The sequence below is a fragment of the Agromyces humatus genome (genome assembly GCF_021228295.1).
In the GTDB taxonomy this organism is placed as follows: Bacteria; Actinomycetota; Actinomycetes; order Actinomycetales; family Microbacteriaceae; genus Agromyces; species Agromyces humatus.
The window spans coordinates 55,712-112,159 of sequence record NZ_JAJQPD010000002.1 but is presented as its reverse complement, the minus strand read 5'-3'; the positions used below and the strand labels follow the sequence as shown (position 1 = coordinate 112,159).

Genomic DNA, 56,448 nt, shown 5'->3' with positions numbered 1-56,448 from the left:
AGGCGGTCTGCTTTCTGTGGCACTGTCTCGCGGGTTGCCCCGGGTGGGCGTTACCCACCGTCCTGCCCTGCGGAGCCCGGACGTTCCTCGGCGCGCGACCGAAACCGCGCGACGCGACCGTCTTGCCGACCCGCTCGCGATTCCAGCCTACCGTCGGCACCGGTGCGTCACGGCAACGTGCGATCGGATGCCCCACGCCGCGCCCTGCGCGAGGTCAGAGACCCGACTCATCGGTTCGCACCAGGATGCGGTCGCATTCGGGGCACTGCACGACATCGTCGGGCGCTGATCGGCGCACGGTCTCGAGGTCGGACCCGGTGAGCGTGATCGTGCAGCCGCCGCAGGTGCGCTGGCGCAGCAGCGCCGCGCCGACGCCGCCGCCGCGGGCGCGGCGCTGCTCGTAGAACGCGAGCAGGTCTGCCGGGACGCCGCCGGCGACGACCGCGCGGTCGCGCTCGGTCTGGTCGCGCTCCACGGTGAGACCGCCGGCGGCCTCGTCGCGCTCGGCTTCGAGCGTTGCGACTTCGGCGACGATCGCCGCGCGCTGGAGGTCGATGCTGTCGACGGTGACCTCGGCCTCCTCGACCTTCTCCATCACCACGAGCTCCTGATCTTCGAGGTCGTTGCGGCGCTTCGCGAGCGAGGTGAGCTCGGATTCGAGCGCGGCCACGTCCTTCACCGACGAGGTGTGCTGCAGGCGGTCGGTGTCGCGCGCGATACGCGCTTCGACGACGGCGACATCGGATTCGAGCCGAGCGAGCTCGGCCCTGGCATCTTCAAGTCGCCCCACTGCCTCGGCACGAGTGCCCCGGACAGCCGTGTCCCTGGCGCCGAGGTCGGCGAGCGGGGCAGCCTGCGGCAGCGAGCCGAGCCGGTGATCGAGCTGCTGCATCCTGGTGTCGAGCGACTGGAGTCGCAGCAGTTGCTCTTGATCGGCTGGGCTGGCCTTCACGTGGTGCTCCTCGCGGGGATCGGGTGTTGACTCGACATCATTGCACGACCTGGAAGTCCCACGGGTCGGTGCGCACGTCGCTCACCTCGATCTCGAGCCCGGGGTGGGCGATGCGCAGTTCTTCGGCGCCGGTGGCGAGCCAGAGCCATTCACTGGCCCAGTGCGAGACGTCGATGAGGGCCGGGCCGGCTCCGAGCATCGCCTGCTCGCGCGCTTCTGAAGCCGGGTGGTGGCGCAGGTCGGCCGTGATGTAGACGTCGGCGCTCCGCACGGCGGGATGGGTGAGCAGTGAGTCGCCCGCTCCGCCGCACACGGCGATGGCCTCGACGGGGTCGTCGTATGCGCCCGACACCCGCACGCCGGTTGCGGTCGGCGGGAGGATCTCTGCGAGGCGTCGCGCCAGGCGGCCGAGCGTGGTCGGCTCAGCGAGGCGCCCGACGCGCCCGAGCCCGAGGTCGGGGTTCGCGGCCGGGACGATCGGGGCGATGCCCTCGAGGTCGAGAGCCCTGGCGAGGACGGCGGACGTTCCGTGCTCGACGACGTCGGCGTTCGTGTGGGCGCTGATGAGGGCGCAGTCGGCGCGGATCAGCCGGGCGAGCAGGGCACCCTTGTACCGATCCTCGGCGATGCTCGTCACACCGCGAAGCAGCAATGGATGATGGGTCACGAGCAGGTCGGCGCCGGCCTCGACGGCCTCATCGACCGTTGCCGCGACCGCGTCGACGGCGAAACGCACGCGTCGCACGGGGGCCGCCGGATCGCCGCTGACCAGCCCCGAGGCGTCCCAGGACTCCGCGCCCTCGAACGGCCACAGCCGATCGATCGTCGTCAGGATCTCTGCGAGGGTGGCCGGCACCCGACCAGCCTAGCGTCGGGAAGCGCGCACGGAACGGCCGCACGCAGCGGTGTGGCGGTCGCCGCCCGGTCGCACTGCCACCGATACGATCGCCCAACCGTCGAGGATGAGCGGATCGTCACACGCCCGCCGGGGAAGGAACAGTGCGCCGTGGTGGGCCCTGCCGGGCTCGAACCGACGACATCCACGGTGTAAACGTGGCGCTCTACCAACTGAGCTAAAGGCCCGCGATGCATGCGGTGCACGCCAATGCTATCCGAGCGCGGGCGGTGGCGCCGGGCGCCGAACCGATCTCAGAGCATCGCGAGCGCGTCGCGGTACAGCGCGAGGGGCCGAGCCTCGCCTCGCGGTGTCGAGAAGCTCGACACGATGACACCGTCGGCACCGATCACGAAGGTGGCGCGGTGCGCAGTGCCCGCGAGATCGTCGAACGCGCCGTACGCGGCCGCGACCTCGCCGTGCGGCCAGAAGTCGGCGAGGAGCTGGAACCAATACGACTCCGCCTCAGCCCACGCGCGCAAGGTGTGCTTGGAGTCGACCGAGATGCCGAGGAGTTCGACGGTCGAATCGGCGAACATCGCGAAATTGTCGCGAAGCTCGCAGAGCTCGCCCTGGCAGACGCGCGAGAAGGCGAGCGGAACGAACACGAGGGCAACGGGCCTGTCACCGCGGAAATCGGCGAGTCGCACTGGTTGCCCGAACTGGTTGACGAGGTCGAACTCGGGCGCGACGACGCCGGGCTCGAGGATCATGAATGGGCTCCCTTCCGTGATGGCGACCCTCACCCTAGCCGACGGGACCGAATCAGACTCACTAGGATGTCGAGAGGTGCCATGCGGCTGCGAAGCCGGTCCGCGTCGGTACGCGCACGCCCACACGACGCAGGCACGACCTGCAGAACAGAGAGGTCGAGTGTGACTGTCAACGACCAGGATCCGTACTCGGTCGAGGCGCTGGACGCTGATCCCGAAGAGACTTCGGAGTGGTCCGAGTCGCTTGATGCGCTCGTCGCCGAGAAGGGGCACCAGCGCGCCCGCGAGATCATGTTGAGCCTGCTCAAGCGATCGAAGGAACTGCACCTCGGGGTGCCGATGGTTCCGACGACCGACTACCTCAACACCATCGCCCCCGAGAACGAGCCCGAGTTCCCCGGCGACGAAGAGATCGAGCGCCGGTACCGTGCGTGGATCCGATGGAACGCCGCGGTGCTCGTGCACCGGGCGCAGCGCCCCGGCATCGCGGTCGGCGGCCACATCTCGACGTACGCGTCATCCGCCGCGCTCTACGAGGTCGGGTTCAACCACTTCTTCCGCGGCCAGGACCACCCGGGTGGCGGCGACCAGATCTTCATCCAGGGTCACGCCTCACCAGGCACCTACGCCCGTGCGTTCCTCGAGGGCCGGCTCTCGACCGATCAGCTCGACGGGTTCCGGCAAGAGAAGTCGCACGCGCCCGACGGCCTGTCGTCGTACCCGCACCCGCGACTCATGCCCGAGTTCTGGCAGTTCCCGACCGTGTCGATGGGCCTCGGCCCCATCAATGCGATCTACCAGGCGCAGGCCAACAAGTACCTCACCAACCGCGGCATCAAGGATGCCGGCGACCAACAGGTGTGGGCGTTCCTCGGCGACGGCGAGATGGACGAGGTCGAGAGCCGTGGCCAGCTTCAGGTGGCGGCAAACGAGGGCCTCGACAACCTCACGTTCGTCATCAACTGCAACCTGCAACGACTCGACGGACCGGTGCGCGGCAACGGCAAGATCATCCAGGAGCTCGAAAGCTTCTTCCGCGGCGCCGGCTGGAATGTCATCAAAGTGGTCTGGGGGCGCGAGTGGGACGACCTGCTCGCCCGTGACCACGAGGGCGCGCTGCGCAACCTCATGAACGTCACGCCCGACGGCGACTACCAGACCTACAAGGCCGAGTCGGGCGCATACGTGCGCGAGAACTTCTTCGGGCGCGACCCGCGCGCGCTCGAGCTCGTTAAGGACCTCTCCGACGACGAGGTCTGGGGCCTGAAGCGCGGGGGCCACGACTACCGCAAGGTGTACGCGGCGTTCAAGGCCGCCACCGAGCACAAGGGCCAGCCGACCGTCATCCTCGCGAAGACGATCAAGGGCTACGGCCTCGGTCCCGCCTTCGAGGGTCGCAACGCGACCCATCAGATGAAGAAGATGACCCTCGACAACCTCAAGACGTTCCGCGACACGATGCGCATCCCCATCACCGACGCGCAGCTCGAGGAGAACCCCTACCTGCCGCCCTACTACCACCCGGGCGACCAGGACGAGGCGATCCGGTACCTCCACGAGCGCCGCCGCGAACTGGGCGGATACCTGCCCGAGCGCCGGTCGGCGCACACGGCGCTGTCGCTGCCCGACGATTCGGCCTACGCGATCGCGAAGAAGGGTTCGGGCACGCAGGAGATCGCCACGACGATGGCGTTCGTGCGGCTGTTGAAAGACCTCATCCGCTCGAAGGAGTTCGGCCACCGCATCGTGCCGATCATTCCCGACGAGGCGCGCACGTTCGGCATCGACGCGTTCTTCCCCACCGCGAAGATCTACAACCCGAACGGCCAGCACTACACGTCGGTCGACCGCGAGCTGCTGCTCGCCTACAAGGAGAGCCCGCAGGGGCAGATCCTGCACGTGGGCATCAACGAGGCCGGCGCGATGGCCGCGTTCACCAATGTCGGCACGTCGTACTCGACGCAGGGCGAGCCGCTCATTCCCGTATACGTCTTCTACTCGATGTTCGGGTTCCAGCGCACGGGCGACGCGATGTGGGCGGCGGGCGACCAGATGGCGCGCGGATTCATCATCGGCGCGACCGCAGGACGCACCACGCTCACGGGCGAAGGCCTGCAGCACGCCGACGGGCACTCGCAACTGCTCGCGTCGACCAACCCCGCCGTCGTGTCGTACGACCCCGCCTACGGGTACGAGATCGGGCACATCATGCGATCGGGCCTCGAGCGCATGTACGGCGGCAACCACCCCGACCCGAACGTCATGTACTACCTCACGGTCTACAACGAGCCGATCATCCACCCGGCTGAGCCCGAGGGGGTCGACGTCGACGGCATCGTGCGGGGTCTGCACCGCCTCAGCGAGTCGACGCAGGGCGGGCCGAAGGCCCAACTGCTCGCGTCGGGCGTCGCGGTGCCGTGGATCATCGAGGCGCAGCAGCTGCTTGCGAACGACTGGGGCGTCTCGGCCGATGTCTGGAGCGTCACCAGCTGGTCCGAGCTGCGCCGCGACGGCCTCGCCGCCGACGAGCACAACTTCCTGCACCCCGACGCCGACCGGCAGGTTCCCTACCTCACGCAGAAGCTCGCGGGCGCTCGCGGACCGTTCGTCGCCGTGTCCGATTTCATGCACGCGGTGCCCGACCAGGTCCGCGCCTACGTGCCCGGGCCGTTCGCGACCCTCGGCGCCGACGACTTCGGGTTCTCCGACACGCGTCCTGCGGCACGTCGATACTTCAAGATCGACGGACCATCGGTCGTGGTCCGCACGCTCGAGATGCTCGCCGAGCGCGGTGAGATCGACCGGTCGCTGCCTGCGCAGGCGATCGAGAAGTACCGCCTTCACGACGTGAATGCGGGAACCACCGGATCGGCCGGCGGCGAGAGCTAGCAGGCGTCGAGGTGGCGACGAAGCCCAGAACGAAGGCGCAGACGCTCGCATGGTTGCGCACCATCGCGGGTGAACTGTCGACGGCGACGCTCAAGCGACTCGAAGACACGCTGCCGTGGTACGGCGACATGCCGCCCAGCCGTCGGTCGGCGGTCGGCCTCGTCGCCCAGGCCGGCATCTCGTCGTTCATCGCGTGGTTCGACGACCCTCGATCGACACCGTGGATCGCGGCCGATGTGTTCGGCGCTGCGCCGCGCGAGCTCCTGCGCTCGGTGAGCCTGCAGCAGACGCTGCAGCTCATTCGGGTCACGGTCGAGGTCGTCGAGGATCGCATCAAAGACGGCGGCGAGCCGCTCCGCGAGGCCATCCTGCTGTATTCGCGCGAGATCGCGTTCGCGGCTGCCGACGTCTACGCCCGCGCCGCTGAGGCGCGCGGACTCTGGGACGCGCGCCTCGAGGCGCTCGTCGTCGACTCGATCCTCTCGGGCGAGGCCGACGACGAGCTGCCGAGTCGCATCGCGGCCCTCGGCTGGCATGGCCACGGCGAGGTCGCCGTGCTCGTGGGCACGACCCCGAAGCAGCTCGATGTCGATCACCTGCGGCGCGCCGCCCGGCACATGCACGCCGACGTGCTCATCGGCGTGCAGGGCAGCCGGCTCGTGCTCGTCATCGGTCGCGCCGACGCCGACGAGCGCGAGGGCGAAGAGGCCATCGGCACGGCGCCGGCGCTCACCTTTCTCGAGATCGCCTCGCAGCTCGAACCTCATTTCGGGTCGGGCCATCTCGTGCTCGGCCACGCCGTGCCGAACCTCGTCGACGCGTCGAAGAGCGCGAAGGCGGCGCTCGCGGGATTCGCGGTGGCCCGATCGTGGCGGAACGCGCCGCGTCCGGTGCATGCCGACGACCTGCTCCCCGAGCGTGCGCTCGCCGGCGACCCGCTCGCACGCGCCACGCTCGTGCACCGCATCTACCGGCCGTTGCAGGCGCACTCGACCGAACTGCTCACGACCCTGTGGAGCTACCTCGACAACGGGCGCTCGCTCGAAGCGACCGCCCGCGAGTTGTTCGTCCACCCGAACACGGTTCGCTACCGCCTGAAGCGGGTCTCCGATGTCATCGGCTGGGACGCCACGGGCGCGCGCGAGGCGCTCATCCTGCAGTCCGCGCTCATCATCGGTTCGATGAGCGACCATGAGCACGCCCCGCGACGTTCGGGCAGCTGACGCCTGTACCGTCGAGACAAGGCTTCCGCGAAGAGCTTGTAGCGTGTGCACACCCGACATGCCGTCGTGATTGGCAGACTGGGGTGGTGATTGTCGTCGTCGCCCCAGGACAGGGCTCGCAAACCCCCGGTTTCCTCGCTCCCTGGCTCACCGAACCCGCATTCGCCGACCACCTCGCCGCGTTGTCCGAGGCGGCCGGTCTCGACCTCGTCCGCCACGGCACCGAGAGCGACGCCGACACGATTCGAGACACCGCTGTCGCGCAGCCCCTCATCGTCGCGGCTGGCCTGCTCACGTTGAACGCGCTGCTCGACGGCGACCGCGCGACGAAGCTCGGCGGCATCGCCGGGCACTCGGTCGGCGAGATCACCGCCGCGTCGGGCGCCGGCGTGCTCGCCGAGGCCCATGCGATGCGCTTCGTCTCCGAGCGCGGCCGAGCGATGGCGGATGCCGCGTCGCTCGTGGCGACCGGAATGAGCGCCGTACTCGGCGGTGATGAGGAACAGTTGCTCGCCCGGCTCGCCGAGCTGGACCTCGAGCCCGCGAATTTCAACGGCGGCGGCCAGGTCGTCGTCGCGGGTGCCCTCGATGCCCTCGAGCAGCTGAAGGCCGAACCCCCCGCCGGCTCCCGAGTCATCCCGCTGCAGGTCGCCGGCGCGTTCCACACCCGCTACATGCGACCCGCCGTCGAACGCCTGGCAGCCGTCGCCGCGAGCCTCGCCCCGGCCGACCCGAAGCTGCCCCTCTGGACCAACCGCGACGGCAGCACCGTCGCATCCGGCAGCGCCTTCCTCGAACTGCTCGTCGGGCAGGTGTCGTCCCCCGTGCGGTGGGATCTCTGCATGGCGTCGTTCCACGATGCCGGGGTCACCGGCATCATCGAACTCGCCCCGGCAGGAGCACTCGTCGGTCTCGCCAAACGGGGGCTGAAGGGCGTGCCCACGGTCGCCGTGAAGACTCCCGACGACCTCCCCGCCGCCATCGAGCTCATCGAGCAGAGCGCCTGAGCGACCGCGCTCATCACACGAGAAAGCCGAGTATGACGACACCCACTCTCAAGCAGTCGCACGGCCCCGCGTTCACCCGCATCTACTCGCTGGGCGCGGCACGTGGCGAGAATGCCGTCCCGAACAGCGAACTCATCGGGCCCATCGATTCCTCGGACGAATGGATCCAGCAGCGCACCGGCATCATCACCCGTGCACGCGCCGGGGCCGACGTGCCGGCGGTCGACCTCGCGACCGATGCGGCGCGCGAGGCGATCGAACGCTCCGGGGTCGCCCCCGACGCGATCGATCTCGTCATCATCGCCACGATCTCGAACGTGCGGCAGACCCCGTCGATGGCCGCGGTCGTGGCCGACCGCGTCGGTGCGAATCCGGCCGCCGCCTATGACACCAACGCGGCGTGCGCCGGCTACGCCTACGCCGTTGCACAGGCCGATGCCCTCATCCGCGCGGGTGCCGCGACCTACGCGCTCGTCATCGGCGCCGAGAAGCTCTCGGACGTCGTCGACCCGACCGACCGCAGCATCTCGTTCCTGCTGGGCGACGGCGCCGGCGCCGTCGTGATCGGTCCGAGCGAAACGCCCGGCATCGCGCCGACCGTGTGGGGGTCCGACGGCTCCAAGGCCGACGCCGTGAGCATGAACGCCACGCTGACCGAGTTCCGCGACGGCACCGCCGAGTGGCCGACACTGCGTCAGGAGGGCCAGACGGTCTTCCGGTGGGCGGTCTGGGACATGGCGAAGGTCGCGAAGCAGGCGCTCGAGGTCGCCGGCGTGACGAGCGACGATCTCGCCGCCTTCATCCCCCATCAGGCGAACATGCGCATCATCGACGAGTTCGCCAAGCAGCTCAAGCTTCCCGAGTCGGTCGTGATCGCGCGCGATATCGCCACGACCGGGAACACCTCGGCCGCGTCGATCCCCCTCGCGACCCACCGCCTGCTCGAGGAGCATCCCGAACTCTCTGGGGGCCTCGCCCTGCAGATCGGCTTCGGCGCCGGACTCGTGTTCGGTGCCCAAGTGGTGGTTCTGCCCTGAACCGCCTGTCCACCTACATCTAGACTGTCTCTCGGTCAAACGAGACACCCCTCAAGGAGAAGAACCATGGCATTGTCCACCGAAGAAGTGCTTGCCGGCCTGGCCGAGCTCATCAACGACGAGACCGGCATTGCGACCGACACGGTTGAGCTGGACAAGTCGTTCACCGACGACCTCGACATCGACTCGATCTCGATGATGACGATCGTCGTCAACGCCGAAGAGAAGTTCGACGTGAAGATCCCCGACGAAGAGGTCAAGAACCTGAAGACCGTCGGCAACGCCGTCGACTTCATCGTCAAGGCCCAGGCCTAGCCGCTGCGTGGAGCGGGCCTCGGCGTCAAGCCGGGGTCCGCTCGATTCAGTTTCGACTGTTCTCCCAACGGAGTGAATCTCGTATGACCAAGAAGATCGTCATCACCGGTATCGGTGCGACCTCACCGCTCGGCGGCACCGCGCGCGACAGCTGGAACGCGCTGCTCGCCGGCGAGTCGGGCGCGCGCGCTCTCGAGCAGGAGTGGGTCGAAGAACTCGCGCTCCCGGTCACCTTCGCCGCGTCGGCGAAGGTCGCCACGGCCGACGTGCTCGAGCGCCACGAGGTGAAGCGACTCGACCCGTCGAGTCAGTTCGCCCTCATCGCCGGCCGCGAGGCCTGGGCCGACGCCGGTGCTCCCGAGGTCGCGCCCGAGCGGCTCGCCGTCGACTGGTCGACCGGCATCGGCGGCGTGTGGACCCTGCTCGACGCGTGGGACACCCTGCGCGAGCGCGGCCCCCGCCGAGTGCTGCCGATGACCGTGCCCATGCTCATGCCCAATGGTCCGGGCGCCGCCATCGGCATGGACCTGCACGCCCGCGCCGGCATCCGCACCGTCGTGTCGGCGTGCGCGTCGAGCACCGAGGCGCTCGTCAACGCCTACGACCACCTGCAGCAGGGCCTCGCCGACGTCGTCATCGCGGGCGGTTCCGAAGCCGCCATCCACCCGCTGCCGATCGCCGCATTCGCGTCGATGCAGGCCCTCTCACGCCGCAACGACGACCCCGCGGTCGCCTCGCGACCGTACGACATCTCCCGTGACGGCTTCGTGCTCGGTGAGGGCGCTGCGGCGCTCGTCGTCGAGACCGAAGAGCACGCCAAGGCGCGTGGTGCCCGCATCTACGCCGAGCTGCTCGGCGGCGCGGTGACGAGCGATGCCTACCACATCACGGCGCCCGACCCCGAGGGCTCGGCCGCCGCACGCGCCATGACGGCGGCCGTCGAGGGCGCGGGTGCGAGCCTCTCCGACGTACACCACATCAATGCGCACGCGACCAGCACGCCGGTCGGCGACATCGCCGAGTACAACGCGCTCCGGCGCGTCTTCGGCGACGGGCTCGAGGGTATCGCCGTGTCGGCGACGAAGGCCTCGACCGGTCACCTGCTCGGCGGCGCCGGCGCCATCGAGGCGCTGTTCACCGTGCTCGCCCTCCATGAGCGCACGCTGCCCCCCACGATCAACCTGGGCGAGCAGGATCCCGAGATCCCGCTCGACGTGGTCACGTCACCGCGCGCGTTCGACGGCGAGGGCATCGCCATCAGCAACTCGTTCGGCTTCGGCGGCCACAACGCCGTCGCGGCGTTCCGCACGGCGTAGTCGCGCACCGCGTCACCGACGCGAACACATCCCAACGAGAAGACCCCGGTCGCGTACGCGCCGGGGTCTTCTCGTCACGTCTCGCGAGCTTCGCTCGTGCGTCGCCGGGATGCTTCGACCGACGATCGCGTCACGCCGCTGCGCGAGCCGTGCCTCGCTCACCCCACCTGGTGCAACCAGACGACGGGGGCGAAATCACTGGCGTGACGGAACGGCTCGAGTTCGTCGTCCCAGGCCTGCCCGAGCGCGAGCCGCAGCTCACGATGGAGTTCGCGCGCGTCGTGGCCGCCGATCTCCATCGCATAGCGGATGCGGTCCTCGGGGATGACCGTGTTGCCGGCGGCGTCGGTCTGCGCGAAGAACACACCGAGGTCGGGAGTGTGCATCCAGCGGGCACCATCGGCCCCGGGCGAGGGATCTTCACTCACCTCGAATCGCAGCTGCTCCCAGCCGCGCAGGGCGGACGCAAGCTTCGCCCCGCTGCCCGGATCGCCCTGCCAGGTGAATTCGGCACGCATGCTGCCGCGCAGCACGGGCTGCTCCTGCCAATCGAAGTTCACCGCGGTGCCGAGCGCCGTGCCGGCCGCCCACTCGACATGCGGACAGAGCGCCCGCGGCGAGGAGTGCACGAAAAGCACACCTTGCGCGGCGCGTGCAGGCCGCACGACCGTCTCTGCCATCTCGATCTCCGTTCTGTGAGGTGCGTCTTCCCCTACGACCTCTGAACGTTCGGATGACCGGTGTTCGATTGTCGACGGACCGAGCCGTCATCGCCGATTATGCCCCGGATCAGGCGGGCTGACAAGCAATCCGCCCGCCGGGCGCGCCGCAGCTCTCGGGATTCATTCGAACTGTATGCTCAGTGAATCATTCCCCCGATCGAATGGAGCACCGAATGGCCGTGCGGGATGCACTGCTCGCCCTGCTCACCACCGGCCCCGCATACGGCTTCCAGCTGCATGGTGCACTCGAGACACGCACGGGTGGTCGCCGCCGCGTGAATGTCGGTCAGACCTACGCCACGATCGAACGCGCGACGAAGGGCGGTCTGATCGAGTCGGCCGGCACCACCGCCGACGGCCTGCCCCTGCACCAGCTGACGAAGGCCGGCCGCGAGGCCGTCGAGGCCTGGCTCGGCGGCGCGGATGCCCCGGGCGCCGACCCGTGGGACGAGACGATCGATCGCGTGCTCGTCGTCGCCTCCCTGCCCGGGCTCGACCCGTCGGCCGTGCTCGCCGCCGAGCGCCACCGCTGGGATGCACGACGGCTCGCGGCGGAGTCGACGGCGGCCGAGCTCTCGAGCGAGACTGCGTCGGGCGGTGCGGCGGCCGAGCTGCTGCGTCTCGCGATCGCCGCGGACGCCGCTCGGGCAGTGGCGGCCATCGACTGGCTCGATGTCGTGACGCGAGCCGTGACATCCGGACCACCGCTCTCGTTCGCACCGAACGAGCAACGACCGCGCCGCGGGCGCCGCCCCGGCAGTGCAGCGGTCGCGGCTCAGGAGTCGGCCATCGCATAGCTGTCGACGATCGCCAGCTCGAGCGGGAAGTCGACCGGGAAGTCGCCGAACAGCATACGTGCGGCCGCCGCGGCGGTCTCGCGGACCGCGACGGCGACCTCGTCGGCATGCTCACGAGGCGTGTGCACGATGATCTCGTCGTGGAGGAAGTAGACGAGATGCGGCATCCGCGCGAAGACGGGACCCGAGCGTTCTGCGGGCGCGGCGACCGGCGCGAACTGCGCCAGGCGCGGGCGTAGGGCCGCCATCCAGCAGATCGCCCACTCGGCGGCGCTGCCCTGCACCACGAAGTTGCGCGTGAAGCGCCCCCAGTCGCGGGCCACCGAGCGTGCGCGCCGTTCGTCGGCGGGCGTCGCCTCGGGCTGGCTCGCCCGGGCTTGCACCGCCCGCCAGCCGTCACCCGGCGGCGGCGAGGATCGCCCCAGGTTCGTGGTCACCACTCCCCCGCGTTCGCCGGTCGCCGCAGCCCGGTCGACGAGGGCCATCGCGCGCGGATACGCCCTCGCCAACCGCGGCACGAGGCGCCCGCTGTCGCCCGTGGTCGCTCCGTACATGGCGCCGAGGATCGCGACCTTCGCCTGCTCGCGGCTCTCGACGACGCCCGACTCGACGATGCCGCGGTAGATGTCGCGGCCGCGGCCAGCGGCGGCCATGGCCTCATCGCGAGCCATCGCGGCGAGCACCCGCGGTTCGAGCTGGGCGGCGTCGGCGACCACGAGCGTCCAGCCGGGGTCGGCCGCCACCGCGCTGCGCACGAGTTTCGGGAGCTGGAGCGCGCCCCCGCCCGAGGTCGCCCAGCGCCCCGTCGCGGTGCCGCCGGGAACGTAGTCGGGTCGGAACCGACCGTCGTGCACCCACTCGTCGAGCCAGGCCCAGCCGTTGGCGCTCAGTAGTCGCATGAGCTTCTTATAGGCGATGAGCGGCTCGATGGCGGGGTGGTCGTGCTCGCCGAGCTCCCACCGCGACGTCGAGTCGACCTGGATTCCGGCACGACGCAGGGCACGCAGCAGATCGACCTGGGAATCGAGATTGACGGATGGCCCGTCGAGCGCCGCGCGTACCTCGGCCCCGAGTCGCTCGACGCGTGCGGGCTTGAACCCCGGCTTGGGCTTGGCGCCGAGCTCGGCTTCGAGCACTCGCTCGTGCACGGTGCGATCCCACGGAAGTCCGGCGGCATGCATCTCGGCGCCGATGAGCGCGCCGGCCGATTCCGCGGCGAGCAACAGGCGCAGCGCACGGGGGTCGGCACTTTCGACGACCATCGTCTGCTGGCGCTCGAGTTCTCGTGTCAGGGATTCGTTCGTCTCGTCGGCCCCGTCGGCTCCCTCGGGTGCGGATTCACCCGTCGCGCCGTCTTCGCCGGCTGCGGTCACCGGGCCGAGGCCTCCGAACGCATCGAGATCGAACAGGGTGTCGCGCGAACGGATCGCGGCCACGGCCGGCGCCGGGGCCGTCGTGCCGGGCCCGGCCGGGCCGGGCGCCAACCACGTCGGGTGTGGATGTCGCCCGGATGACCTGAGCTTCTCGGTCAGCGTGGAGCGATCGAGGATGGCCGCACACAGTCGCAGGTCGTGACACCGCTCGATGCGGACTCCGGCCTCGAGCAATGCGGGATAGATGCGCTGCGTCTCAGCCCACACCCACCGCGGATGCGACGCTGCCTCGAGGTCGCGCACGGCGGCCGGGAGTTCGTCGATCGTGATGACCGCGACTGGTTCTGCGCTGCGCACGGGATCGACGATCGCGAACCGACCCCGGTCGGATCTCGCGATGATCAGCTGCACCACCCCATTCTGGCGGTCACCTGCGACAGTGCCGCCGGTCGCGGGAGCCGGCGCCGCCACGATGTCGGTGGCTGCAGCGACGATGAGGTCATGGAGTCTTCAGGAGGTCGGCGTTGGTCGCAGTGAGCTTCGGGTGCGGCCACGGTGGCGACCGCGGGGCGCCAGGTACGGTGACGCTCGGGCGCGTGTGCCCCCTGTGCATGCTGATCCATGAGACTCACCGCTCGCGAAGCGAGCTCCTGCGCAAAGTGGCACCACCACACCGCGCCGCGCTCGCACGTGAGACGCGCATCGGCGCCGAGTACGAGTGGCGCTGCCCGCGCGGCCACGATCGCTACCGTGCCACCGTACGAGAGGTGCTCACCGGCACCGCGTGCGCGAAGTGCCGCGCGAACGCCGCCGGGCCTGCGGCCGCCGGTGAAGCGGGCGTGCCGTTCATGAATCCCGCCCTGCGCACGCGCACGTCGCAGACCGAGCAGCGGCTCAAGGCACTGCTCGGCGAGCGCATCCGCCTGAACCACCGGGTCAATTCCATCCACATCGCACGCACGTTCTACGGGCGGCAGGAGGTTTGGCCCGATGTCATCGTGCCGCAGCTGCGCATTGCGGTCGAGTACGACGATCCCGGCCGGTCTCGGCGCGCTCACCTCGGGCTCAAGGAGGCATCCGACCTCGACAAAGACGAGGCGCTCCGCGAAGTCGGCTGGCAGGTCATCCGCATCCGCGCCGCAGGGCTCGAGCCGATCGGGCCGCACAGCATCGTCTGCAGGCAGCTCACACCGGTCGTGATCGACGAGGTCGTCGCCCTCATGCGGCGAATCAGGGGCGATGCCGCCGTCGACGCGATCTCGTTGGCTCGGCCGGCGCAACGAGCGTGACTGCGCCGAGTCACCTCACTACGTAGCCCGAACGGCAGTAGCGCGATGGTCTCACCCTGCGAGGGAGCGCCCCGGTGCGTCGGCAGATGACCCTGATCGCAGGTGCGTCGCGTTCGGGCTTGCGATCGCCTCGGTGCGCTCGAGGGCGATTCGGCCACCGAGGTGCTCGAAGCGCGATCCTCGCTCCATCAGCCCCGCGCTCGCATGGCGCACCGCGGTCTGCCTACGGCAGCATCGTCATCCAGGTCACGATCAGCAGGAGCACGCCCATCCCGAAGTCGAGGATGGCGCAGAACTCGGCGAACGCACGCGTGACGACCTTGTCGCGGCGGTGGTGCACCACGTCCCACACCCCGTGGCCGATGACGGCCGCCGCACCGACATACGCCGCGACCGCGGGGCCGAGGTTCAGGGCGACGATGCTGACGACCGTGAACCCGGCGAATCCAACGGCCTGAATGGCGAGTTCCCGCAGACCGCCCCGTTCCAGCGTGATCACCCCATACGTGACGAGCAGCGCGGCGATGGCCACCAGCGGAATGGTGAGGTCGAGCCGGGTGAAGACGCCGACCGGCACGAACACCGCCGCGACGACGAAGGCGACCCAGGCCGCACGGCGGCGCGAGGTCGCGGCCGCGGTGAGGTAGGCGAGGGCCGCGAGCATCGTCACCAGGGCGACCACGTACACGTCGGCCCCGCGGAAGGATGTCGCGGCGATCATCACCAGCCCGAGGGCGCTCGGCCAGCGCGACCGCAGGAGCGCACCCATCGTCGGTCGGTGCTCCTCCGTCGTAGCGGACTCCGGCGCGAAGTCGTTGCCTGGCATTTCTGCGGCTCTCCCCTACGTGCGGTCGTGCACGGATGGACCGGCGCCCGAGTTCCTCGGGCCCGGGGTGATGATCAGGACGACGAGTGCGGCGGCGATGGCGACGGTCGCTCCGGTGATGAAGCCGCGATCGAAGCCGGCCGTGCTCGCACCACCGTCGGCGCCGGCTCCGGTTCCGGCGACGGCGATGCTCGAGGCCGCCGTGCTCGAGATGACGGCCGCGCCGATCGACGCTCCGAACTCGTGGAACGTGCTGACGATGCCCGATGCGAGACCGGCCTCGTGCGGCTCGATGCGACCCAGCGCGGTTGCCGAGGCGACGACGAAGGCGATGCCGGTTCCCGCGCCGGCGATCGTCACTCCGATCACCATCGCCCCCGTTCCGTCCCAGAGCACCGGCACCGCCATTCCGGCCGCCGCGACGAGGAGCCCGACGACAGCGAGTATCCGGGCGCCGAGGCGACCGATGACGCGGCCGGCGAGATTCGCGCCGGCCATCGTGGCGAGAGCGACGGGCAGGAAGAGCAGGCCGGTGATGAGCGGGTCGTAGCCCTGATAGTGCTGCAGGTAGAACGTGCCGAGGAAGAACACCATGATCATCAGCGCCGTGGCGACCAGGATGAGCACCGTGCCGGCCGCGACCGGCCGACGCGCCAGCAGCCTGAGGTCCATGAGTGGGGTGCGCGCGGTGAGCTGGCGGACGACGAATCCGACGTAGAGGATGACCGAGACGACTGCGAGCCCGACCGTGGTGAACGTGCCCCAACCATGATCGCCGGCCCGGATGAGCGCGAAGATCAGCGTTCCCGTGGCGGCGGTGACCAGCACAGCACCCAGCACGTCGAGCCGACCGCTGGGGGCGGGTCTCCGCTGCGGCGGGAGCTGGGCCCGGATCATGAGCAGCAGGATGATCCCGACCGGGACATTCACGATGAACACCCACGGCCAACCGGGTCCGGCGGTGAGGAGCCCCCCGAGGAGCACACCGAGTGCCGCGCCGCCGCCGCCGAGCGCCGACCAGATTCCGAGCGCCCTGTTGCGCTCATCGCCGTCGAACAAGGTGACGACCAAGGACAACGCCGCCGGCGAGAGGATCGCCGCCGCGATCCCCTGCGCGATCCGCCCGGCCAGCAGCATCGGCCCCGAGGTCGCGAGCCCGGCAACGAGGGACGCGAGCACGAACAGCGCCAGGCCGACGAGCACGAGACGCCGGCTGCCGAACAGATCCGCGGCACGTCCGCCGAGCAGCAGCAGCCCGCCGAACGCGAGCGTGTACCCGCTCATCACCCACGTCAGCGTCTCCCGGCTCAACTCGAGGTCGGCGCCGATCTGCGGTAGCGCAATCGCGACGACGGTGATGTCGAGGATCAGCATCAACTGTGCGACGCCGACCAGCCCAAGGATTCGCCACCGGGCCGAGGGTGGGCCGGCGGGCGCAGCTGCGCAGGTGATCTTGGGTGTGCTGTCGGACACGGTGCGACTCCCAGGAGCTAAGTTGAACAAGCGTGTATCGAATTACAGCGTACAACATAACTCGAACATGTCTATTCGAATTGGGAGAATGGCGTAGTCGGCACGCATCGAAGCCACCCGAGCGGGCGAATGCCGGCGAGAACGTGGAAAGGCTCATCCGGCCCGCGATCGGATGCCTCGGACGGGACCCTGACGCGAGCTTTGGGCAGATGGCGCAGAGGACGCGAGTAGGGCCGGTCAGCGATGAGCGCGATGAATGAGGCGAGCGGACTCGCGACCTCGCCGACGACGAGGTCGGCTTCGGTCGACACCCATGCAGTGGCGCGCCCGGGCTGAAGTGCAGCTCGGTCGGGTCCCATCCCCCGCCCGTGTGCCGTGGGCCGGAACCGTCGCTCATCCAGGCGCTCGAAATAGGCGTCGCTCATTCTTCGATGGCTCCGCCGATGGAGCGGAGGTGTTGGCGGAAGGTCGTGCCGTCTCGGTCACGGGCTGCGAGGAACTCCGTGAACCGGGCCTGTTCGCGGAAGCTGGTGCCGAGGTTCATGCGGGCGGCCTGGTGGCGCTCGGTGTCGCGGATCGTGGTCGCGAGTGCGGCGATCTCGGCGGCGCGGTCGAGGGGCAGGAAGAGCACGCCGTCGTCGTCGCCGAGCACGAAGTCGTCGGCGGTGACGGTGTGTATGCCGAACCTGGCGGCGGTGAGCGCGTCGGGTTCCTGGGCGTCGAGGCGTTGCGGACCGCCGGGCAGCGTGCCCTGGCTGAAGACGGGCAGGCGGATGTCGCGCAGCTCGCGCGAGTCGCGGTGCAGGCCCCAGATCACGATGCCGGCCAGGCCCGCGAGGCGGGCCTCGAGGGTGACGAGGTCGCCCACGCACGCCTCGTCGTCCCTGCCTGCATTGTCGACGACGAGCACGTCGCCCGGCTCGGACTGCTCGAAGGCCTCGAGGAACACGTCGACGCTCCCGACGTGACGTGATGGGCGAGCGCGGCCGACGACATGCGTGTCCTCCCAGATCGGGCGCACGCTCGCCGGTGCCTGGCGGATGGGCATTCCCAGGCGCAAGATCGCGTCGGCGACATGCGGGGTCGTGAGGTCAAGGTAGGTGCGTTGCAGTTCGATCGCGTCCATCAATCGTCCTCCTCTGTGGGCTTGGTGCACGTGAGTTCATTCTCGCGCTCACGGCGGCGCCCTTCGCTTTGCCAGCGCCACGACCCCAGTTCGCCGCCCTCGCCCGCGGCAGGTGCCGCCGGCTTCCGCGGGGTGCCGATGCCGAGCACCTCAAACGAGTGTGAGCTCTACCGCGGCTTCTTCGAGTTCAGTCGTGCATCCGTGCGCGCTCGACGATGCGGTCGACCACGTTGCGCGGGCCGCGCAAGCCGATGCCGACCAGGTCGAGTTCCGCGGACGGAACCCGTGCGACGGCGGGGAATACGATCCGACGAACTGACGTTCAACCTCTTCGACCGTGCAATATATTGCATATCACGGTCAGTTCTCGCTGATCGCCAAGACGCGCCGGACGAACGCCGGCGCGATAACGGAAGGAAGGCTCATGACCAGCACTTCGAAAGAGATCAAGAATGTCGTTCTCGTCCATGGCGCGTTCGCGGATGGTTCGGGATGGCGCGGCGTGTACGACAATCTGACGGCCAAGGGATACAGGGTCACGATCGTGCAGAATCCGCTCACCTCCTTGGAAGACGATGTCGCGGCGACCACGAGGGTGCTCGATCTTCAGGACGGCCCGACGATTCTCGTCGGCCACTCCTGGGGCGGCACTGTCGTCACCGAGGCGGGAGATCACCCTAACGTCGCCGGGCTGGTCTACGTGTCTGCACTGGCGCCTGACGAGGGCGAAACCACCGCACAGCAGTATGAGGGATTCGCCGAGACGCCTGACTTCGTGATCGACATCGTCGACGACGGATACGGCTTCCTGAACCACGACAAGTTCAAGGCCGGATTCGCTGCGGACGCGAGCGAGGCCGACGCCGCGTTCCTCCGCGACACGCAGATTCCCATCAACATGTCGGTCTTCGAGACTCCGGTCAAGAGCGCCGCCTGGCGCGACAAGCCGAGCTGGGCGGTCATCGCGACGGAGGATAGGTCATTCGACCAGGCCATGTTGCAGCACATGGCTACACGCATCGGCGCGGACATCACCAATGTCTCAGCCAGCCACGCCCTGTTCATGACGCAGCCCGGCGTCGTATCCGACGTCATCGTCACCGCGGCACGGAACGCCATCAACACGGCACGCTGAGCGCACCAACCGCTTCACCCAATGGCCGGCTCGCGCGTCGCGCACGAGCCGGCTTCAGGACCTTCGTCACTCGTCGCCGTGTCGCACCGCCGTAGGCTCCCCGATTGAACGAGCAACACCGCTGAGTGCTGGGGAGGTTCATCATGAAGGTACTCGTCGCCTACGCGAGCAAATACGGCGCGACGGAGGGCATCGCGCAGCGCATCGGTGAGCAGCTGCGAAAGCGCGGGCTTGAGACCGATGTCACGCGCTGCGACGACCTGCGCGACGCATCCGGATATGACGCATACATCATCGGCTCGGCAACGTACGCGTTCAACTGGCGGAAGGATGCACGGAAGTTCGTCGAGCGGAACGTCGGCGTGCTCTCGGCTCGCCCTACCTGGCTCTTCAGCAGCGGCCCGTTAGGCACGGAGACGGTCGACAAGGAGGGCAACGACGTCCTGAAAGGGGCGGAGCCAAGACAGTTCGCTGACTACGCCGACCTCGTCAACCCGAGGGGTGCGCAGGTCTTCCGCGGCGCATACGACCACGACAAGATCCGCGGCGGCGATCGGATCATCGCGTGGATGCCCGCGATCCGCGACATCCTGCCGTCCGGCGACTTCCGAGAGTGGGACGCGATCGACGCGTGGGCGGACTCCATTGCCGACGACCTCGGCGCCACGGCGTGACCGTCGACCCATGTGACTTTCGGCCCAACCGCACCGACTTCCCATGCGCACGCTGGTGCCATGTTCACGCGAATCATTGTCGGATGGAACGACACATCTCAGTCGCAGACCGCCGTGACCTGGGCGCTCGAGCGAAACACGAACGAACCGATCACCATCGTCCACGCGATCGGCGGCGCAGCTACCGCGAGCGAGTACCTCCGCGCGGGCGGCGAGCTCTCGGAACAACGCGCAAAGCTCATGGACTTTGCCGACCGAATGCGCGCGGAGCACCGGGGACACGACATCACGACGCGAACCGCGCATGGTTCGCCAGCCGACTTGCTCGGTGAGTATCTCGAGCCCGGGACCCTCGTCGTCGTCGGGGCTCCGAAGCATCGAACGCGTTCGAGGTGGAGCGTGGGAGCCCGCCTGGCCAGCCGTCACAAGGGGGGAACTGTGGCGGTCATCCCGTCGACCTCGGCGGGCGACGGCCGTGCGAGCGTCGTCGCCGGGGTCGACGGTTCCGACGCATCTCTTGGTGCAGTCGACCTCGCCGCCTCGGAGGCGAAGCGCCTCGGCTTGCCGTTCGAGATCATCCACGTCTGGCTGGTGCCGCGGAGTTGGAGCCCGCTGGTAGGCGAGTACGCCAACGACGTCAATGCGTACGAGAAGATGCACCGTGAGGTACTCAACGCCGCGCTCGAGTACGCGCAGAGCATCCAATCCGAACCCCGCGGCCGACTCGAGACCGGTGTTGCTTCCGAGGTGCTCGCCGAAGTCGGCAGAAACGCGGCCGTCCTCGTACTGGCAAGCCACAGCTCAGGTGCCTTCTCGAGGTTCCTCCTGGGTTCGGTGAGCCACGAGGTCATCCTCGATCCGCCGGCACCGGTGCTTGTCGTCACGCCCTATGTGGATCAAGTCGAGGATCTCGTGTTCGACGACGATGACTTCGAGGTCGACCTCGGCGAGGTGCGCCCGGCAGAGTGAGGGCGAGGCCGTCGATCACTGGCCCTGCCACCACCACGGCATCATCGGGCCGAGCTGCTCCGGAATGTACGTGAAGACCCGCGAGATCGCGGTCGTGAGGATCCAGAGTCCGAATCCGGCCGCGGTGATGATCCACGCGATCATCCTGTGCTGCTCGAAGTCGGGAAGCAGGCGCCCCTCTTTGTCGCGCTGCACACCGGCCAGCGTCAGGATCAAGTCGATGGGCCACCAGATCCCGAGGCCCCCGATGGTCAGGAGCTTGAGGATGCCGGTACCGATCTTGCCGAGATAGAAGCGGTCGACTCCGAGAAAGCCCAGCAGCCACGAGAACATCCACGTTGCGATGAACGATCGGTCGGACAGGGCAGTCGGCTGGGCCGGGACAGGCCCTCCGGCACTCGGCGCGGTGGGTGGATACGTGGACATGGTGACCTCCTTTGACCCCTTCACTGTGCAATCGAGCGCGGTGTCACTTCGGGTCGAAGGTCCTGCGGCGCGCACGATCGAGATCGCGTCGGCCGGTGCCTGAGCATCCCGGTGCCGGCGCTCAGACCGGAGGCTCGCGGCGACCAAGTTCGTAGACGGCCGCCTGCGTGCGACGTTCAAGGCCCAACTTGCTGAGCAGCCCGGAGACGTAGTTCTTCACGGTCTTCTCGGCGAGTCCCAGTCGCTCGCCGATCTGCCGGTTCGTCAGCCCTTCGGCGATGAGGCCGAGCACCTGGCGCTCGCGCAGCTGCAGTGAACCGAATCGTGGATCATCGCGGTCGCCGGCCTCAGCCTGCTCGGCAACCCTGCGAGTGGCTGCGGGGTGTAGCAGTGATCGCCCGGCCGCCACTGCGCGGATGTCCTCCACGAGGCGCGTGCCCGACACGCTCTTCAGCACGTAGCCCGACGCTCCAGCGAGCACGGCCGACATGGTGGCCTCGTCGTCATCGTAGGCGGTGAGCATGAGGCAACGAACGTCGGGATGTCGGGAGCGTACCTCCCGGCAGAGCTCGATGCCATCGCCATCAGGAAGCCTGACGTCGAGCACCGCGACGTCAGGCAGCGTCGCGGTGATGCGGGCAAGGGCGTGCATCGCATCACCGGCTTCGCCCACGACCTCGAGGTCGGGTTCGCGGGCGAGCAGTTCCGAGATGCCGCGCCGGACGATCTCGTGATCGTCGACGAGGAAGATACGCGTCATGGCGGTCCTCCGGTCGTGTCGGCATCGGCGTCGTGTTGCGCGCCCGGCGCGGGCACCCTCCACTCGATCTCGGTCGCGCCCGGCTCGGAATCGATGCGCAGGACGCCGCCGCGGCGTTCCGCGCGAGACCGGAGGTTGTCGAGCCCGCTCCGGCGACCCTGCTCGGGAATGCCGACGCCGTCGTCCTCGACGACGACGCGCACCCACGTGGCGTCGACGCTGACCGAGACGCGGATCTGATCCGCACCGGAATGCCGTACGGAATTCGTGAGCAGCTCACGAAGCACCGCGGTGATGTCGGCAGCGATGGGCCCACCGAGCACGAGGTCGACAGGTCCGGCGAAGCTCACGGGAACCGGACGTGCAAGGCCGGAGGAGCTCTCGGCCACCAGATCGAGAATTCGGTGACGGAGCGAGTCCTCGCGCCCGCGCGGCCGCATCGCGAAGATGATCGTGCGGATCTGCGCGATCGCGTCGTCGATCGTCGAGATCGCCCCCTGCAGGCGGGCCGAGGCATCCGTCGACGACTCGCCCGCGAGCGCCTGGAGTTCGAGTCCAACGCCGAACAGCTGCTGGATCACGTGGTCGTGCAGGTCTCGTGCGATGCGCGCACGGTCCTCGCTGAGTTCGGCGCGCTGGCGTTGCTCCCGCGCCTCGGCGAGCTCGATCGCGAGGCCGACCCGACTGGCGAGGTCGTCGGCGATGTCGAGTTCGGCCGGGCCGAACGGTGGTCGGCCCGGCTCGCGCGCGACGACGATCACCGCCCAGACGGTGTTCGCGTGCTTCAACGGCACCGTCATCATCGGACCGGCGTCGCGTCCGACCATGATCGCGAGAGCGTCGGCGGAGGCGGGCTCGCGGGCGCCGGGAATCGCGCGCGACTGGCCCGTCTCCAATGCGAGCGACGCCGACGTGTCCATGGCGGAGACGACGACATCGGCGACCTGGTCCGCAGCGAAGCCGCGCGCTTCTGCGACGCGCATGGTGAGCGGTTCGCTGCCGGGGACGAGAATGCAGATCCGGTCTGCCGGCGACCGTGCGGCGAGTTCGTCGGCGAGGAGCGGGATCGCCGCCGAGCTGGCCGTGTCGAGCAGCGCCGACGCGATCTGGGCCGACGATGCTGTCCACTGCTGGCGCAGCAGTGTCTCGTCGTACAAGCGCGCGTTCGCGATCGCGAAACCCGCCGTCGCGGCGAGCGTCGAGACAAGTTCCTCGTCAGCCGGGGTGAACTCGCCGGCTCGCGGTTCCGTCAGGTACAGGTTGCCGTATACCTCGTCGCGGACGCGCACGGGCACCCCGAGAAACGCGTCCATCGGCGGATGCCCCGCTGGGAAGCCGACCGAGCGAGGGTCATCGGTGATGTGGCGGAGACGAATGGGCCGGGGATCGTCGATCAGCGCACCGAGGACCCCGCGACCCTCGGGTAGGTGTCCAATCGCGGCGACCTGTTCGGGCGGCATTCCGACGTGGATGAAGGCCTCGAGCCCGCCCTGCTCGGCGATGACCCCAAGCGCGCCGTACCGGGCGTCGACCAACTCGACGGCAGCCTGGACGATCCGCTCCAACACCACAGGAAGGTCGAGGGGCTGAACCACGGCCTGCGTGGCGCGCAACAAGGCGCGGAGCCGGTCCTGCGCCTGCAACACGTCGCCGGCGCGATCCATCAGCTCGTGGAGCGCGCGATCCAACTCGGACCCGGGCTTGCTCGGGACGGATCCTGATGACGGCTGACCGGCCACCCTCACCTCCGGAACGGCTCGACCGCAGGCTATCACCCGCCACCCAGTCTGGTGTCGCGGGACCAACGACCCGTCGCTCTCGACCCGAACGCACGAGCATGACCATGACGAGACCTCCGGCCGCGACTCGGCGGGAGGCAGTTGACGACCGAGAGGCGGCCGCGGATGGACACGACGATCCTGGTCGGCATCGACGGCTCGGTGGCGAGCCGCGCGGCGATCGCTTGGGCGATCGCGCGAGCCCGCGGTCTCAGTGCGGAGGTTTCCCTTCTCTGCGTCGTCGACGACGAATGGGGCACGATCAGCGATCGGGATCTGGTGGAGCTGCGGAAGGACGCTGAGCGGTTGACCCTACGGGAACTGTCTTTCGCTCGGCAGACCGACGGTCGCGTGCCGGTGTCCGCGGCGGTGGACGTCGGAGCCCCGATGCTCGAGCTGGCGAGTGCCGCGGCGGCGTACGAGTCCGTCGTCGTCGGTTCGCACAAGAGCGGCACGTTCCACGGGTATGCCCTGGGTGCCCGTGGCCTCCAGCTCGCGGCCACCGCGCCGGTGCCGATCGCGATCATCCCGGCATCGTCGACGAACGTACGCAGCGGCGTCGTCGTCGGAGCAGGCACGGCACCCGGATGGATCGAGGCCGTGCGCTTCGCGATACGCGAGGCCGCCCGGACAGATGAGCCACTGACGGTGATCCGGTCGGATCGGGACGTGCCGTTCGACGATCGGGCGCTTCGAGCGCTCCTCGACGCCGGAGACGCCGACGAGGCATCCGTCGACATCGTGCTACGTCGCTCGACGACCTCCGCCGGAGAGGCGCTCGCGAGCGCCTCCCGGCGGGCCGTATTGACCGTCAGCGGCCGACCGACCGAGCCTGGCGCACGCGGCTACCGACCACTCGGTCGCACCAACAACGATCTGCTCATGAACGCCGGCGGCCCGGTGGTCATCGTGCCGCACCTGACCGCCGGGTGAGGGCGGCCGCGGCGACCCCGTGCGCGGCCTGGATGGCCAGGTGCGAGAGCGGCGAGTGCGGGTGGACGATCGCCGGTCGGCGCGTCGGCCTCATCGCGGTAGTCGGCGTGAGCCGGCGGGACCTTCGTCCCCGATGACCGACGCCGGCATGGCGCACACTGACGGCATGAGCCCTCAACGCGCAATCCGCATCACTCTGCTCACCGTCGAGGGGTTCGTCGCGGTGACGGCGCTCGCCGGGGGTATCGCCCTCATGCTCGGAGCGCTGATCCCCGACCTCTCACTGGTCATCACGCCGCCGACCGAATACCTCGAGGGCTCGTCGTTCTCGTCCTACCTGGTGCCGGGGCTCGTCCTCGCCCTCGTTCTCGGCGGCGTCCACGGGTTGGCCTTCGTGCTCCTCCTCCGGCGGCGCCCGTCGGCATCGTTCGCGGCTGCGGTGGCCGGGTATGCCGCACTGATCTGGATCTTCGTGCAGATGATGGTCATTCCCTTCAGCTTCCTGCAGGCCGTGTACTTCATCGCCGGGACGGTCGAGCTCGGACTCGTGATGCTGCGCCTCGGTCTCCTGCCGATCGCTCACGCACGACAGACGAGGTCCGCACGCACGAGTGCGTCCACCACCTGACCGGATCCGCAATCGAGGCAGGGATCGCTCGTCGACGAGACGAGACGAGACAAGACGAGACGAGACACGATGCGACCCGACACGCATCGACGGACGATCAGACGCGAACCGTTGCGCGGACCGTCGCGCACTGCTCGAGGGTCACAGCGGACGGGGATCCACCGGACGATCCGCGGTCGAGCGAGCACACGCCACTGAGCGAATGGAATGCTGGCCACGAGCACGACCGCCCCGATGATCACGGTTGGGATGACCCACCCGGATGAGAGATCGAGACCGATCGTTCTCGGCAGCATCCCCAACGTCCAGGCGTCCGCCGCGGCGGCGGTGCCCGAGATCCACGCCACCGGCCGCGGCTTGTTCTGCTGCATTCCGACGGTTCAGCTCAGGCTGAGGAAGAGCTTTTCGAGCTCTTCGACCTTGTCCTTCCGCTGCTCGGGGTCAGTGTCGAGCGGACTGAGGCACTCCTGCATGGCTTGGGAGATGATCGCGAAGCCAGCCTTGTCGAGAGCGCTCGAAACAGTTGCCAGTCGGGTGACGACGGTGCGGCAGTCAGCGCCGGACTCTACGGCGGAGATCACGGCGTCGAGTTGGCCGCGGGCCCGCTTGAGGCGGTTGGCGATGCGGCGAGCCGCCTCGGGGTCTTCGACGACGCTCATGCGACCCTGCCTCCGTTCCGGCCTCGGCCGACGCGTCGTTCGCCGGCACGCTGCATCGTGAGCTTATCGCCGCGCCCGATGTCGATGAAGTTCATCGGGATGCTCCGAGCGTGACAGGCAGACCGAGGCGGTACCACTCGGTGATGCCGCCGGCGACATTGACGACGTCGAGGCCGGCTCCTTCGAGGTAATCGGTGGCGCGCGCACTGCGTCCGCCGGCGTGACAGAACACGTAGACGGTCCGGTCGGTGGGGACTTCGGCGACGCGCTCGGCGAGTTCACCGAGCGGGATGAGGCTGGCGCCGTCGATGCGGGCATGTTCGACTTCGGCAGGCTCACGCACGTCCAGCAGGTAGGGGTCGGTCATCGCGTGGATGACGTCCGGGTTCATGGCTCGCATGGTGTGTCCTCTCAGGGGGCTCCGGGTCGGTGGGGTTCAGGCGGCGCGGGCGCCGGGCGGGGCAACGAGTTCGCGAGCACGCATTCCGTCGCGCCACGTGAGGTAGCCGCCGTCGAGGTTCCGAACGTCGTGGCCGAGCTCCGCCAGGAGTCGGGCGGCGGTGTGGGCGCCCTGGCCGACGCGGCAGTGCACGATGAGAGGTCGGCCTTTGAACTGGGAGTGCCGGTCGCGCAGCTCTTCGACGGGAATCCAGGTGGCGCCGGGGATGACGCCCTCGGCGAGCTGCCCCTCCGCGCGCACGTCGAGCAGCACGGCGCCCCCCGCGATCGCGTCGTCGAGTTCGTGCCACTGCACCGTGCGATCGCCGCCGGCCCGGTTGCGCGCGAGGTAGCCGAGCTGGTTGACGGGGTCCTTGGCACTGCCGAACTGCGGCGCGTAGGCGAGTTCGAGGTCGGCCAGCGCCGAGGCGGTGATCCCGGCGCTCATGGCGACGGCGATGACGTCGATGCGTCGGGCCACGCCTTCCGTACCGACGGCCTGCGCCCCAAGGATTCGGTCGTCGCTCGCGGCGACGACGAGCTTCAGCGACATGGGTTGGGCGCCCGGGTAGTAGCCGGCGTGCGAGAGCGGGTGCGTGTGGAAGATGCGAACCTCACGACCGCGGGCGCGGGCGCGGGCGACGGTTTCGCTCCAGCCGACGGACGCGGCCGTAGCGCCGGCGACGTCGATGATCGACGTGCCGAGGGCGGGCTTCGCCGGGGCCTCGGAGACACCGGCGATGACGTCTGCGACGTGGCGTCCGTGCCGGTTGGCGAGCCCCGCGAGGGCGACGGGGCGCGTGGTTCCGTCGATCGCATCCGTCTTCCCGGCGACGTCGCCGATGGCGTAGATGCCGGGGATGCTCGTGCGGTGCAGGTCGTCCACTGCGATGGTGCCTGCCGGGCCGAGGTCCGCACCCGCGGTGCGGGCGAGCCCGGCGTCGGGGATGACGCCCATCGAGGCGATCACGAGGTCGGCGAGCAGTCGCTCGCCGCCTGCGAGGAGCACGCCGTCGACGGTGACCTCGGCAACGGGGGCACCCAGACGCACGGTGAGTCCGAGCTGTTCGAGATGATCGACGAGCGGCGCGGTCATCTCTGCGTCGAGGATCGGGAGGATGCGGTCCTCCGACTGCGCTACAGTCACCGCGAGTCCGCGGCGGTGCAGGTTCTCGGCGATCTCGATGCCGAGGTGCCCGGCGCCGATGACGACGACCGGTGCGCCATTGGGAAGGGCGTCCACGGAGTCGGCGATGCGGTCGAGGTCGTCGAGGGTGCGGAGGGTCTCCAGAGGCGAACCCGCGGCGACCTTCGCCGGGCGGCGCGGAGTTGCCCCGGGCGAGAGCACCAGCTCGTCGTACGAGATCGTCTCGGTGGCGCCAGTGGCCAGGTCGCGGGCGGTGACGGTCCTCGCAATCGGGTCGACGTCGACGACCTCGGTGCGCACGCGCACGCCGAGAGCGAAGCGGGCACCCATTCGCGCTGGGGTCTGCAGTTCGAGGGAGTCTCGGTTGGGGATGACGCCGCCGAGGTGGTACGGCAGGCCGCAGTTGGCGTACGACACCGCCCCGCTGCGTTCGAGGACCAGAATGTCGCGCTCTGCGTCGAGGCGGCGCAAGCGCGTTGCCGCGGACATCCCACCGGCGACCCCGCCGACGATGACGGTGCGACGGCGATGCGTCCGCGGGGAGACTGACCGGTGAAGCGTCGAGGTTTGCATACCCCAAGGGTATATTCATACCCCTGAGGTATTGCTGTACGCCATCGCCTCGCGACCGCGACGAATCAGGGCATCGAGCCGACGGGCCCGATCGGCTCGCTGAACCTACGCGAGAGCTCTGAGGGGCTCCAGGGCGGCGAGGACGAGGTCGAGGCCGAAGGTAAACTCCTCGGCTGGGTCATAGCCGGCAGCGAGGAGCCCCGCGGCGGACTCGTTGAGGTAGGGGAACTCGTCAGGCGGAAGCAGGGGCAGGTAGACGTCCTCGGTCATGTCCGCGAGCTCGTCGGCGGTGTCGAACGGCAGGCTGGCTGCCTGCAGCGCGTAACCGTAGACATAGCTGTTGAGCAACCAGTTGGCGTGCGTCGCCGTCAGGACCGAGAAGCCAGCCCTTCGCAGGCAGGCGGTGACCGCTTCACGGTGGCGGAGGTTCGCAGGCCCCGGCGACGTCCGCGACTCCATCAGGCCGATCGCCCACGGGTGGCGTGCGAGAACCTGTCGGGCCGATACCGCCTCCCGTCGCATCGCCGACTGCCAGTCGGTCTCTTCGGGCGGGAGTTCGATCTCCGCGAACACGATGTCGATCATGGCGTCCAGCAGCTCGTCCTTGCTCGCCACGTAGTGGTAGAGCGACATCGCGCCCGCGCCGAGCGCGCCGGCGAGCCGGCGCATGCTCAGCCCGTCGACCCCCTCGCGGTCGGCGAGCCGCACCGCCTCGACCACCACCCGCTGCTTGCTCAGCCCCGCGTCTGACGCGACCTGGCGTTGTTCCTTCGCAGACACGTGTCTCCTCGCTCGCTCGAACGGCTTGACAATCGTACAGCGTACGCGCATAGTACAGTGTACGTCCGTAGTACATCGTACGAGTACGGTGTACGACGAACGATATTCGCAACTCGGATGTGAGGAGTCCTCTGTGGCAATCGAACAGCGATCGAATGCGGGAAAACGCCTGGTGTCAGGGGCGACTCGGGCCGGGACGGCGACGATGAGGGCCGCCGTCCAGCACCGCTACGGCCCGCCCTCAGTGCTCGAGTCGTCGGAGGTCGGGATCCCGTTGCCCGGTCGAGGCGATGTGCTCGTCCAGGTGGGCGCGGCCTCGGTGCATCCTGGCGACTACTTCGTCATGACCGGGGAGCCGTACGTGGTGCGCCTGGTGTTCGGGTTCCGCCGGCCGCGCCACGGCATCCCCGGCAGGGATCTCGCTGGCGTGGTGGCAGCGGTCGGGAAGGATGTCACCGCTCTCCGCCCCGGCGACGAGGTGTTCGGGTGGAGCACGGCTGGAACGCTCGCGGAGTACGCCAGCGTGCCGACGGACCACCTCGTGTCCGTGCCCGCCAACGTGTCGGTCGCGGAGGCGGCAGCGGTGCCCACGTCGGCCCTGACGGCGTTGCAGGCCATGCGCAAGATCGCGAACGTTCAACCGAGCCAGACGGTGCTGGTCACGGGCGCGTCGGGCGGCGTGGGCTCCTTCGCCGTGCAGATCGCCAAGGCGTTCGGCGCCGAGGTGACGGGTGTGTGCAGCACACGCAACGTCGAGTTGGTCCGCTCGCTCGGTGCCGACCACGTCGTCGACTACGCGAGCACCGACTTCACCCGCGCCGAGAAGCGCTACGACGTCATCCTCGACAACGTGGAAGCCCAGCCGCTGGCGGCTGTCCGCCGAGCGCTGACGCCGACCGGCATCCTGATCCCCAACAGCGGACGCGGCGGCCGCTGGCTCGGCCCCCTCGGTCGGATCGTCAAAGCGCGCGTGCTGTCCGGGTTCACTCGTCAGCAGCTGAGGCCCTTCACGTCAGTCGAGAAGCGCCAGGACCTGCTCACCCTGGCCGACCTGCTCACGACCGGGCAGGTCCGGCCCGTCATCGACCGCACCTACCCCCTCGACGACGCAGCCGACGCGCTCCGCTACGTCGCGGCCGGCCACACCCGAGGGAAGGTCGTGATCACCGTCTGACGACCTGACCGACGAGAACGACCAAACCCGTGCGTATGCACGCCCAGACCTGCCGCCACTCCGGCGGAGGAACCACTCCCATCGAAAGGAATACCGATGACCATCCGAACGACCACCCCGAACCTGCTCGACAGCCCGCCGATCCCCGTGCAGGCCAAGCTCGCCGCCGCCTGGACCAGCTTCATGTTCCTCTACGTCTACGTCGACATCCTCAACTTCTACAAGCCGGGCGTCGTCGACGGCATCCTGAATGGCCTCGTCTGGAGGTTCGACATCAGCTCGACGCTGTTGACGATCTTCCTCGTGTCCGTGTCGATCCCGGCCCTGATGGTGGTGCTCTCCATGACGCTGCCCGCCCGGGCGAACCGCGCCACGAACCTCGTCGTGGCATCGCTCCTCATCCCCTACTCGATCTTCAACGCGGCAGGGGCGACCTGGGAGTGGGCCGCCTTCTACGGCATCTCCATCGGAATCGAGGTGCTGCTCCTGGCCTTCATCCTGCGCTCCGCCTGGACATGGCCTCGAACCCCCGCCGTCGCAGCCGGTCCCACGACGACCGACCTTCGACAGGACCTTCGACAGTAGGTATCCGTGTGAAGTCCTACGGCGTGATTCCCGCCGCCGCGGACACCGGGGACCGGCGGTGTGGCCGGCATCCGTCGCCCGTCCGAAGTGGTGGGTTGCGTATCAACGCGCTCATCCGCGCGCCAGCATTCTCACGTCGAGCGTGGTGCGGTCATCCACGAAGCGGCGTCGTAGATCGTCGAGCGGCGGCCTTCCACCAGACGTCAACGGCGACGGCAATTACGATGATCGCGACGAGGGCGATCGCGGTCGCGGGTTCGTTCACGAGGGTCGTGGTGGAGAAGACGACGAATGTTCCGAGCGTCGCGATCAGGCCGATCACGAGCACGACAACACTTGCGCCGGTTCCGCGGAAGAGCCGGAGGTGCGCGATGGACACTGCTGAGAAGACCAAGAGCGCGACGGCACTGCCGATCGAGGCGATCTTGTTGAGATCGAATCCGATCACCAAGACGATCGCGAGCGCCGCCATCACGAGCAGGCCAACCGGGAATCGCCCGACCGATCGGCCGAAGACCGGCGGAAACTGCCCCACGGACGCCAGATGGGCAGTCATCCCGATCGACGGATAAAGGCCGGCGTTGACGGCGCCCGTGGTCGAGAACAGTGCCGTGATGACCATGAGCACGTACCCGGCTTGCCCCAGAGTCGGCTTGGCGGCCTCTGCGAGCGCTGTCGCACCGTACTCGACCACTTGGTCGGCCGTGAGCGTGCCGAATACCCCGAGGGAGACCGCCACATAGATCGTCGTGGCGATCGCGAGCGCGAAATAGATCGCCTTCGGCAGTTGGCGTGCCGGGTTCGGGAGGTCCTTCGCGGTGAAGGTGATGACGCCGAAGCCGAGGAATGCGAAGAACGTCAGGGCAACACTTGCGATGATCTCCCGGGCGCCGGGATACCCGGCGGGAGCGAGCAGGGTGAGGTCCCAACTCGCGATGGTCACGACAGCGAACACAGTGAGGATGACGAGCACGACGACCACGATGACCGACTGCACCCGGGCGACGGCGCTGGAACCGACGGCGTTCAGGGCGGTCATGACGAGGATGAGCGCGACCGCGAAGGCCTTCCCCCAGAACCGATCATCGTCCGCGACGACCGCGCTGGCATAACCGCCGAACGACGTGGCGATCATCGCGACCACGATCGAGCCGGCCGTGAAGAATAACCAGGACCCGATTCCGGCGAGGTGTCCCTCGCCGAAACCACGCGAGAGGAAGGTCAGGATGCCGCCACCGGAGGGATACTTCGCTCCGAGCTTCGCGAAGGAGTAGCCCTGCAGAGCGGCGATGATGCCGGCGATCAGGAAGGACAGCCAGACCGCAGCACCCGCCACTGCGCCGGCTGCGCCCAGGAGGGCGAAGATCCCGGCGCCGACCATCGAACCGACGCCGATGAACGTCGCCTGCATCACCGTCATCCGCTTCTCGCTCGGTGGTAACGAGGTCGACTCGTCCGCTGAGGGTTTCACTGCCCGCTCCCTCAGTCGTGCGCGCTGCCGTACCCGCGCAGGAACAAGGCCAGGCTGAGCGCGAGGCGCTCGATCTCGAAGGGATCCACGCTCTCGTTCGGCGCGTGGATGAGCGCGAGCGGCTCCTCCACGCCCATGAGGATGATCTCGGCGTCGGGATACGTGTCGGCGAGCACGTTGCACAGCGGGATCGATCCGCCCTGCCCGAGCGTGGTCATCGGGGTGCCGTACGCCTCATGCATTGCGGCGCCCATCGCCTCGAATCCCGGTCCGTCGACAGACGCCTCGAACGGCGAGCCGACGGCCTCGGTTCGAATGTCGACGTGCACCCCCCATGGCGCGTCGTCGCGCAACTGTGCCACCAAGGCGTCGTGGGCGTCGTTCGCGTCGATGCCGGGCGGAATCCGGAGGTTGAGCCGCGCTGCGGCGCGCGGCACGATCGAGGCCGACGAGCCGGTCACAGGCGGGCAGTCGATGCCCAGTACTGTCACCGCAGGCCGTGCCCACAGCATGTCCGAGACCGTGCCGTCCCCGAGCAGGCCGACGCCGTCGTACACGCCCGCGTCCGTGCGGAACTGCTCTGGCGGGTACGGCTCGCCGTGCCACGTCCCCGTCCCGTCGAGCCCCTCGATGGTCGTGTTGCCCTGACCGTCGCGGAGGCCGGCGAGCATCTGGATGAGGGCTGCGAGCGCGTCGGGAGCGGGTCCGCCGAACATGCCGGAATGCACTTCGGAGGCGAGTGCCTCCACGGTGACGACGACGTTCGCCATGCCCCGCAGGCTGACGGTCGCGGCAGGTTGGCCGACCGCCGCATTCCCGGTGTCGCACACCAAGATCGTGTCGGCCCGCAGCACGTCGGGGTTGGCGGCGACGTATGCCTCGAGGCCGCCGGTACCCTGCTCCTCGGAGCCTTCCACGACGAGCTTCAGGTGCACGGGGATGTCATCGCCGAGCGCGCGCAAGGCGAGCAGGTGCATGACGATGTTGCCCTTGCAGTCCGCCGTGCCCCGTCCGTACCAGCGGCCGTCCACCTCGGTGAGCTCGAACGGCGACGTGCGCCAGGCGGACTCGTCGAGTGGCGGCTGCACGTCGTAGTGCGCGTAGAGCAGCACGGTCGGGGCATCTGGATCGGCAGCGCGTCGTGACCCCACCACGGCACGGCTGCCGTCGGGCGTGGGCTCGAGGCGCGCGTCGGCGAAGCCGAGCTCGGCGAACCGGTCGCGCACCCACTCCGCCGCCTTCGTGCACTCCTCGGGCGGAAACTGGCGCGGGTCGGCGACCGACCGCAGGGCGACGAGTTCCGCGAGTTCAGGGCGCACCCGATCCATCAGCTCGCCGATGCGAGCGCGCAGATCCACGCTCATCCGTTCGCCGAATCGGTCGTCTCGAGGCTGTCGACGAACTGCTGGAACTCCTCGACCTCGTCGGGGCAGTACACCTCCATGATCAGGATCTGTCCCTGCAGGTACCGCTCGTCGGTGATGATCGGCCGGATCCCCGGGCCGCCGGCGCCGTTCGCGATGCGATCGAGCAGGATGGCCCGGCTCAAGGCGTCGTTCGGGTTCGCGCAGACGGCGCCGCCGTCTTCGCCGAACATCTTCGCCACCTGCTCTGGGGTGAACGCGACATCGACGCCGGCATCCTCAAGGTTCTGGATGAGCTCCTGCGCCTTGTCCTCTGCCTGCACCGACTGCCGCGCCGAAAGGAACATGATGACGGCGATGACTCCGAGCGCGACGAGCACCACCAGCGTGACGATGTAGAGCACCGACCGTTCGCGTCCGGTCTGGGTCTCGGCTTCTGTGCTCATGACTTCGCCACCTCCTCCGACTCGGTGGATGCGTCCGGCAGCTTCCATGACGGCTTCCGGAACCGGTAGAACAGCCACGGAATGAGCAGCCCGAGGCCGAGCGCACCGCCGGCGACGATCACGAAGTAGATCCACGGGTTGCCGCCGCCGAACTGCGACGGCGGGATGAATCCGACGAGCAGGGCGGCGAGCGAGGCGGCGAAGCCGACGCCGCACAGGCCGATGAGCATCGGCGCCCGGTAGCCGCGCGGGTGGTCGGGATGGCTGCGCCGCAGGCGCACCGCCGCCACGAACATCAACAGGTACATGATCAGGTACACCTGGGTGGTGATCACCGAGAAGATCCAGTACGCGCTCGAGACGTTGGGAATGAGTGCGTAGCCGAGGGCGATGACGGTGGTGATGAGCCCCTGCGTCACGAGCAGGTTCTGCTGCACGCCGTTCTTGTTCAGCTTCTGCAAGAAGGGAGGCAGGTATCCCTCTTGACGCGAGATCAGAAGCAAGCCCTTCGACGGGCCGGCGAGCCAGGTCAGCATGCCGGCGAGCGACGCGGCGACCAGCGCGAGGCCGATGATCGGGGTGAGCCACTGCCAGTTGAACACCGCGAGCACGGCGTCGAACGCCTGCATGACGCCGGCGGTCAGCGAGAGCTGCTCGGCCGGAACGATCCAACTGATGGCGAGCGCAGGCAGGATGAAGATCAGCAGCACCAGGCCCATCGCGAGGAAGATCGCCCGCGGGTACTCCTTGCCGGGCTTGCGCAACGCCGACACGTGCACCGCGTTCATCTCCATGCCGCTGTACGACAAGAAGTTGTTGACGATCAGCACGAGACTCGCGAGCCCTGCCCATTGCGGAAAGAAGTTCGCCGCGGTCATCGGTGCCGCCGACGGGTTCCCCTGGCCGAGGTAGACGGCACCGAGTATCACCAGCAGGGCGCCCGGGATCAGCGTGCCGATGATCAGACCGGCGCCGGCGAGGCCCGCGACCCCCTTGGTGCCCCGAGACGAGATGAACACGCCGGACCAGTAGCAGACCACGATCACGAGCGCGGTCCAGACGCCGCTGCTCGCGAGTTCGGGATTGATCACGTAAGCGAGCGTTGATGCCACGAACCCGAGCAGGGTCGGGTAGTAGAAGATGGTCATCGCGAACTGACACCAGACGGCGAGGAAGCCCATGGGCTTCGAGATGCCGGTCGCCACCCAGTTGTAGACGCCCCCCTTCCACCCCGACGCCAGCTCTGCCGCAACCAGCGAGGTCGGCAGCAGGAAGACCACCGCGGGCACGAGGTACAGGAACACCGCCGCCAGACCGTAGATCGCCATCGTCGGAGCGGGCCGCAGGCTCGCCACCGACGCGGTCGTCATCAACGCCAGCGCGACCCAAGAGATGTACGCGACGGCGGGAGTCTTGGCGCGGGCCAAGCCCTCGGGCGGCCGGCTGGCCGCGTCGGCCGCGCTCACCTGAGCCACCTCGACCCGAGAGGCATCGGGTGCAGGCGAGTGCCTCCCCCGAGATCCGACCACAACCGCTTGACCATGACGACCGCCCCCCAGTAAGGCGCATCTCCGTGCTGCCCCCACAGGCGCCGGCCGGTATCACCGAACGCATCGAGATGCGGATCTGGTACTCAGGATGCTCCCAAACTGCGTATCCCGTCAATACACCGACGGGGACGTGTTGAATGCTCGTCTGGCCGCCTACTTCCGGCGTCGGCAGCCGTGTTCGAGTCAGGCGTTCGGCGCCTGTGAACGAGGGTCGGATGTCGCGCCTCCCCCGGCCTCGCCCTCCGAGGTCGGCTCCGGCGACTCCCGCCGACGCGCACCCCAGATCGACTTGGGGGTGCCCGGGACCATCCGGGCCCAGAATGGCGGCTCCTGCTCCTGGGTCAGCGCCGCGGGCACGTCGATGTGGAACGCGGCGATCTCCTCAGCGCCGCGGTGCACCACGCGGTAGAGCGCCGTGCCGATGAGCACGCCGAGCGCGATCGACATCACCGACGTGAGCGCGGTGGCGAAGTCTTCAAGGCCCTCGCTCGTGCCGACCGCCTCGGTGAGCCCGACGAGCCCCGCGGCTCCGGGCACCAGCAGCCAGAAGCCCGGGAGGAACGTCAGCTGTGAGGGGACGCCGTGGCGGAGGCTCGCGATCCACAACACGACGGGCGTCATCGCGAGGGCGCCGATGAACCCGCTCACGGTCGAACCGATCAGCACCTGGCCGACCTGCTGTCCCGCGTAGGCGACGAACAGCACCAGCAGCACCCACCCGAACGTCGATGACGGCGCCGAGAAGTGCAGGAAGTTGCCCACGGCGAAGAGCAGCACGCCGCCGATCGCGGTCCACCAGGGGAACGGGTCGGATGCCGCCAACGACAGGTACCTCGAGCTCTCGACACCCACCACCGTGCCCGCAGCGATGATGCCGAACGTCAGCAGGGCGAGCTGAACAAGACCGAGCACGAGACGTGAAGCGCCCGCGACCATCTGCCCCGCGGCGAGCTCCACCGTGCCCGTCGTGAGCACCCCGCCGGGGAGAAACGTCGCGAGCGGGGCGATCAGCAACCGAATCGGATCGCCGATCTCGACATAGGGCGCGATCAGGAATACCGCGAGCGCGCAGACGAACGCGGCGAAGACCGGAAACACCAACTGCAGCGTCTGCGATCGCACCAACTTCGCGAGGCCGATGAACCCGCCCAGCACGAAGGCCACGACCGCTCCCTGCCAGGTCGGCGTCAACAGGAGCGCCAGGCCTGTCACGAGGAGCGCGTGCCCGAAGGTGCGCACGAACCACCCGTACCTCGGTCGCATGGCGCCGATCTCGTTCAGGCGCTCGATGCCCTCGAGCGGTTCGATCGCCGCCCGCTTCGCCTGCTCCACGAGTGCGTACAGCGCGGCGATCTGGTCGAATCGGAACGACGGGGTGAGCGTCGACCGCAGCGCCACCCGGCCCTCCTCCGCCGTCCCGGTCTGCACGATGATCGCCGTCGGCAGCACCAGGATGTCGGTGTCGTCCCGCCCGTAGGCGCGCGACACGGCCAGCATCGTGTCGCGGATCCCGTCGACCGTCTCGGCGGCCGCGTTCATCCCCTCAGCGAGTCCGAGGAGGAATCGGCGGAGGATCGCGCGGTCACTTGCGTCAGCCATCTCACCCCCGAGGCACACGCTATCCCCACGGCCACGGGGTGTCGAGCGCAGCGAGGATGATCCAGGCGGGCGCCGCCATCGACGACCGACGACGGGCCGCTCCGCGGGGCGCATTCCCCGAGAATGCCCGGAATCACGGCGATGGCGACCCAGACTCGGGGCACCGACGCTCGAGCTTCTACTCCACGATCGCCATCGCGTGGGGCGTCCGGTTGAGTCGGCGGCCGCCCTCCGCCGTCACAGTGACGATGTCCTCGATACGCACGCCGAACCGATCCGGAAGATAGATGCCCGGTTCGATCGAGAAGCACATGCCAGGCTGCATGGACTGACGTTCCCCCTCGACCATGTAGGGGGGTTCGTGCGTGGTGAGCCCGATCCCGTGCCCGACGCGGTGGATGAAGTACTCCCCGTAGCCGGCCTCGTCGATCACGGCCCGCGCGGCCCGGTCGACCTCCTGGCACTCGACGCCGGGCCGGACCGTCTCGAACCCCGCCTGCTGAGCGCGACGGACGATCTCGTGCACCTCGCGCTCCTCATCGGTCGGCTCCCCGACGTGCACGGTGCGCGTGGTGTCCGACCCGTAGCCGTGCATAAGGCCACCGAAGTCGAGCACGACCATGTCGCCGTGCTCGATGATCCGGTCGCCCATCTCGTGATGCGGGTTCGCGCCGTTCGGACCGGAGCCGACGACGGTGAAGTCGACCTGCGAGTGCCCGAACCTGCGCAGGAGCGCGGCCAGGTCATTGCCGATCTCGGTCTCACTCCGGCCGGCGAAGCCGACCTTCAGGATCTCGCCGTACGCCTCGTCGGCGGCGGCCCCGGCGGCGGCGAGACGGCTGAGCTCGTCGTCATCCTTGATCGCACGCAGCATCGGGAGCGCCGTCGTCATCGACAGGTACGACGTGTCGGGCAGCTGTCGCTGCAGCCCGAGCAGGTGCATCGCCCATGCCGAGTCCGACAACGCGTAGCGCCCCGGCTCGAGGAGTCGGGCCGTCGCCTCGTACGGATCGCTGCCGTCTGACCAGTCGGCGAGCCGGAAGACGGATGCGCCGGGTGAGCCCTCGGCGTCTGGTCGTTCCAGCTTGGGCACGATCATGGTCGGCGCACCGTCGACCGGGACGACCAGCAACGTGATGCGTTCGGTGATCGCGACCGGCGCGTACCCGGTGAGGTAGAGCAGGTCGGGTCCGGGGGTGAGCAACAGGCCGGTCAGGCCTGCGTCCGCAGCGGCCTGCGCCGCGCGCTTCAGTCGCACGGCGTAGTCCTCGGCGGTAAATGGGGCAGGTGCGGCCTGGGTCGTTCGACCGGTCATTGAAGCCTCCTCGCCTGAGGCCGCTTCCGTTCCGGAACGGCGCGGGTGATCTGGAATCTACTCCGATCGAGGTTTGCGGCGCGACCGATCTACGCCTGCACGCGAGTTGGGCGCGCATCGCCAACCGATTGGCCGCGGATGGCACGCAGCCGAACTCGGTCATCGAATCACGGAAGTCTTCCACGTATCACAAATGCGCCTGACGGTCCGGAGCGCGGGAACGGCTGGCATCGAGGTGGTTCGTGATCGCCGTCACCACCTCGCTCATGTTCGGATATGGGAACGGGTGACCAGCGTCTTCCAGCCAAAGGCCGCAGGCGGAAGGGATCGCTGCAGCGAGTCGGTGTCCGTGGGCGATCGGCAAGAACGCGTCGGCGGTCCCGTGTATCACGAGGGTGGGTACCGTGATCGTGCCCAGAAGCGGATATCGGGAGCGGGTAACAGCGACAGCAGCCTGGTGCTGCCGCAGTGCACCGAGGTTGAGGCCGTTCCGTTCGCGCAGGTCGTAGAGCACGATCCTGGTCCACTCCTCCACATCGACAGGCTCGTCCCCGCCTTGCGCGACCAGCCCCGCGAGCATCTCCTTCACAAGGTTCGTCTCGCCGCCGAGCAAGCGGTACCGCAGCAGCGGCAGGCCCCCGAACGCAGATCGGACCAGCGGCCAGGTCCGTGGTCCGGGCATGGAGGTGTCGGTCGGATCCGCCGATGTCGACATGAGGGTGAGCGACCGGACCCGCTCGGGGTACTCGATCGCGACCTCTTGGGCGATGAAACCTCCGAGAGAGAGCCCGAGCACGTGAGCGCCATCGATGCGAAGCTCGTCGAGGACAGCGATCGCATCGCCTGCCATGTCGATCAGCGAGTACGGTTGCTTTCGGCTCCAACCCGTCATCCAACTCGATGCGCCGGTACCCCGCTGGTCGAATCTGACCACTCGGTATCCCGCCGCAGACAAGGCACGCAGGAACGCGGGCGGCCAGAACAGCGAGCCGACACCGAGTGCGATGTTGAGCAGTACGACACCCTTCTCCGTACCGACAGGAGGGATGGACTCGTACCAGATCCGGACCCCGCCGGACTGCGCGTACCCCGACTTGCCGGTGACGACTCCCGCCACGGGGCCGGCGCGGATGCGGGCAATCGTTCTCTCGGTGCCGGGCGGCAGACGGTGCCCCCGCAAGGCCAGAAGCACAGCGAGTCCGGCAAGCCCCAATGCCGCCGATGCCAGTACCACCCACTTCCTCATCGGCTCAGTTTAGGGACGACCCCGGCTCGCCACCTGGGCCGCGCAGCGCGACGTGCTGACCGGTGGCCGAGGCGCTCAGTCCTGAGCCGGGGAACGGTGCAGGCAAACTGGCCGCAGCGCCTATTGCGCCCGTCCGCAAGCCGGCCGACGTCTGAACGTCCACGACCGAAGCGCACGATGCCGCGCACTCCACACGCGCGAAAGGCCTCGATCCGCTCACCTGCGTCGAAGTACCCCGGCGATGTGTTGGTACTCGCCGCGGGAAAGCTTGATGCCCCATCCATAGACGCGTCGGCATATCCGCCGCTGGAGCGTATCAGCACCCGCCCCTGCGCGAACTGACCCGACGGCTTCAGAGAAGCGGCGGGCGAAGTCGGTCTGCGGGTGGTCGTCGAGGTAAGGCAAGTAAGCGATGGTGACAGCCGGTCCGAACAGCGGACGGGTCGGATCGGGACTGGTGAGGGAAAAGATGGGCTCGATGCGAGTGGATCCGGCCCATGGCGTCCACCAGTGCGGCGCATCCCAATTCGGCGGCTTCACTGGATCGGTCGCGGCTGTGGTCATCGCTCATGAGGTCTACCCTTCGTCTGGGATGGGTGATGCTCGTCGTCACGGTGCGGGGCTCTCAGTCAGCATGAGCCTGTCGGTCGGCGTAAACGCCGTGGAGCATGCCTGTGGCCTGGCCGATCTCGATGAGGTACCCGTCGGGGTCGCGCAGGTAGCATCGCAGTTCGGCTTTGCGATCGATTGGCTCGGTGAGGAACTCCGCACCTTTGCCGACGGCGTGCGCATAAAATGCGGCGATGTCGGCGACGCGGACATTGAGGAAGCTGGACACCGGGTCGCCCGGTTCCGGGGCTGTCAAGGTGATTCCCGGCTTGTCCGGGGTGGGGCCACCGCCGGGGTTCATAATGATCCAGCTACCCGCGATCTTCACAATCGCCGGATTCTCCTCCAACACGACCTCGCCGCCGAAGACGTCAGCGTAGAAGTCTCGGGAGGTGGCGACGTCGCGGACGGTGATGAAGTGGGTCAGGACCATCCCTTCGACGGGGGCCGGAAGGTTGTCGTGGGTTGTCATCGGTCTGCTCCCTAATTGATTGCATCTCGGTTGTCGCGGTCGTGGCTGTCGTGACCTAGCGGACGTGGTTCCACCGGTCAGGGTCGTCTTCGAGCGCATCTCGGTCCCAATCGCCGTGTTCGGCGGCGGCCCGATAGGCGGCGTGCAGGAACTCCAGTACTGTTTGGTCGGGGTCCTCAGCCGCGGCCACGGCTTCGTAGGGCAACAGAAACTGGCCGTTCTCAGCACTGTAGTAGGCAGATTCGGGGCCGACTGGGTAGACGGCGAAACCATCGGGTTCCGGGTACGCATATGCGTAGAACGCGCCTTCCTCTCCGCCGCCGGGCCAAAACCCGCAGCTGAAGAGCTCCTGCGAGTAGCCCTCAACCATCACCCAATCGCCCACATTCGGGGCGCCCCCGGGATGCTCGGGCGCCCTCCGGCCGGAAAACCGTGTGCAGGCAAGATCCATCGACCCCCAGAAGAAGTGAACCGGGCTGACCTTGCCGACGAAGTGAGACCGAAACTCCTCCATCACCCGGTGCGCCCGCGTCAGCTGCTCCCAGAACAGGCGCGCCGCAGCGCGGTCGTAGGAGGCATGCTCGGTGTCCTCGGCAAACGGGATCGCGGGGTCCACCTCGTTCGGCCCGGATGAGATCTCTGCCTCGATGCCCAGCTCGCGCAGCGCTTGCAGCGTCTGCGAGTGGAACTCCGCCACCGGCTTCGCCTCCAGCCGGACGGTTCGAACGTCGCCGTCGTTGTTCCGGAGGCGGAGCTGATGGTCGATGAAGTCGAACTCGAGATCGAACAGCCGGCGCCCGGCGGGGATGCTGCCGGTGCTCAGCCCACGCGGAGTGACATAGAGGGTCACGTGCCACCAGTGGTTGACCAACGGCGCGTGCACGAGCCGCACCTTGCCCACGATCTGGGTCCACATGTGCAGAGTATCGCGGGTAGCTGTCCAGTCCTCGACTCTCAGCTGGGGCCAGACCCTGCCTTGTGCCGACGTATCTGTGCTCATAATCTTCTCCATCGCGTTCAGCGGTATCTCGGGCGATTCCGGGGAGTCACGCGGTCGGTTCTTCAGTCACCACCGTCGAAGAGGCCGCCGTCGAGGATCCCGTTGTAGCGCAGCCGGAGTGCACGCTCGGTGCTCGCGACCAGCGTTGCCACCAGGAGCGAGATGTTCGCCCACGCCGGGAGGTGGAAGGGGCTGGTGAACGTGCCGACGCTCTCCGCGATGAGCGGGAGCTGCGTGATCTGCTGGATGAGCTGCGGCACGCCGAGCACCAGGGCGACGACGAGCACGATCACCGATGCAATGCCGACGGCACGGCTCAGCGCCGGGTTGGTCCGTTTCAGGTGGGCACGCCGCCCCTCGGCCGAGGCAGGATCGGGCACGAGCTGCCGCTCCGACCCGTCGTGCATGACGTAGTGGCAGCGCTTCAGCCCGAAGCCGCTGACCGCAACCTCAATGGTGCCACCCGGCACCACGAACGCTGCAGGGAGCTTCGATCTGGCTTGGTTGACACCGTCACGATAGAGCTGCGCGCGCACCTCGCCGTCCGAATCACCTCCGTGCCGGACATCGACGGACCAGGTCTCGGGTGCGCCTCTCTCGCCAGGGAGGTACAGATGAAACAGGGAGCGCGAGAACAGCTGCCACCAGCGATAGCGCGGCAGGGCGTGGCCGTCTCCGGGCTTCACCATCTCGTTGCGTGCCACGGTGCGCGTGACCGCCTCGGCCGCCGCACCGGCACCCCAGTTGCCGAATTGAAGTTCTTGGGCGCGGGTGGCGAAGGATGAGTTCCAGAGGATGTTCCGATCGAACTGCGGGAGCGTGCCGCATCCGGAGACGAGTGCTGCGAGTGCTGCGACCCGGGGCGTCGGCTCTGCGCCTTCGACGAGCGGGTGGCAAGGGGTTCATCAGGCTGCTGCGTCATCGGTCGTTCCTCGCTTGTGCCTCAGACCCCGACGACGAAGGTGAGCGCGGCCCAGGCCGACACGGTGGTCACGGTCGTCCAGAGGATGATCGCAACCGCCTGCCAGAGCAGCACCCAAGCTCGGGATGTACCACCGGCGACGAGGAAGGCGGAGGTGAACTGGGTCGGGATCGCGAGGGGGCCGAGGATGCTGGCGCCGGGCACTCCGTAGCGGGTGAGCCACTTCTTGAGTCGCTGACGACCCTTTGACTCGGGCTTGGCGGGTGCCGTCTCCATAAACGCCGGAGCGCTCTCGTCGTCCGCGAATGGCGGAGCCCCCTCAGCGCCAACGGTGGCCGCGACGCGGACACTGCTGCGGCTCACGACGGCGGAGCGGGCCCGCGAGGTGAGGAGTACCACGAGGAGCACGCTGAGGAAGTTCCCCGCGGCTGCGGCGATGGCTGCGACGATGGGGTTCAGGCCGCCGACGATGCCGATCATGGACGCCAACTCTCCCTCGATGAAGGGGATCGTGCCGGCGAGCATCACGATGAAGGGCTGGATGATCTCTGGCACTTGGGTCACGAGATTCTGGAAGTTGGTGATGAGTTCTTGAATGGGATTCATGGTGGCGATTCCTTTGCGTGTGGAGGTCGCGAATGGTGAACGATCGCGGCTCTCTGCCCAGTAGAAACCGTGTTCTCAGAACAAGGTCAAGTGGTGCGCTCCCAACTGTGGCTGTTCAGCGGATACCGGGGATGAGAACGACAGGCTGACCCGCGCCCTGATCCTCGTAATAGAGGTTGATCGGCGTGCTGTTCTCGTCCCCGACCGTGATGTATCCCGTGGCGTCGCGACCCCGCACGACCTGGTAGTTTCGGTTCGCATCGGCGACAATCGTCCTAGTGCAGTGCCGACGGATTCGGACGGGAGCGGAGCTGGCAGATCTCCTGGGCCGCCGCGCAGAGCGCGATGCGGTCGAGAAGCTGCTCACCCAGGCCCGGTCCGGGCGCAGCGGCACCATCGTCGTGCGTGGGGAAGCCGGGGTTGGAAAGACAGCGATTCTCGAGCACGCCCGTGACACGGCAGTCCCATCCGGATTCCGAGTGGAGACCTCGACCGGGGTGGAGTCTGAGACGCAGTTCGCGTTCGCGGGCCTGCACCAGCTGTGTGCGCCCCTGCTCGACCGCTCAGGTGCGCTGCCCGACCCTCAGCAGACCGCCCTCAGCGTGGCGTTCGGGCACGAAGGCGGTGCCGCACCGGACGCGTTCCTGGTAGGGCTTGCCACTCTCAACGTGCTGGCCGAGGTCGCCGAGGAGGCGCCGTTGCTGTGCCTCGTCGACGATGCGCAGTGGCTGGACCAGACGTCCGCGCAAGTTCTGGCGTTCGTCGCACGACGGCTCGGGGCGGAGCGGATGGCGCTGGTGTTCGCTGTGCGCGACCACACTGAGGGTGAGTTCTCCGTGTTCGCCGGCCTGCCTGAGCTGCGCCTGGACGGACTGGGCCAGACCGATGCGCGAACACTGCTCACCGCCGCGCTCGGCACACCATTGGATGACGGCGTGCGGGATCAGATCGTCGCCGAGGCCCGCGGCAATCCCCTGGCGCTGCTCGAGCTAGCCCGAATCGCGCAGTCGGGGCAGCTTGCCGGTGGTTTCGAGCTACCCCACGTGCTGAGCGTGCCGCGACGTATCGAGGACAGCTTCCTGCGGCGCTCGGGTAGCCTGCCCGCCGAGACGCAGCTGCTTCTCCTGGTGGCCGCAGCTGATCCGACCGGCGACGTGACCATCTTGTGGCGGGCGGCCGCGCAGTTCGGGATCGCCCGCGAAGCGGCCGCACCGGCGGAGGCCGCCGGGTTGCTGGAGATCGGCACCCGGGTGCGGTTTCGTCATCCGCTCGTACGCTCTGCCGTCTATGGGTCCGCCACACCGGCCGACCGACGCCGCGCACACGGCGCGCTCGCCGCCGTCATCGATCCCCGGGTCGACCCCGACCGGCGCGCTTGGCACCGCGCACAGGCAGTGACAGGCGCCGACGAGGAGGTCGCCGCGGAGCTGGAGCGCTCAGCCGGGCGCGCCCGCGCCCGCGGCGGGCTGGCCGCCTCGGCGGCGTTCCTGCAGCGAGCAGCCGAGCTGACTCCTGAGACCGCTCACCGCGCGAGCCGGGCGCTGGAGGCCGCGCACGCCAAGCACGAGGCCGGGGCGACTGAGGCCGCCCTCGGGCTGCTGACGATCGCCGCGGACGGGCCGCTGGACGCCCTGCAGCACGCTCGCCTCGGGCTGCTGCGCGCCCAGATCACGTTCCAGTTGACACGGGGCAACGAGGTGTCGACGATGCTACTGGACGCCGCCGAGACGCTCGCCCCGCTTGATGCCGCGCTGTCCCGCGAGACATACCTGCAGGCACTCGAGGCGTCCTTTCACGCCGGTCGCTTCGCCCGCGGCCGCTGGTTGCCGGAGGTGGCCGAGGCTGCCCAGGCCGCACCCGCACCACCGACGCCGCCGAGGCCGGTCGATCTGTTGCTGGACGGATTGACCACGAGGTTCACGCAAGGGTACGAGGCGAGCGTTCCCACCCTGCAGCGGGCGCTCGAGACGCTGCGCAACGACGAATCTCGAGCTGACGAGGGCAACGGCCGCTGGCTGTGGCTGGCCTGCCATGTCGGGGCGATGCTGTGGGATGACGAGTCGATCTACGTACTGGCCAGCCGCGGCGTCCGGCTCGCCCGCGAAGCGGGCGCGCTGGCCACGCTTCCCGCCGCACTCAACGCCCTTGCCTCAGTGCTCGTGCTCACCGGCGAACTCGCCCGGGCCGCTGAACTGTTCTCGGAGGAGGATGCGATCACCCGGGCCACCGGTGCCCCGCCGCTCCCCAACTCAAGGCTCGTACTGGCTGCCTGGCGCGGCCGGCAGCACGGGACCTCCGAGCTTTTCGCGACAGTGATCGCGGGGGCGACGGCGCGAGGTGAGGGCCTGACCGTCAGCAGCGCTGAGATCTCGCTCGCCTACCTGCACAATGGGCTGGGCAACTACGACAGCGCGCTGGGTGCCGCGACGCCGCTCTTCGAGTTCGACGAGTTGGCGCACAGCAGCGTTGCGCTGCCCGAGCTGGTCGAGGCGGCCGTCCGCGCCGGTCAGCCGGAGCGCGCGGCCGCTGCACTGGAGCAGCTCAGCCCGCGTGCCCGCGCCAGCGGCACCCAGTGGGCGCTGGGGCTGGAGGCACGTTCAAGGGCGTTGCTCAGCAGCGGGCGGGCCGCCGAGGAGCAGTACCGCGAGGCGATCGAGCGCCTCGGGCGCTGCCGTATGGCCACCCACCTGGCCCGAGCGCGCCTGGTGTACGGCGAGTGGCTGCGCCGGGAAGGCCGCCGCCAGGATGCTCGAGAGCAGCTCCGCACCGCCCATGAGTTGTTGGCGGACATGGGTGCGGAGGCGTTCGCTGCGCGCGCCGCCCGCGAGTTGCGCGCCACCGGGGAGCACCCGCGCGCGCGGGCTACCCAGCCGACTGACGCGCTCACCGCCCAGGAGCTGCACATCGCGCGATTGGTGGCCACAGGGGCGACCTCCCGCGAGGTCGGCGCACAGCTGTTCCTGAGCCCGCGCACGATCGAGGCCCATCTGCGCAGCATCTTCCGCAAGCTCGGCATCACCTCCCGACGGCAGCTGAGGGAGCTGCAGCTTCCCTGACTCGACCGGCGACGGCCACGGCCACGGTGCGTGACTGCCGATGAGGGTTAGAGGAGTAGCTGGCTGAGCGGGTACACGAAGTATCGCAGAGAGTACGCCTCCCACACCGCGCCGACAACGAGCAACGCGAGCGCCGGCAACGCCAGCAGGCCAATCCGCTGCAGGCCTCGGACATAGCCTTGGCGTCGGTTCTTCGCACCGATGGTGCGGGGGAAGAGCCAGTGCCTGCCCAGAAGATACACGCCGAGCAGGAGGAGAACGTAGGCCTGGAACTCGATGATGAGGGTCAGCGAGTGCGGAATGAGCGCGACCCACCCCTGGGGGGAGGCTGGAACGAGCGTGATGCCGGTCTCGACCGACCAATAGGCGAAGAACGCGAGGCCGGCGAAGGGCACGATGACCGACGGCAGCACGATGGTCAGCAGGCTGAGCCGGAAGAGGTTGACCGCCAGAATCGTGAGCGCGAACAGCGGCGGGGTGTTGACGAGCCAGCGGACCAGCTCGCCAGTGCCGTCGTCCTCCAGGGACGCGGCGCGCGACGCGCTGAGATCGGGGAAGATGAGTCCGATCACGAACCCGATGATGAAGAGGCCGTAGGCGGCCGCGTTGATGATGAGATAGGCGCGCATGTGCTGGCGGATGACTCGGAAGGGTCGTCGCCAGACGGGCACGCGGTCGGCTGACGCCTTGGGAGGGGCGTCAGTCATGGATGTGCGTGGTGAGTGGTCGAATACCATCGGTCTGTTTTCCTTCCTGGATCCGTGTGCGTCGAATGCCGCTACGCAAGCCCACACCGTGTTCCCGGGACCAGGTCAAGTTGGGGAGCCTGCGCGCGAAGGTCTCGGGAGACTGTCGTCCAGGTCCGGCATTCTCGAGTCCGCCGGCCAGACCGCGCACGTCGGAGCAGGCCGATCTGAGCCGACACGGTGCTACCTCGGCGGTCTCCTCGTGGAAGCTTTCCCAGAACTCGAGCCCTGCGTCCACTGCCCGTCGGTGCAGGCGTGAACTCGATGACGGAGTCATCGGAGTTGGTGCTCGTGCTCTGCGGCGAGGTCCTTGTTCGCAGCTGCGCCTCGGAGCGTGATGAGGACCCAGATCGCGGTGAGGACCATGATTCCTGCACCGGCGATGCCGGTGATGGCGATCGCTTCGGTGAACGCATCTTTGGCGACCTCGAGGATGGCGGTTCCGGTGCTGCCGCCGATTTCGGCGGCTACCAACAGGGCCTCCGCCATCGTCGAGGATGCCCGTTCGGCGAGGCCCGCGGTCGGATCGAGCGCATCGGCTCCTACGGTGACGACCCTGGTGTACCAGGCCACGAGCACCCCTCCCAGCACCGCCGTGCCCAACGTCGTGCCGATCTCGTATGCAGTTTCTGAGGTCGCGGCGGCTTGTCCGGCACGTTCGGGTATGACGGAACTCATGATGATGTCGTTGCTCAGGGCCAATCCCATGCCCGCGCCCAGCGAGACCAGGGCGAGCGAGGTTGCGATCAGGGCTGGGCTCGATGTCGGGGACAGCAAGAGGGTCAGCCCGAATCCGATTGCGGAGATCAGGAGCCCGGCGGCGATCACGTAGGCCGGGAGGACACGCTTGACCAACGCTGCCGCGAGGAACGCGGCGGTGGCGGCGAGGATCGCCTGGGGTATCAGCCAGATGGACGCCTCGAGCGGGTTGAGGCCGAGCACGAGCTGGAGGTACTGGATGAGCGCCACCAACGCACCGACCATCGCGAAGATCGACAGGAGGTCCGCGATGACAGCGCCGCGGAAGTATCGCACCTTGAACAGCCTGACCTCCAGGAGCGGGGTGGGGAGCGTGAGCTGCCTTCGAACGAACAGGGCGACCGTGATCAGGCCGACGATGAGGGCAGCGATCCCGAGGGCGATATCCTTGCCGCCGGTGAGGGTCTTGATGGCGTAGACCACGCCGATCATGCCGACGAAGGAGAGTACAACGCTGAGAATGTCGATCTTGTGCAGATCGGGGTTGCGGCTCTCGGGGAGCAGGGGCGGTCCGAGGATCAGCAGAAGCAGCATGACGGGGATATTCATCAAGAACGCCGCCTGCCAGCTGAACGTCTCGATGACCCAGCCGCCGATGATCGGCCCGACTGCCGCGCCGACCGACGCCATCGCCGCCCACACTGCCATCGCGTAGCGGCGCTGCTGCCGGTCGAGGAACATGTTCCGGACCAGTGACAGCGTCGAGGGCATCATGATCGCACCGCCCACGCCCAGCAGTGCACGAGCGCCGATCAGCATCCACGGCGCTGTCGCCAACGCGCCCGCCACGGATGCGATCGTGAAGAGTACCGCGCCGATGAGCAGGTTCCGCCGCCGACCGAACCGATCGCCCACAGCACTCATCGCCACGAGCAAACCGGCGAGAACGAGCGAGTAGATGTCGATCATCCACAGCTGCTCGACACCCGTGGGGCTCAGCTCCGCGGAGATCGCGGGCAGCCCCAGGATCAAGACAGTGCCGTCGATAGTGATCAGCAGCAGGGGCAGGACCAGCACGGCAAGACCGACCCAGCTCTTGGCGGTGGCCTTGGGAGGAGGATCATTCATGATTCCTCGTGGGCTATTGGCCCGAGCCCGGGTAGTCGTCGGCCGATCGTTTGGTGAGTGGTCTGATGCCGTGGTGCGTCGCCCTCTTGACTCTGTGGCGCTCAGGTTCTCCGATGAGCGCACTCGGGTCAATCGCTCCTCGTTCATGGGTTCCACTCCCTTGCCCCGGGCCGTCCGTTGCGCGCGACCACTTCGTGCGGCAGGCTCACTGCCTGGTCGAGGTCGTCCACGACCTCGAACCGGCCGCCGTCGCCGGGATCCGGATCAGGGATCATCGCCTCCGGGTCGACGAGGTAGACCTCTCGACCTTCCACCCTGAGTCGACGCGCGACCTCGAGCAGCATTCGTCGCGCCACATCGTCGATCGATGAGACCATCGTGAGATCGAAGACCACCCGGGGTTCCGAGGGCGCGGTGTCCACGACTTCACGGTCGATGCGCTCGGCTCCGGCGAAGCGGATCCCGCCATGCAGTTGGAGAACGCGGACCTCTCGCAGCCCGCTTCCGGCGACGTGGTTGGACCGCACGATTGCGCGCGCGGCGGCCGGAACCTCCATCACGTGCAGCCCCATATCGGTCGAGAAGCGTTCGAACAGCGACACGCCCCGAACGCTGTTCCCGTGGGAGTCCAGCCGCGGTGAGAAGGTCGCGACGCCGATCTGGCCGGGCAGCGCGCCGATGAGCCCCCCAGACACACCGCTCTTGGCCGGAATGCCGACCTGGGTCGCCCAGTCGCCGGCGGCGTCGTACATTCCGCAGGTACTCAAGACGCTCAGCACCTGCCGCACCACCCGTTCGGCGACAACCTGCTCGCCGGTGAGAGGGTTGACGCCCCGGTTCGCCAACGTGGCCGCCATCATGGCGAGATCTCGCGTGGTGACAAGCACTGAGCACTGCCTGATGTACCCGTCGACCACAATCCTCGGATCCTCGGTCAGGATGTCGTGGCTGCGCAGCATGTGCGCAATCGCGAGATTGCGATGCGCGTTCTCCATCTCCGACGCGCACACCGCCTCATCTACCCCCAGCGGACGCCCGGCGAAAGCCGAGAGGCCACGGACGACACGCGCCACGCGCTCATCCGGCGCCAGTTGCTCCGATCTGACGAGCGAGTGAACGGTGATCGCGCCAGCGTTGATCATCGGGTTGAACGGGCGTCCGGTGCCCTCCTCCAGGGAAATCTGGTTGAACGCCTCTCCCGACGGCTCGACACCGACTTTCCCGAGCACGGCATCGAACCCAGAGTCGGCGAGCGCCAACGCGTATACGAACGGCTTGGAGATCGATTGGATCGTGAACTCGGCATCGACATCTCCCGCGCTGTATACGTGACCATCAACCGTCGCGAAGACTGCGCCGAGACGCTCGGGGTCCACTGCGGCGAGCTCCGGGATGTATCCCGCAAGTTCCCCGGTCGCATCCGATGCCACGTTTCCGAGCACCTCCTCCAGGTAGTCGGGAATCACTGACCGCATTCGCGCTCCTCTCTCGCCGGTGCGATCTCTTCGCCGCGGGTCTCCTGACCGGCCCGGCGCCACGGGCCGGCGGCGCGCGCAACCAGTGCGAGAAGCGAACACCGTGTCCTCGGGACACGGTCAAGAATGATTCCGGTCGTCGCCTGCATCTTGGTCACCGAGCGGTACGTGACCGTCGTGCGCCCGGTGGCACGTCGCCCCGTCGAACTCGGCCCCATCCGGGCCGCTCCCTTCCTGAGCATTCGACGATCAGCCAAGTCGAACGAGGAGTCCTTCGACGACGGTTCGTGCGTGCCCGGAATCCACGTCGCCGTGCCAGCGGACCTGTACGAGGTCGCCTCCCAAAGCGAGGGTCTCCATCGAAGAACCGTCGTCGAACTGGAGGCGACGTGCCCCGCTCGTCTCCGTCGAGGCGGACCCTTCGGTCACCGCGTCGTCGGCGTGCCGCATCCATCCGCCGCCGGGAACGACGAGCACCTGAACGCGACCGTCGTCACCGAAGTCGAGTTCGCACACGGTGGATCCCGTGAGATCGATGGCGGTATTCGTCATCGAGCGGCCCGGCACCCTGTCAGGTGCAAGGTCGGCGCCGTCGAAGCCCGCCGAGCCGGCAGTCTGCCCGAGCAGCGCCAGGCACCGTTCCGTGCGGTGTCGCACCTTGGGCCGAGTCGCATCGACCGGTGCCGCGCTCACCGCCAGCAGCGGCAGCGCCTTCGCCGCCAGTTCGCGGAGAGCTGCAGTCGCCTGCTCCGGCCCCGCGTCGAGACCGAACGCGCTGATCTCGACGAACACGTTGCCCGAGAGCACCGATAGCGTGCACGCCAACGGTTCGCCGGGTTGGCACTCGACTCCCGAGGCATCGCCGAGCGTTTCATCCCACTGATTGTGGCCGCTTCCGCTCACGTACCCCGGCCAGTAGTCAGCCCCGTGGGGGGTCGCCCGGAGCACGACCGCCGGAGCGTCACGGTGTACGGCGAATCCGTCGACGACGCTCGCCGAGGCCCAGGTGCACTCGATGCCCTGGTCCTGCACGATCACCGGATCGGGCAGGTGCGCGTTCGGCACATCGATCTGCGCTCCGAGGATCTCACCGGCGGCTTCGGGGCCGATGAGGGTGTCGCAGTTCAGCCCGGGAAACCCGGGCGCCGGCGATTCCACTCTCGCGGGCTCGATCTCGCGCGATGGGCTCTCGGCGGGTGCGGTGGCGTTGCGGTGGTCTTCTGGATCAGGCTGCGGGATCCAGGCGCAGCCGGCGAGCAGCAGGACGAGCAGTCCCGCGATCCCGCCCGAACAGTTGATGGGACGGCTTCGCCGTCGGCGCAGGAGATCCGCGATCGGGCTCATGGCTCCGAGTGAAGACCGTGTTCAGGGAACCGGGTCAAATCGGTGCCCCTACCTGACCGACCAGCCCGCCTCGATCGTGATCGCCGGTCGAGGCCGGCTTTCCAGGGCTGGGAGTCGACTTGACCCTGTGGTAGGCACACGATGTTGGGTTGTCTCGACAGATTGCTGGGGCGCCATCGCCTCGCCATCGATTGGAAGTACGAAATGGAGAGACGGCCCCGCATGACCCTCGGCTGGCCCACTCCGGCCGAGGCCTTCAACGAGCAACTCCTCGTTGCTCCAACAAGCCGGTGTTGCAACGACCGGTTGAACCCAGTCAAGAACAGGACGCTCGGTGCGGCACCAGCGCTTCGAGGGAAGAGTCGGCTGCCGCGTCGCGTCATGCCCGCGCACCGCTTTGGCATTCCCGGGAGCGTCGATTGCCCGCCTTCCATGAAACGAGCTATACACCGCATGTATACGCCCAGTGTATAGTGCAGTGTATGGATACTTCTTTGGCGTTCCTGGGCCTGGTGGAGGCTCGGCCGGGACATGGATATGAGCTGAAGCAGCTCTATGACGAACACTTCGGCGGCGCCAAGCCTCTGGCATATGGCCAGGTGTATGCGATGCTTGCCCGCTTTGCCCGTGATGATCTGGTCGAAATGGTGGGCGTGGAGGACGGATCGGGTCCATCCAGAAAGCAGTATCGGGGTCTCCCTGAAGGTCGGAAGCGCGTCATCGAGTGGCTGGTAACGACGGACGCGGCCGCAAGCGTGTCGTGCACGAACCTCTTCGCGAAGGTTGTGATCGCTCTTCTTCTGGACGAGGACGCCGCGCGAATCCTGAACGCTCAGCGTAGTGCCCTGCTGGACGCGATGAGGCAACTCACTCGAGCCAAACAGAACGCCGCACTGCTGGATGTGCTCGCGCACGACCATGCGCTGCTGCGCGCCGAAGCGGACATCCGTTGGATCGACTTGGCGGAAGCGCGACTCAACAACGTAAAGGAATCTTTGTCATGACAGACGTCGCATATGCAGGCACCCCGCAAGCGGGGCCTGCATTCATCACCGCCCGCGGGCTTGAGAAGCATCATGGGCAGACCCATGCGCTTCGCGGCGTGGATGTCACCATCCGCCAGGGCGAGATCGTTGCAGTGATGGGCCCTTCCGGGTCCGGGAAATCGACCCTGCTGCATTGCCTCGCGGGAGTGATCACTCCCGATACCGGGGAGGTGACCATTGATGAGACCCAGATCAGCGCCCTTACTGAAGATCAGCGCTCCCGGTTCCGACTGACCAGATTGGGGTTCGTGTTCCAGTTCGGGCAGCTTCTGCCGGAACTCAGCGCCGAGGACAATGTGGCGTTGCCGCTCATGCTCGCAGGCACCAGGCGTGCGAGAGCACTGGTGCAGGCGCACTCGTGGCTGGCACGTCTCGGTCTCGAAGGCATGGAACGCCGTCTTCCTTCGGAACTCTCGGGCGGGCAGGCGCAACGCGTTGCCCTCGCCCGGGGCCTCGTGAATGCGCCTGCGGTGCTATTCGCGGACGAGCCCACGGGCTCGTTGGACTCGCTGACTGCGGAGCGAGTGATGGAGACCCTCACAGAGGTGGTGCGGAACACGGGCACCACGCTCGTGATCGTCACACACGACGCTCGCGTCGCGTCCTATAGCGACCGAGAGATCTTCATCCGTGACGGCCGCGTCACGAGCCCGGCTCTCGAAGGAGCGATGTAGTGGGACCGCTTCGTCTTCTCATATTCGGGACACGCGGCAACTGGGGGCGCCTCGCAGGCATCGCTGTCGGGGTGGGTATCGGCGTGTTGCTCGCGCTCATGCTCGTCGCGGGTGCGAACGCGCTGGAAACGCGTGACATCCGCGCTTCTTGGCTCCAACCGTCCGTGAGCGAACTGAGCACCGCGACCTCCGGTGACACTCTCGCGGCACGATCGGACGACATCTTCGGCGGCAACCGGATCGATCGACTCGATGTCGCCGTGCCGACTCACGGAAACGCGACCATTCCCGGCATGGAAGCCCCGGCCCCGGGCACATACATGGCCTCGCCGGCGCTCGCTGAACTCATCGAGAACGCGCCCCCACCGCAACTACAGGACCGGTACGGTGAACCGGCGGGCACTCTCCCGGAGGGCCTCCTGGCCAGCCCGGACTCGCTCGTGGTTGTCGTCGGCGGCACACCCGAGGAGGTCTCAGCGCTGTCGTCCGCCGGAGTCGTGGTCAGCTTCGATCCCGCCGCCTATGGGGGCAACCAGAACTACCAGACGCTCGCGCTGGTCGGCGCACTGGCCATCCTCATCCCCGCTTTTCTGCTCGTTGCCGTGTCCACCACCTTGGGGTCTGCGGCACGAGCCGAGCGGTGGCAGACGCTCCGAACGATCGGCGCATCCAGAAGATTCGTGAAGCGGGTCGCGCTGACCGAGGCGGCAGGAACCGCCATCCTTGGTGCGACACTCGGCGTGGGCGGATTCTTTGCCCTGCGCCCACTGCTCGCGCTTCTCCCCGTCGCGGGCGAACGACTCGTCGCGGACGACCTCACCGTGTCGATCACGGTGGTCCTGGTCGTCGCGGTTGCCGTGGTCATCGGCGCTGTACTCGCAGCTTCACGAAGCGTTCGGCACGCTGGTGGCAGCGCGACGTCGCAGGCTGTGTTCGAGCAAACCCCCAGCGTCGCGCGAGTGATCCCGCTGCTGGCGGGTTTGGGCTTGTTCATCCTGGTCAGTGCGTTCGCTGGTCAAATTCCGGTGCCGCTCGCCGTCCCGATCGTCGCAAGCTTCGCTCTGATCGCGATCGGTCTCCTGATCGCGGGCCCGTACTTCACCTGGCTGACAGGGACGTGGTTCGCGCGCCTCGCCCAGACCGGTGACGCCGTGATCGCTTCCCGTCGCATTGTCCGCACACCCCGAGCCGGATTCCGGTCGGTTGCGGGACTCGTCGCAGCGACGTTCGTGATCACTGTCTTCGCGTTCTCGGCATCCGCCGGCGTTCGCGCAGGCGCGTACACCTCGGACCCCCTCCTGCCTGACGACGCTGTCGCTGCGAACATTGATCTGGACACCGACATCACAGCCGCGTCGGTCGAGGAGCGCCTCAGCCAAGTCTCCGGAATCACGGGGGTGTACTTCACATACACCAACGGGGAAGGAACCTATATTGCAGGCGACGATGCACAGACCCTGACCGACAACGCTCTCGCGGCCGAAATCGGCGAAGTGACCGGCGGCATCTACTCCCTCACGCCCGACGGCCCGGCCTTGCACGAAGCAACCATTTCCACGCTCGATGGCACGCGCATCAGCGACATCATCGTGCGCACCGACAGTCGGGCGTCCTCGATCGAAGAAACCCGAACCGCACTCCTGACCTTGGAGGGCGTCAATCGGTCGGCGGGCGCGTGGACACGTGCCGAGTTCGTGGCCGACACGGACAGTGACCTCGCGACGCAGTTCACCGAGATTGGGCGCCTGGCGATTGTGATCGTCACCCTCCTCGCCGCAGCCGTCCTCGCTATCGCGACCATTGCTGCGCTCTATGACCGGAAGCGCACTTTCAGTCTGCTTCAACTCATCGGCATGCACCGCAACACGTTGACAAAGATCGTCTCCTGGGAAACCCTCGTCCCCCTGCTGAGCATTCTGGCGCCCACTATCCTCCTCGGATGGCTCACCGCGCACATGCTCATCACGAGCCTTTCCGAACGGTCCCTCAGCTGGCCCGACTCCCTTCTGGGAATATCACTCGCTGCCACTGGCCTGATGGTGGTGGTCTCGATCGTGCTCGCGGCACGGGTCGGCAACACGATCACCCGATCCTCAGAGAACACCCGCCGGGAATGAGACCCTCAAATCTTGCCCCGGGCCACCACTCGCGTCAGCAAACCGACGACCAAGGAACCGAGACGATGAACAAGAAGACGCTCCGACGAAGTGCAGCCATCCTCTTCGCGTTGGCAACGCTAGCCCTCACCGGATGTGCAGCCATTGATGACCTGGTCAATCGTCAGGTGACCCACACCTACGACAACAAGGATGACTTCGGCGCCGATGCCTCAGTCGATGCCGGGTGGATTCCCTCAGACGCCACAGAGATCACGCTGCGCACGCCAGCAGAGAACGCTGGAGACGTCGCGGTGATCCTCCTTGTCTCTACTTCGGACCTCCCCGAGTCGTGCCTCGAAGCCGAACGCCAGTCCTCCCCCCTCCTCAGCATTGACGGCGCCCCGGAAGTCTACGAACCGAAGAACAGCAGAATCCAAGTCTGCGATGACTGGACCGTGATGAAAGCGGCGAACGGCTGGTTCGGATGGACCCCGAACGACGGAGATTGAGCAAAAGGGCGGTGAGGCCGACGACCAGAGCGGTGACGGTGGCCGGAATGGCGAGAGCTCGGGGGATGTGACGGGGACGCATGCGGTGAAGTCTGGCGCTCGACCGGCCCGTGCGACGCTCGGCGAGATTCCCAGAGTGCGACATGGCGCGAGCGCGTCACCGCAGCTTCAGGAGTGGGCACGGCCCCGCCCGGCACTGCACGCGAGGTGCGGGAATGCGACATCGGCTATCACTGTTAGCTAGGAGTGGCTAGCACTGATAGCCTCAACGCCGAACCGCAGGAGAACGCTATGAGCACCACCATCACGACCAGGATCGACATCGCCGCTGATCCCGACACCGTCTGGGCCGTGCTGACGGACTTCGCGTCCTACGCGGAGTGGAACCCGTTCATGAGCCGGGTCGAGGGCACGCCCGAGGTCGGCAGCAGGCTCGTCGTCCGTCTCGCCCCCGCGGGCG

Annotated in this window: 54 protein-coding genes, 1 tRNA gene, 1 other RNA gene and 2 pseudogenes (2 of these 58 only partly in view); 23 read left to right on the top strand and 35 right to left on the bottom strand. The window is 68.0% G+C overall.

Annotated features, from left to right (window positions below; genetic code table 11):
• The 5 genes from rnpB to LSF15_RS03135 all read right to left on the bottom strand — a co-directional run.
• Positions 1 to 133: RNase P RNA component class A (gene rnpB, locus LSF15_RS03155), an RNA gene on the bottom strand; it reaches 245 nt to the left of the window's first position.
• 81 nt (positions 134 to 214) lie between these two features.
• Positions 215 to 952 carry a zinc ribbon domain-containing protein gene (locus tag LSF15_RS03150; RefSeq protein WP_232497075.1) on the bottom strand — a complete coding sequence of 246 codons (738 nt, stop codon included), beginning with the start codon at positions 950 to 952 and terminating at the stop codon, positions 215 to 217.
• Between the two features lie 37 nt (positions 953 to 989).
• On the bottom strand, positions 990 to 1,808 hold the full coding sequence (locus LSF15_RS03145) for a Nif3-like dinuclear metal center hexameric protein (protein ID WP_232497074.1): 819 nt from the start codon (positions 1,806 to 1,808) through the stop codon (positions 990 to 992).
• A gap of 151 nt (positions 1,809 to 1,959) precedes the next feature.
• Positions 1,960 to 2,035, bottom strand: a tRNA-Val gene (locus tag LSF15_RS03140).
• A gap of 66 nt (positions 2,036 to 2,101) precedes the next feature.
• Positions 2,102 to 2,560, bottom strand: a complete 459-nt coding sequence (locus tag LSF15_RS03135) for a peroxiredoxin (protein ID WP_232497073.1) — start codon at positions 2,558 to 2,560, stop codon at positions 2,102 to 2,104.
• Between the two features lie 162 nt (positions 2,561 to 2,722).
• Between LSF15_RS03135 and aceE the strand changes: the two genes are divergently transcribed.
• The 6 genes from aceE (at position 2,723) to LSF15_RS03105 (ending at position 10,347) form a co-directional block, all read left to right on the top strand.
• A complete protein-coding gene (gene aceE, locus LSF15_RS03130; protein WP_232497072.1) occupies positions 2,723 to 5,449 on the top strand; it encodes a pyruvate dehydrogenase (acetyl-transferring), homodimeric type in 2,727 nt (908 codons plus the stop codon).
• A gap of 11 nt (positions 5,450 to 5,460) precedes the next feature.
• Positions 5,461 to 6,672, top strand: coding sequence for a PucR family transcriptional regulator (locus tag LSF15_RS03125; protein WP_232497071.1), 1,212 nt, complete (start codon positions 5,461 to 5,463; stop codon positions 6,670 to 6,672).
• A gap of 86 nt (positions 6,673 to 6,758) precedes the next feature.
• Positions 6,759 to 7,679 carry an ACP S-malonyltransferase gene (locus LSF15_RS03120; RefSeq protein ID WP_232497070.1) on the top strand — a complete coding sequence of 307 codons (921 nt, stop codon included), beginning with the start codon at positions 6,759 to 6,761 and terminating at the stop codon, positions 7,677 to 7,679.
• Between the two features lie 32 nt (positions 7,680 to 7,711).
• Positions 7,712 to 8,716, top strand: a complete 1,005-nt coding sequence (locus tag LSF15_RS03115; RefSeq protein ID WP_232497069.1) for a beta-ketoacyl-ACP synthase III — start codon at positions 7,712 to 7,714, stop codon at positions 8,714 to 8,716.
• A gap of 66 nt (positions 8,717 to 8,782) precedes the next feature.
• Positions 8,783 to 9,031 (top strand): acyl carrier protein, encoded by a 249-nt coding sequence (locus tag LSF15_RS03110; protein ID WP_022894469.1) that lies wholly within the window; start codon positions 8,783 to 8,785, stop codon positions 9,029 to 9,031.
• An 83-nt stretch (positions 9,032 to 9,114) separates the two neighbouring features.
• Complete coding sequence (locus tag LSF15_RS03105) at positions 9,115 to 10,347, top strand: beta-ketoacyl-[acyl-carrier-protein] synthase family protein (RefSeq protein ID WP_232497068.1); 1,233 nt, start codon at positions 9,115 to 9,117, stop codon at positions 10,345 to 10,347.
• Positions 10,348 to 10,505: 158 nt separating this feature from the next.
• Here LSF15_RS03105 and LSF15_RS03100 read toward each other — a convergent pair whose 3' ends face one another.
• The gene (locus tag LSF15_RS03100) at positions 10,506 to 11,027 is read right to left on the bottom strand and encodes a DUF3145 domain-containing protein (protein ID WP_232497067.1); all 522 of its coding nucleotides are present in this window, start codon (positions 11,025 to 11,027) and stop codon (positions 10,506 to 10,508) included.
• A 215-nt stretch (positions 11,028 to 11,242) separates the two neighbouring features.
• On the opposite strand from LSF15_RS03100, the gene LSF15_RS03095 reads away from it, so the two are divergent.
• Positions 11,243 to 11,866 (top strand): PadR family transcriptional regulator, encoded by a 624-nt coding sequence (locus LSF15_RS03095; RefSeq protein ID WP_232497066.1) that lies wholly within the window; start codon positions 11,243 to 11,245, stop codon positions 11,864 to 11,866.
• Here LSF15_RS03095 and LSF15_RS03090 read toward each other — a convergent pair.
• Positions 11,845 to 13,596, bottom strand: a complete 1,752-nt coding sequence (locus LSF15_RS03090; protein WP_372459916.1) for a bifunctional 3'-5' exonuclease/DNA polymerase — start codon at positions 13,594 to 13,596, stop codon at positions 11,845 to 11,847. The two genes, LSF15_RS03095 and LSF15_RS03090, sit on opposite strands and share 22 nt — an antisense overlap.
• Positions 13,597 to 13,898: 302 nt before the next feature.
• Here LSF15_RS03090 and LSF15_RS03085 point away from each other — a divergent pair, with 302 nt between their 5' ends.
• Positions 13,899 to 14,528 (top strand): putative endonuclease domain-containing protein, encoded by a 630-nt coding sequence (locus LSF15_RS03085; RefSeq protein ID WP_232497064.1) that lies wholly within the window; start codon positions 13,899 to 13,901, stop codon positions 14,526 to 14,528.
• Positions 14,529 to 14,751: 223 nt separating this feature from the next.
• Here LSF15_RS03085 and LSF15_RS03080 read toward each other — a convergent pair whose 3' ends face one another.
• The 4 genes from LSF15_RS03080 to LSF15_RS18725 form a co-directional block, all read right to left on the bottom strand.
• Positions 14,752 to 15,297 carry a hypothetical protein gene (locus LSF15_RS03080; protein ID WP_232497063.1) on the bottom strand — a complete coding sequence of 182 codons (546 nt, stop codon included), beginning with the start codon at positions 15,295 to 15,297 and terminating at the stop codon, positions 14,752 to 14,754.
• A gap of 72 nt (positions 15,298 to 15,369) precedes the next feature.
• Entirely contained in the window at positions 15,370 to 16,827 is a 1,458-nt protein-coding gene (locus LSF15_RS03075; protein WP_232497062.1) for an MFS transporter, read from the bottom strand.
• A 421-nt stretch (positions 16,828 to 17,248) separates the two neighbouring features.
• Positions 17,249 to 17,953, bottom strand: coding sequence for an RraA family protein (locus LSF15_RS03070; protein ID WP_232497061.1), 705 nt, complete (start codon positions 17,951 to 17,953; stop codon positions 17,249 to 17,251).
• Between the two features lie 187 nt (positions 17,954 to 18,140).
• The gene (locus LSF15_RS18725; protein WP_308188425.1) at positions 18,141 to 18,260 is read right to left on the bottom strand and encodes a DUF2000 family protein; all 120 of its coding nucleotides are present in this window, start codon (positions 18,258 to 18,260) and stop codon (positions 18,141 to 18,143) included.
• 117 nt (positions 18,261 to 18,377) lie between these two features.
• On the opposite strand from LSF15_RS18725, the gene LSF15_RS03060 reads away from it, so the two are divergent.
• From LSF15_RS03060 to LSF15_RS03050, 4 genes and pseudogenes are all read left to right on the top strand, one after another.
• Positions 18,378 to 19,088: an alpha/beta fold hydrolase gene (locus LSF15_RS03060; RefSeq protein WP_232497060.1), complete on the top strand. Its 711-nt coding sequence runs from the start codon at positions 18,378 to 18,380 to the stop codon at positions 19,086 to 19,088.
• Positions 19,089 to 19,231: 143 nt separating this feature from the next.
• The gene (locus tag LSF15_RS03055; RefSeq protein WP_232497059.1) at positions 19,232 to 19,762 is read left to right on the top strand and encodes a flavodoxin domain-containing protein; all 531 of its coding nucleotides are present in this window, start codon (positions 19,232 to 19,234) and stop codon (positions 19,760 to 19,762) included.
• Positions 19,763 to 19,822: 60 nt separating this feature from the next.
• A pseudogene (locus LSF15_RS19155) lies at positions 19,823 to 20,155 on the top strand (universal stress protein); the annotation flags it as partial.
• Positions 20,156 to 20,200: 45 nt separating this feature from the next.
• The gene (locus LSF15_RS03050; protein WP_232497058.1) at positions 20,201 to 20,731 is read left to right on the top strand and encodes a universal stress protein; all 531 of its coding nucleotides are present in this window, start codon (positions 20,201 to 20,203) and stop codon (positions 20,729 to 20,731) included.
• A 15-nt stretch (positions 20,732 to 20,746) separates the two neighbouring features.
• Here LSF15_RS03050 and LSF15_RS03045 read toward each other — a convergent pair whose 3' ends face one another.
• The 3 genes from LSF15_RS03045 to LSF15_RS03035 form a co-directional block, all read right to left on the bottom strand.
• Complete coding sequence (locus LSF15_RS03045; protein WP_232497057.1) at positions 20,747 to 21,157, bottom strand: TM2 domain-containing protein; 411 nt, start codon at positions 21,155 to 21,157, stop codon at positions 20,747 to 20,749.
• Between the two features lie 121 nt (positions 21,158 to 21,278).
• Entirely contained in the window at positions 21,279 to 21,917 is a 639-nt protein-coding gene (locus tag LSF15_RS03040; RefSeq protein WP_232497056.1) for a response regulator, read from the bottom strand.
• Complete coding sequence (locus LSF15_RS03035; protein ID WP_232497464.1) at positions 21,914 to 23,452, bottom strand: sensor histidine kinase; 1,539 nt, start codon at positions 23,450 to 23,452, stop codon at positions 21,914 to 21,916. The genes LSF15_RS03040 and LSF15_RS03035 overlap by 4 nt, the downstream gene beginning before the upstream one ends.
• Between LSF15_RS03035 and LSF15_RS18975 the strand changes: the two genes are divergently transcribed.
• The 3 genes from LSF15_RS18975 (at position 23,345) to LSF15_RS03020 (ending at position 25,256) form a co-directional block, all read left to right on the top strand.
• Positions 23,345 to 23,638, top strand: a complete 294-nt coding sequence (locus tag LSF15_RS18975; protein ID WP_232497481.1) for a hypothetical protein — start codon at positions 23,345 to 23,347, stop codon at positions 23,636 to 23,638. The genes LSF15_RS03035 and LSF15_RS18975 overlap by 108 nt on opposite strands.
• 183 nt (positions 23,639 to 23,821) lie before the next feature.
• A complete protein-coding gene (locus LSF15_RS03025) occupies positions 23,822 to 24,628 on the top strand; it encodes a universal stress protein (RefSeq protein WP_232497055.1) in 807 nt (268 codons plus the stop codon).
• A gap of 166 nt (positions 24,629 to 24,794) precedes the next feature.
• A complete protein-coding gene (locus LSF15_RS03020; RefSeq protein WP_232497054.1) occupies positions 24,795 to 25,256 on the top strand; it encodes a hypothetical protein in 462 nt (153 codons plus the stop codon).
• 380 nt (positions 25,257 to 25,636) lie between these two features.
• On the opposite strand, the gene LSF15_RS03015 is transcribed toward LSF15_RS03020, so the two are convergent.
• The 4 genes from LSF15_RS03015 to LSF15_RS03000 form a co-directional block, all read right to left on the bottom strand.
• Positions 25,637 to 25,915: a metal-sensitive transcriptional regulator gene (locus LSF15_RS03015; RefSeq protein ID WP_232497053.1), complete on the bottom strand. Its 279-nt coding sequence runs from the start codon at positions 25,913 to 25,915 to the stop codon at positions 25,637 to 25,639.
• A 91-nt stretch (positions 25,916 to 26,006) separates the two neighbouring features.
• The gene (locus LSF15_RS03010; RefSeq protein ID WP_232497052.1) at positions 26,007 to 26,306 is read right to left on the bottom strand and encodes a rhodanese-like domain-containing protein; all 300 of its coding nucleotides are present in this window, start codon (positions 26,304 to 26,306) and stop codon (positions 26,007 to 26,009) included.
• Positions 26,307 to 26,351: 45 nt separating this feature from the next.
• Positions 26,352 to 28,073 carry an FAD-dependent oxidoreductase gene (locus LSF15_RS03005; RefSeq protein WP_269756149.1) on the bottom strand — a complete coding sequence of 574 codons (1,722 nt, stop codon included), beginning with the start codon at positions 28,071 to 28,073 and terminating at the stop codon, positions 26,352 to 26,354.
• Positions 28,074 to 28,178: 105 nt separating this feature from the next.
• On the bottom strand, positions 28,179 to 28,853 hold the full coding sequence (locus LSF15_RS03000; protein ID WP_232497050.1) for a TetR/AcrR family transcriptional regulator: 675 nt from the start codon (positions 28,851 to 28,853) through the stop codon (positions 28,179 to 28,181).
• A 205-nt stretch (positions 28,854 to 29,058) separates the two neighbouring features.
• Here LSF15_RS03000 and LSF15_RS02995 point away from each other — a divergent pair, with 205 nt between their 5' ends.
• Positions 29,059 to 30,027, top strand: a complete 969-nt coding sequence (locus LSF15_RS02995) for an NAD(P)-dependent alcohol dehydrogenase (RefSeq protein WP_232497049.1) — start codon at positions 29,059 to 29,061, stop codon at positions 30,025 to 30,027.
• A gap of 96 nt (positions 30,028 to 30,123) precedes the next feature.
• The gene (locus tag LSF15_RS02990; RefSeq protein WP_232497048.1) at positions 30,124 to 30,612 is read left to right on the top strand and encodes a DUF6326 family protein; all 489 of its coding nucleotides are present in this window, start codon (positions 30,124 to 30,126) and stop codon (positions 30,610 to 30,612) included.
• A 151-nt stretch (positions 30,613 to 30,763) separates the two neighbouring features.
• On the opposite strand, the gene LSF15_RS02985 is transcribed toward LSF15_RS02990, so the two are convergent.
• The 13 genes and pseudogenes from LSF15_RS02985 to LSF15_RS02925 all read right to left on the bottom strand — a co-directional run.
• Positions 30,764 to 32,032: an APC family permease gene (locus LSF15_RS02985; RefSeq protein ID WP_232497047.1), complete on the bottom strand. Its 1,269-nt coding sequence runs from the start codon at positions 32,030 to 32,032 to the stop codon at positions 30,764 to 30,766.
• A gap of 62 nt (positions 32,033 to 32,094) precedes the next feature.
• Entirely contained in the window at positions 32,095 to 33,447 is a 1,353-nt protein-coding gene (locus LSF15_RS02980; protein ID WP_232497046.1) for a dipeptidase, read from the bottom strand.
• Entirely contained in the window at positions 33,444 to 33,893 is a 450-nt protein-coding gene (locus LSF15_RS02975; protein ID WP_232497045.1) for a hypothetical protein, read from the bottom strand. Before LSF15_RS02975 ends, LSF15_RS02980 begins: the two co-directional genes overlap by 4 nt.
• A complete protein-coding gene (gene gadC, locus LSF15_RS02970) occupies positions 33,890 to 35,359 on the bottom strand; it encodes a glutamate/gamma-aminobutyrate antiporter GadC (protein ID WP_232497044.1) in 1,470 nt (489 codons plus the stop codon). Before gadC ends, LSF15_RS02975 begins: the two co-directional genes overlap by 4 nt.
• Positions 35,360 to 35,626: 267 nt before the next feature.
• The gene (locus LSF15_RS02965) at positions 35,627 to 37,042 is read right to left on the bottom strand and encodes a threonine/serine exporter family protein (protein ID WP_232497043.1); all 1,416 of its coding nucleotides are present in this window, start codon (positions 37,040 to 37,042) and stop codon (positions 35,627 to 35,629) included.
• Between the two features lie 178 nt (positions 37,043 to 37,220).
• Positions 37,221 to 38,357: an aminopeptidase P family protein gene (locus LSF15_RS02960; protein WP_232497042.1), complete on the bottom strand. Its 1,137-nt coding sequence runs from the start codon at positions 38,355 to 38,357 to the stop codon at positions 37,221 to 37,223.
• A 187-nt stretch (positions 38,358 to 38,544) separates the two neighbouring features.
• Positions 38,545 to 39,603: an alpha/beta fold hydrolase gene (locus tag LSF15_RS02955; protein ID WP_232497041.1), complete on the bottom strand. Its 1,059-nt coding sequence runs from the start codon at positions 39,601 to 39,603 to the stop codon at positions 38,545 to 38,547.
• 216 nt (positions 39,604 to 39,819) lie between these two features.
• The gene (locus LSF15_RS02950) at positions 39,820 to 40,167 is read right to left on the bottom strand and encodes a hypothetical protein (protein WP_232497040.1); all 348 of its coding nucleotides are present in this window, start codon (positions 40,165 to 40,167) and stop codon (positions 39,820 to 39,822) included.
• Between the two features lie 61 nt (positions 40,168 to 40,228).
• Complete coding sequence (locus LSF15_RS02945) at positions 40,229 to 40,684, bottom strand: VOC family protein (protein WP_232497039.1); 456 nt, start codon at positions 40,682 to 40,684, stop codon at positions 40,229 to 40,231.
• Between the two features lie 55 nt (positions 40,685 to 40,739).
• Positions 40,740 to 41,684, bottom strand: a complete 945-nt coding sequence (locus tag LSF15_RS02940) for a DUF5996 family protein (protein ID WP_269756147.1) — start codon at positions 41,682 to 41,684, stop codon at positions 40,740 to 40,742.
• Between the two features lie 62 nt (positions 41,685 to 41,746).
• Positions 41,747 to 42,388, bottom strand: a complete 642-nt coding sequence (locus LSF15_RS02935) for a hypothetical protein (RefSeq protein ID WP_232497037.1) — start codon at positions 42,386 to 42,388, stop codon at positions 41,747 to 41,749.
• 239 nt (positions 42,389 to 42,627) lie between these two features.
• Positions 42,628 to 43,212, bottom strand: coding sequence for a small multidrug efflux protein (locus LSF15_RS02930; RefSeq protein ID WP_232497036.1), 585 nt, complete (start codon positions 43,210 to 43,212; stop codon positions 42,628 to 42,630).
• Positions 43,213 to 43,301: 89 nt separating this feature from the next.
• A pseudogene (locus LSF15_RS02925) lies at positions 43,302 to 43,450 on the bottom strand (alpha/beta hydrolase); the annotation flags it as partial.
• Between the two features lie 40 nt (positions 43,451 to 43,490).
• On the opposite strand from LSF15_RS02925, the gene LSF15_RS02920 reads away from it, so the two are divergent.
• Complete coding sequence (locus LSF15_RS02920) at positions 43,491 to 46,268, top strand: ATP-binding protein (RefSeq protein WP_232497035.1); 2,778 nt, start codon at positions 43,491 to 43,493, stop codon at positions 46,266 to 46,268.
• Positions 46,269 to 46,315: 47 nt separating this feature from the next.
• Here the strand turns inward: LSF15_RS02920 and LSF15_RS02915 are convergent, their stop codons facing one another.
• The 4 genes from LSF15_RS02915 to LSF15_RS02900 all read right to left on the bottom strand — a co-directional run bounded on the left by LSF15_RS02915 (position 46,316) and on the right by LSF15_RS02900 (position 51,660).
• The gene (locus LSF15_RS02915; protein ID WP_232497034.1) at positions 46,316 to 46,975 is read right to left on the bottom strand and encodes a hypothetical protein; all 660 of its coding nucleotides are present in this window, start codon (positions 46,973 to 46,975) and stop codon (positions 46,316 to 46,318) included.
• A gap of 312 nt (positions 46,976 to 47,287) precedes the next feature.
• Complete coding sequence (locus LSF15_RS02910) at positions 47,288 to 48,988, bottom strand: MFS transporter (protein WP_232497033.1); 1,701 nt, start codon at positions 48,986 to 48,988, stop codon at positions 47,288 to 47,290.
• The gene (locus LSF15_RS02905; protein ID WP_232497032.1) at positions 48,985 to 50,316 is read right to left on the bottom strand and encodes a glutaminase; all 1,332 of its coding nucleotides are present in this window, start codon (positions 50,314 to 50,316) and stop codon (positions 48,985 to 48,987) included. Before LSF15_RS02905 ends, LSF15_RS02910 begins: the two co-directional genes overlap by 4 nt.
• A gap of 249 nt (positions 50,317 to 50,565) precedes the next feature.
• On the bottom strand, positions 50,566 to 51,660 hold the full coding sequence (locus LSF15_RS02900; protein WP_232497031.1) for a hypothetical protein: 1,095 nt from the start codon (positions 51,658 to 51,660) through the stop codon (positions 50,566 to 50,568).
• A 482-nt stretch (positions 51,661 to 52,142) separates the two neighbouring features.
• On the opposite strand from LSF15_RS02900, the gene LSF15_RS02895 reads away from it, so the two are divergent.
• The 5 genes from LSF15_RS02895 to LSF15_RS02875 all read left to right on the top strand — a co-directional run.
• On the top strand, positions 52,143 to 52,664 hold the full coding sequence (locus LSF15_RS02895) for a PadR family transcriptional regulator (RefSeq protein WP_232497030.1): 522 nt from the start codon (positions 52,143 to 52,145) through the stop codon (positions 52,662 to 52,664).
• Positions 52,661 to 53,380 carry an ABC transporter ATP-binding protein gene (locus tag LSF15_RS02890; protein WP_232497029.1) on the top strand — a complete coding sequence of 240 codons (720 nt, stop codon included), beginning with the start codon at positions 52,661 to 52,663 and terminating at the stop codon, positions 53,378 to 53,380. Before LSF15_RS02895 ends, LSF15_RS02890 begins: the two co-directional genes overlap by 4 nt.
• On the top strand, positions 53,380 to 55,497 hold the full coding sequence (locus LSF15_RS02885; RefSeq protein WP_232497028.1) for an ABC transporter permease: 2,118 nt from the start codon (positions 53,380 to 53,382) through the stop codon (positions 55,495 to 55,497). The genes LSF15_RS02890 and LSF15_RS02885 overlap by 1 nt, the downstream gene beginning before the upstream one ends.
• 65 nt (positions 55,498 to 55,562) lie before the next feature.
• Positions 55,563 to 55,988, top strand: coding sequence for a hypothetical protein (locus LSF15_RS02880; protein ID WP_232497027.1), 426 nt, complete (start codon positions 55,563 to 55,565; stop codon positions 55,986 to 55,988).
• A gap of 291 nt (positions 55,989 to 56,279) precedes the next feature.
• Positions 56,280 to 56,448: the 5' end (the start) of an SRPBCC domain-containing protein gene (locus LSF15_RS02875; RefSeq protein ID WP_232497026.1), read on the top strand. Its footprint extends 275 nt past the window's final position; only the first 169 of its 444 coding nucleotides appear in the window; it begins with the start codon at positions 56,280 to 56,282; the stop codon falls past the right edge of the window.

Coding starts and splice junctions, on each gene's coding strand:
- LSF15_RS03045 (WP_232497057.1), bottom strand. CDS start 21,157: ATGTCCACGTATCCACCCACCGCGCCGAGTGCCGGAGGGCCTGTCCCG.
- LSF15_RS03095 (WP_232497066.1), top strand. CDS start 11,243: ATGGCCGTGCGGGATGCACTGCTCGCCCTGCTCACCACCGGCCCCGCA.
- LSF15_RS02950 (WP_232497040.1), bottom strand. CDS start 40,167: ATGACCACAGCCGCGACCGATCCAGTGAAGCCGCCGAATTGGGATGCG.
- LSF15_RS03020 (WP_232497054.1), top strand. CDS start 24,795: ATGAGCCCTCAACGCGCAATCCGCATCACTCTGCTCACCGTCGAGGGG.
- LSF15_RS02880 (WP_232497027.1), top strand. CDS start 55,563: ATGAACAAGAAGACGCTCCGACGAAGTGCAGCCATCCTCTTCGCGTTG.
- LSF15_RS03105 (WP_232497068.1), top strand. CDS start 9,115: ATGACCAAGAAGATCGTCATCACCGGTATCGGTGCGACCTCACCGCTC.
- LSF15_RS03110 (WP_022894469.1), top strand. CDS start 8,783: ATGGCATTGTCCACCGAAGAAGTGCTTGCCGGCCTGGCCGAGCTCATC.
- LSF15_RS03005 (WP_269756149.1), bottom strand. CDS start 28,073: ATGCAAACCTCGACGCTTCACCGGTCAGTCTCCCCGCGGACGCATCGC.
- LSF15_RS02900 (WP_232497031.1), bottom strand. CDS start 51,660: ATGAGCCCGATCGCGGATCTCCTGCGCCGACGGCGAAGCCGTCCCATC.
- LSF15_RS02960 (WP_232497042.1), bottom strand. CDS start 38,357: ATGACCGGTCGAACGACCCAGGCCGCACCTGCCCCATTTACCGCCGAG.
- LSF15_RS03115 (WP_232497069.1), top strand. CDS start 7,712: ATGACGACACCCACTCTCAAGCAGTCGCACGGCCCCGCGTTCACCCGC.
- LSF15_RS02915 (WP_232497034.1), bottom strand. CDS start 46,975: ATGACTGACGCCCCTCCCAAGGCGTCAGCCGACCGCGTGCCCGTCTGG.
- LSF15_RS02975 (WP_232497045.1), bottom strand. CDS start 33,893: ATGAGCACAGAAGCCGAGACCCAGACCGGACGCGAACGGTCGGTGCTC.
- LSF15_RS03100 (WP_232497067.1), bottom strand. CDS start 11,027: ATGGCAGAGACGGTCGTGCGGCCTGCACGCGCCGCGCAAGGTGTGCTT.
- LSF15_RS02940 (WP_269756147.1), bottom strand. CDS start 41,684: ATGAGCACAGATACGTCGGCACAAGGCAGGGTCTGGCCCCAGCTGAGA.
- LSF15_RS02895 (WP_232497030.1), top strand. CDS start 52,143: ATGGATACTTCTTTGGCGTTCCTGGGCCTGGTGGAGGCTCGGCCGGGA.
- LSF15_RS02910 (WP_232497033.1), bottom strand. CDS start 48,988: ATGAACGAGGAGCGATTGACCCGAGTGCGCTCATCGGAGAACCTGAGC.
- LSF15_RS02930 (WP_232497036.1), bottom strand. CDS start 43,212: ATGAATCCCATTCAAGAACTCATCACCAACTTCCAGAATCTCGTGACC.
- LSF15_RS03040 (WP_232497056.1), bottom strand. CDS start 21,917: ATGACGCGTATCTTCCTCGTCGACGATCACGAGATCGTCCGGCGCGGC.
- LSF15_RS02995 (WP_232497049.1), top strand. CDS start 29,059: ATGAGGGCCGCCGTCCAGCACCGCTACGGCCCGCCCTCAGTGCTCGAG.
- LSF15_RS03070 (WP_232497061.1), bottom strand. CDS start 17,953: ATGGACGCGATCGAACTGCAACGCACCTACCTTGACCTCACGACCCCG.
- LSF15_RS02955 (WP_232497041.1), bottom strand. CDS start 39,603: ATGAGGAAGTGGGTGGTACTGGCATCGGCGGCATTGGGGCTTGCCGGA.
- LSF15_RS02985 (WP_232497047.1), bottom strand. CDS start 32,032: ATGACGGTGATGCAGGCGACGTTCATCGGCGTCGGTTCGATGGTCGGC.
- LSF15_RS03015 (WP_232497053.1), bottom strand. CDS start 25,915: ATGAGCGTCGTCGAAGACCCCGAGGCGGCTCGCCGCATCGCCAACCGC.
- LSF15_RS03135 (WP_232497073.1), bottom strand. CDS start 2,560: ATGATCCTCGAGCCCGGCGTCGTCGCGCCCGAGTTCGACCTCGTCAAC.
- LSF15_RS02905 (WP_232497032.1), bottom strand. CDS start 50,316: ATGCGGTCAGTGATTCCCGACTACCTGGAGGAGGTGCTCGGAAACGTG.
- LSF15_RS02945 (WP_232497039.1), bottom strand. CDS start 40,684: ATGACAACCCACGACAACCTTCCGGCCCCCGTCGAAGGGATGGTCCTG.
- LSF15_RS03080 (WP_232497063.1), bottom strand. CDS start 15,297: ATGGGTGCGCTCCTGCGGTCGCGCTGGCCGAGCGCCCTCGGGCTGGTG.
- LSF15_RS03055 (WP_232497059.1), top strand. CDS start 19,232: ATGAAGGTACTCGTCGCCTACGCGAGCAAATACGGCGCGACGGAGGGC.
- LSF15_RS02890 (WP_232497029.1), top strand. CDS start 52,661: ATGACAGACGTCGCATATGCAGGCACCCCGCAAGCGGGGCCTGCATTC.
- LSF15_RS03060 (WP_232497060.1), top strand. CDS start 18,378: ATGACCAGCACTTCGAAAGAGATCAAGAATGTCGTTCTCGTCCATGGC.
- LSF15_RS03010 (WP_232497052.1), bottom strand. CDS start 26,306: ATGAACCCGGACGTCATCCACGCGATGACCGACCCCTACCTGCTGGAC.
- LSF15_RS02980 (WP_232497046.1), bottom strand. CDS start 33,447: ATGAGCGTGGATCTGCGCGCTCGCATCGGCGAGCTGATGGATCGGGTG.
- LSF15_RS03025 (WP_232497055.1), top strand. CDS start 23,822: ATGGACACGACGATCCTGGTCGGCATCGACGGCTCGGTGGCGAGCCGC.
- LSF15_RS02965 (WP_232497043.1), bottom strand. CDS start 37,042: ATGGCTGACGCAAGTGACCGCGCGATCCTCCGCCGATTCCTCCTCGGA.
- LSF15_RS02990 (WP_232497048.1), top strand. CDS start 30,124: ATGACCATCCGAACGACCACCCCGAACCTGCTCGACAGCCCGCCGATC.